The sequence below is a fragment of the Achromobacter sp. genome (genome assembly GCF_057314935.1).
This window is the reverse complement of record NZ_DBHKZA010000004.1, coordinates 1-41882: the sequence shown is the minus strand read 5'-3', so window position 1 is coordinate 41882 and position 41882 is coordinate 1. Positions and strand designations below refer to the sequence as shown.

Annotated in this window: 36 protein-coding genes, 1 rRNA gene and 1 other RNA gene; 8 read left to right on the top strand and 30 right to left on the bottom strand. The window is 65.2% G+C overall.

Features of this window, described 5'->3' with window-relative positions:
• From ACO6D5_RS02350 to pagP, 4 genes are all read left to right on the top strand, one after another.
• Nucleotides 1-1029: YeiH family protein (locus tag ACO6D5_RS02350; protein ID WP_485824527.1), on the top strand; the 1029-nt coding region annotated here is incomplete at its 5' end.
• A gap of 105 nt (nt 1030-1134) precedes the next feature.
• Nucleotides 1135-1545 carry an acyl-CoA thioesterase gene (locus ACO6D5_RS02345; protein ID WP_006226282.1) on the top strand — a complete coding sequence of 137 codons (411 nt, stop codon included), beginning with the start codon at nt 1135-1137 and terminating at the stop codon, nt 1543-1545.
• A gap of 10 nt (nt 1546-1555) precedes the next feature.
• Nucleotides 1556-3028, top strand: coding sequence for a magnesium transporter (gene mgtE / locus ACO6D5_RS02340; protein ID WP_315844795.1), 1473 nt, complete (start codon nt 1556-1558; stop codon nt 3026-3028).
• 159 nt (nt 3029-3187) lie between these two features.
• Nucleotides 3188-3742 carry a lipid IV(A) palmitoyltransferase PagP gene (pagP, locus tag ACO6D5_RS02335; RefSeq protein ID WP_315844796.1) on the top strand — a complete coding sequence of 185 codons (555 nt, stop codon included), beginning with the start codon at nt 3188-3190 and terminating at the stop codon, nt 3740-3742.
• 17 nt (nt 3743-3759) lie between these two features.
• On the opposite strand, the gene ACO6D5_RS02330 is transcribed toward pagP, so the two are convergent.
• The 9 genes from ACO6D5_RS02330 to ACO6D5_RS02290 form a co-directional block, all read right to left on the bottom strand.
• Nucleotides 3760-4371 carry a gamma-glutamylcyclotransferase gene (locus tag ACO6D5_RS02330; protein WP_088587630.1) on the bottom strand — a complete coding sequence of 204 codons (612 nt, stop codon included), beginning with the start codon at nt 4369-4371 and terminating at the stop codon, nt 3760-3762.
• 160 nt (nt 4372-4531) lie between these two features.
• Nucleotides 4532-4990, bottom strand: a complete 459-nt coding sequence (locus tag ACO6D5_RS02325) for an Lrp/AsnC family transcriptional regulator (RefSeq protein WP_006226278.1) — start codon at nt 4988-4990, stop codon at nt 4532-4534.
• An 87-nt stretch (nt 4991-5077) separates the two neighbouring features.
• The gene (locus tag ACO6D5_RS02320) at nt 5078-5857 is read right to left on the bottom strand and encodes an SDR family oxidoreductase (protein ID WP_485824526.1); all 780 of its coding nucleotides are present in this window, start codon (nt 5855-5857) and stop codon (nt 5078-5080) included.
• Between the two features lie 153 nt (nt 5858-6010).
• Nucleotides 6011-7705 carry a thiamine pyrophosphate-binding protein gene (locus ACO6D5_RS02315; RefSeq protein WP_485824525.1) on the bottom strand — a complete coding sequence of 565 codons (1695 nt, stop codon included), beginning with the start codon at nt 7703-7705 and terminating at the stop codon, nt 6011-6013.
• Nucleotides 7706-7764: 59 nt separating this feature from the next.
• Nucleotides 7765-8751 carry a tripartite tricarboxylate transporter substrate binding protein gene (locus ACO6D5_RS02310; RefSeq protein WP_485824524.1) on the bottom strand — a complete coding sequence of 329 codons (987 nt, stop codon included), beginning with the start codon at nt 8749-8751 and terminating at the stop codon, nt 7765-7767.
• Nucleotides 8748-9503: a GntR family transcriptional regulator gene (locus ACO6D5_RS02305; protein WP_315844799.1), complete on the bottom strand. Its 756-nt coding sequence runs from the start codon at nt 9501-9503 to the stop codon at nt 8748-8750. Before ACO6D5_RS02305 ends, ACO6D5_RS02310 begins: the two co-directional genes overlap by 4 nt.
• Nucleotides 9504-9702: 199 nt before the next feature.
• Complete coding sequence (locus tag ACO6D5_RS02300) at nt 9703-10422, bottom strand: VOC family protein (RefSeq protein WP_485824523.1); 720 nt, start codon at nt 10420-10422, stop codon at nt 9703-9705.
• 17 nt (nt 10423-10439) lie between these two features.
• Complete coding sequence (gene secA, locus ACO6D5_RS02295; protein ID WP_315844801.1) at nt 10440-13175, bottom strand: preprotein translocase subunit SecA; 2736 nt, start codon at nt 13173-13175, stop codon at nt 10440-10442.
• 176 nt (nt 13176-13351) lie between these two features.
• Nucleotides 13352-14338 carry a M23 family metallopeptidase gene (locus tag ACO6D5_RS02290; RefSeq protein ID WP_315844814.1) on the bottom strand — a complete coding sequence of 329 codons (987 nt, stop codon included), beginning with the start codon at nt 14336-14338 and terminating at the stop codon, nt 13352-13354.
• Nucleotides 14339-14465: 127 nt separating this feature from the next.
• Between ACO6D5_RS02290 and ACO6D5_RS02285 the strand changes: the two genes are divergently transcribed.
• Nucleotides 14466-14873 (top strand): DciA family protein, encoded by a 408-nt coding sequence (locus ACO6D5_RS02285; RefSeq protein ID WP_088587625.1) that lies wholly within the window; start codon nt 14466-14468, stop codon nt 14871-14873.
• 196 nt (nt 14874-15069) lie between these two features.
• On the opposite strand, the gene lpxC is transcribed toward ACO6D5_RS02285, so the two are convergent.
• From lpxC to rnpB, 16 genes are all read right to left on the bottom strand, one after another.
• Nucleotides 15070-15993 (bottom strand): UDP-3-O-acyl-N-acetylglucosamine deacetylase, encoded by a 924-nt coding sequence (lpxC, locus tag ACO6D5_RS02280; RefSeq protein WP_006226269.1) that lies wholly within the window; start codon nt 15991-15993, stop codon nt 15070-15072.
• Nucleotides 15994-16232: 239 nt separating this feature from the next.
• Complete coding sequence (gene ftsZ, locus ACO6D5_RS02275; protein ID WP_035213763.1) at nt 16233-17417, bottom strand: cell division protein FtsZ; 1185 nt, start codon at nt 17415-17417, stop codon at nt 16233-16235.
• Between the two features lie 193 nt (nt 17418-17610).
• On the bottom strand, nt 17611-18837 hold the full coding sequence (ftsA, locus tag ACO6D5_RS02270; RefSeq protein WP_006217473.1) for a cell division protein FtsA: 1227 nt from the start codon (nt 18835-18837) through the stop codon (nt 17611-17613).
• 4 nt (nt 18838-18841) lie between these two features.
• A complete protein-coding gene (locus ACO6D5_RS02265) occupies nt 18842-19666 on the bottom strand; it encodes a cell division protein FtsQ/DivIB (protein WP_315844802.1) in 825 nt (274 codons plus the stop codon).
• Nucleotides 19667-19678: 12 nt separating this feature from the next.
• Nucleotides 19679-20629, bottom strand: a complete 951-nt coding sequence (locus ACO6D5_RS02260) for a D-alanine--D-alanine ligase (RefSeq protein WP_315844803.1) — start codon at nt 20627-20629, stop codon at nt 19679-19681.
• On the bottom strand, nt 20626-22032 hold the full coding sequence (gene murC, locus ACO6D5_RS02255) for a UDP-N-acetylmuramate--L-alanine ligase (RefSeq protein ID WP_315844804.1): 1407 nt from the start codon (nt 22030-22032) through the stop codon (nt 20626-20628). Before murC ends, ACO6D5_RS02260 begins: the two co-directional genes overlap by 4 nt.
• Nucleotides 22029-23105: an undecaprenyldiphospho-muramoylpentapeptide beta-N-acetylglucosaminyltransferase gene (murG, locus tag ACO6D5_RS02250; RefSeq protein ID WP_485824522.1), complete on the bottom strand. Its 1077-nt coding sequence runs from the start codon at nt 23103-23105 to the stop codon at nt 22029-22031. The genes murC and murG overlap by 4 nt, the downstream gene beginning before the upstream one ends.
• Nucleotides 23102-24295, bottom strand: a complete 1194-nt coding sequence (ftsW, locus tag ACO6D5_RS02245) for a putative lipid II flippase FtsW (RefSeq protein WP_315844806.1) — start codon at nt 24293-24295, stop codon at nt 23102-23104. The genes murG and ftsW overlap by 4 nt, the downstream gene beginning before the upstream one ends.
• Complete coding sequence (gene murD, locus ACO6D5_RS02240) at nt 24292-25824, bottom strand: UDP-N-acetylmuramoyl-L-alanine--D-glutamate ligase (protein ID WP_485824521.1); 1533 nt, start codon at nt 25822-25824, stop codon at nt 24292-24294. Before murD ends, ftsW begins: the two co-directional genes overlap by 4 nt.
• Nucleotides 25821-26990 (bottom strand): phospho-N-acetylmuramoyl-pentapeptide-transferase, encoded by a 1170-nt coding sequence (gene mraY, locus ACO6D5_RS02235; protein WP_006226261.1) that lies wholly within the window; start codon nt 26988-26990, stop codon nt 25821-25823. Before mraY ends, murD begins: the two co-directional genes overlap by 4 nt.
• Nucleotides 26980-29838 (bottom strand): bifunctional UDP-N-acetylmuramoyl-L-alanyl-D-glutamate--2,6-diaminopimelate ligase MurE/UDP-N-acetylmuramoyl-tripeptide--D-alanyl-D-alanine ligase MurF, encoded by a 2859-nt coding sequence (gene murF / locus ACO6D5_RS02230; protein WP_485824520.1) that lies wholly within the window; start codon nt 29836-29838, stop codon nt 26980-26982. Before murF ends, mraY begins: the two co-directional genes overlap by 11 nt.
• Entirely contained in the window at nt 29835-31565 is a 1731-nt protein-coding gene (locus ACO6D5_RS02225; protein WP_006226259.1) for a peptidoglycan D,D-transpeptidase FtsI family protein, read from the bottom strand. Before ACO6D5_RS02225 ends, murF begins: the two co-directional genes overlap by 4 nt.
• Complete coding sequence (gene ftsL, locus ACO6D5_RS02220; RefSeq protein ID WP_006226258.1) at nt 31562-31852, bottom strand: cell division protein FtsL; 291 nt, start codon at nt 31850-31852, stop codon at nt 31562-31564. The genes ACO6D5_RS02225 and ftsL overlap by 4 nt, the downstream gene beginning before the upstream one ends.
• Nucleotides 31852-32949, bottom strand: a complete 1098-nt coding sequence (gene rsmH, locus ACO6D5_RS02215) for a 16S rRNA (cytosine(1402)-N(4))-methyltransferase RsmH (protein WP_006226257.1) — start codon at nt 32947-32949, stop codon at nt 31852-31854. Before rsmH ends, ftsL begins: the two co-directional genes overlap by 1 nt.
• 7 nt (nt 32950-32956) lie before the next feature.
• Nucleotides 32957-33385: a division/cell wall cluster transcriptional repressor MraZ gene (gene mraZ, locus ACO6D5_RS02210; protein ID WP_006226256.1), complete on the bottom strand. Its 429-nt coding sequence runs from the start codon at nt 33383-33385 to the stop codon at nt 32957-32959.
• 365 nt (nt 33386-33750) lie between these two features.
• An RNA gene (gene rnpB / locus ACO6D5_RS02205) (RNase P RNA component class A) lies at nt 33751-34155 on the bottom strand.
• Between the two features lie 143 nt (nt 34156-34298).
• Between rnpB and ACO6D5_RS02200 the strand changes: the two genes are divergently transcribed.
• Nucleotides 34299-36125, top strand: a complete 1827-nt coding sequence (locus ACO6D5_RS02200; RefSeq protein WP_315844809.1) for an ATP-binding cassette domain-containing protein — start codon at nt 34299-34301, stop codon at nt 36123-36125.
• A 124-nt stretch (nt 36126-36249) separates the two neighbouring features.
• Here ACO6D5_RS02200 and pyrC read toward each other — a convergent pair whose 3' ends face one another.
• Nucleotides 36250-37329, bottom strand: a complete 1080-nt coding sequence (gene pyrC / locus ACO6D5_RS02195; protein ID WP_315844815.1) for a dihydroorotase — start codon at nt 37327-37329, stop codon at nt 36250-36252.
• A complete protein-coding gene (locus tag ACO6D5_RS02190; RefSeq protein ID WP_006226253.1) occupies nt 37325-38518 on the bottom strand; it encodes a M20 aminoacylase family protein in 1194 nt (397 codons plus the stop codon). Before ACO6D5_RS02190 ends, pyrC begins: the two co-directional genes overlap by 5 nt.
• A 147-nt stretch (nt 38519-38665) precedes the next feature.
• Between ACO6D5_RS02190 and ACO6D5_RS02185 the strand changes: the two genes are divergently transcribed.
• A complete protein-coding gene (locus ACO6D5_RS02185) occupies nt 38666-38944 on the top strand; it encodes an SWIB/MDM2 domain-containing protein (protein WP_006217453.1) in 279 nt (92 codons plus the stop codon).
• A 201-nt stretch (nt 38945-39145) separates the two neighbouring features.
• Here the strand turns inward: ACO6D5_RS02185 and gcvA are convergent, their stop codons facing one another.
• Entirely contained in the window at nt 39146-40021 is an 876-nt protein-coding gene (gene gcvA, locus ACO6D5_RS02180) for a transcriptional regulator GcvA (protein WP_485824519.1), read from the bottom strand.
• A 159-nt stretch (nt 40022-40180) separates the two neighbouring features.
• On the opposite strand from gcvA, the gene ACO6D5_RS02175 reads away from it, so the two are divergent.
• Nucleotides 40181-40765: a LysE family translocator gene (locus tag ACO6D5_RS02175; protein WP_485824518.1), complete on the top strand. Its 585-nt coding sequence runs from the start codon at nt 40181-40183 to the stop codon at nt 40763-40765.
• Between the two features lie 256 nt (nt 40766-41021).
• Here the strand turns inward: ACO6D5_RS02175 and ACO6D5_RS02170 are convergent, their stop codons facing one another.
• A complete protein-coding gene (locus ACO6D5_RS02170; RefSeq protein ID WP_006226250.1) occupies nt 41022-41387 on the bottom strand; it encodes a DUF4870 family protein in 366 nt (121 codons plus the stop codon).
• Between the two features lie 250 nt (nt 41388-41637).
• Nucleotides 41638-41750: ribosomal RNA gene (rrf, locus tag ACO6D5_RS02165) — 5S ribosomal RNA — on the bottom strand.
• Nucleotides 41751-41882: the final 132 nt, after the last annotated feature.

Here is a 41882-nt window from a genome sequence, read left to right as displayed (position 1 = left end):
GCCGCAACCACCGCCACCCCTTGGCGGGACAAGCTCAACGGGGTGCTGTTCGTCGGCCTGATGGCGGGCGCGGTGATGCAGCTGGCCGACTTGCCCGCCATCCGCCAGCTGGGCTTTTCGCCGCTGGTCGTGGGCATTGTCTGCGGCATGTTGTACGGCAACTTCCTGCGCGGCACGATGCCGGCCGATTGGGGCGTGGGCGTGAACTTCACCGCGCGGCGCCTCTTGCGCATCGCGGTGGCCTTCTATGGCTTGAACATCAGCATCCAGCAGATCGCGGCGGTGGGACTGCCCGGGCTGGCCGTCTCGGTCGCCGTCGTGCTGGGCACCCTGCTGATCGGCACCGTCGTGGGCCAACGCATGCTGGGGCTGGACCGCGACACGGCCATGCTCACGGCCGCCGGCAGCGCGATCTGCGGCGCCGCCGCCGTGCTGGCGTTCGAACCTACGTTGCGGGCCGCCCCGCACAAGAGCGCGGTCGCCGTCGCGACCGTGGTGCTGTTCGGCACTTTGTCCATGTTCCTGTACCCCATCCTGTACCACGCCGGCTGGCTCGATTTCGACACCCAGGCGCTTGGCATCTACATCGGCGGCACCATCCATGAAGTGGCGCAGGTCGTCGGCGCCGCCAGCAATATCGACCCGGCCACCACCGAAGTCGCCACCATCGTCAAGATGACCCGCGTGGCGCTCCTGGTCCCGGTGCTGCTGGTCCTGGGCATGTACCTGCGCAGCGCCGCCAGCCAGGCCGGCGGCCAGGCCAAGGGCGCCAAGCTGCCGATTCCCTGGTTCGCCGTCGGCTTCCTGGTGCTGGCCATCATCAACTCGCTCAATATCATCCCCCCCGACGCCATCGCCGCCGTCCGCCGCCTGGACGTCTTCGCCCTGACCATGGCCATGACGGCGCTGGGCATCGAAACCCGCTTCGCCCAGATCAAGAAAGCCGGTCCCCGCGTGATGGCCCTGGGCCTGATCCTCTACGCCTGGCTGTTGGTTGGCGGCTACGGTATCGTGAAGTTGGCGACCTGATCGCCGGGCCGCCGCGACAAAGCGCCGCGGCGGCCCTTGCCGCACACGCCGCGGTCTCGTTTTTCCTGCATAATCGGCTGGTTCCCTTGCTTTGGAGTCGGCCGCATGACCTCCAGCACCAAAACCCCGTTTACGACTCTGCCCGCCAATCGCGACCCGGTATTGCGCGTCATGCCGATGCCCGCTGACGCGAATATCCACGGGGACGTCTTCGGCGGCTGGATCATGGCCCAGGTCGACATCGCCGGATCGATTCCCGCCGCGCGCCGCGCCGCCGGCCGCGTGGCCACCGTCGCGGTCAATGCCTTCCAGTTCAAAGAGCCCGTTTTCGTGGGCGACCTCCTCAGCTTCTACGCATCCATCGCCAAGACCGGCACGACGTCGGTCACGGTGTCGGTCGAGGTCTATGCCGAACGCCAGCGCCTGGACGCCGAAGTCGTCAAGGTCACCGAGGCCACGCTCACCTACGTCGCCACCGACGAAGCGCGGCGCAGCCGCCCCCTCCCCACTCTTTGAGCCGTAACGCATGACGCAGTCCGCCGCCGCGCAGAAACCGCCCGCGACGCCCCGCCGCCTCGACCCGGAAGACGCCCAGACCGCCTTGGCCGAAGTGCAGGAACGCCTGCGCCGCCAGCAATTGGTTGCCGACCTGGTGCATCGCCAGGAAGAGGGCGACGCCAAGGCCACGCTGGTCGAAGACCTGGTGCACCGTCAGCACGAGGCTGAACTCAAGACGCTGCTGGACGGCCTGCATCCGGCAGACATCGCCTTCATCCTGGAATCGCTGCCCAAGGACGAACGCCAGGCCATCTGGAAGCTGGTCAGCCCCGAGCACGACGCGGACGTGCTGCTGGAAGTCGAAGACTGGGTGCGGGAATCGCTGATCGAAGCGATGGACCGCCAGGACCTGGTCGCCGCCACCGGCAACATGGACGCCGACGAACTGGCCGACCTGGCGCCCGACCTGCCGCCCGACGTGGTGGCCGAAGTGCAGAAGGGCCTGACCGAAGAAGAACGCGCGCAGCTGCTGGAGGCCATGGGCTATCCGGAAGACAGCGTGGGCGCGATCATGGACTTCGAAATGGTCCGGGTGCGCGAGGACGTCACGCTGGAAGTGGTGCTGCGCTACCTGCGCCGCCTGCACGAACTGCCCGACCACACCGACCAGATCTTCGTGGTGGACCGCCAGGACAAGCTGCAGGGCATCCTGCCCTTGTCGCGCCTGCTGGTGAGCGAACCTGAAACCGAAGTGCGCGCCGTCATGAATTCGGATTTCCTGGCGCTGAACCCGCTGGATTCCGACGCGGACGCCGCCGGCGCCTTCGAACGCTACGATCTCGTGTCCGCGCCCGTGATGGACGACCAGGGCCGCCTGATCGGCCGCGTCACCATCGCCGACGTCGTGGACGTGATGCGCGAAGACTCTCAGGAACAGGCGCTGTCGCGCGCCGGCCTGCAAGAAGAAGACATCTTCGCCCCCGTCAGCACCGCCCTGCGCAACCGCGCGCCCTGGCTGCTGCTGAACCTCTGTACCGCCGCCACGGCCTCTTTCGTGGCCTCCCAGTTCGAAGGCACCGTCAGCCAGATCGTCATCCTGGCGTTCCTGATGTCCATCGTGGCCGGCATCGGCGGCAACTCGGGCAACCAGACCATGACGCTCATCATCCGGGCGCTGGCCATGGGCCGGATCACCGGGCGCAACCTGTGGCAACTGGTCAAGCGCGAGCTGTTCGTGACCTTGCTGGTCGGGCTGTGCGGCAGCCTGGTGGCCGCCCTGTTCGCCTGGGTGATTTCCCATTCGCTCTCGATCGCCATGGTCATGATGGCCGCGATGGTCTGCAACATGCTGGTAGGCGCCTCGGTCGGCGTGCTGGTGCCGATGGTGCGCGCCCGCTTCGGCAAGGACCCGGCGATGGGGTCGTCGGTGCTGCTGACCTTCGCCACCGACTCCCTGGGCTTCTTCATCTTCCTGGGCCTGGCCACGTTCTTCCTGTTGTAGCCTCACTGCAACAGTCATTGCTTTTCTTGTTGGCCTGCCCCGCTTGTCTCCGTGGGCAGGCAAGGCAAATGTCGCTTCATGACAGCGAAGTGACAGGGAAAATACCCCTGACTCCATGTAAAGTCATGGAACTGTCATCTTTTTCCCTTAATGCCCGCAATGACCGCCAAACTCCGGGCAGCGCTCTTTTTCGTGCTGCTCTCGACTTTCGCCGCCACCACCCACGCCTGTGAAGACATGCCCTCCTGGGCAAAGTCGGCCTGCAACCGCCTGGACCAGATCTGGACCGAAGGCGGCCACGATCTCTACGTGACCGGCTACTCGTGGCACAACCGCGCCACCTACAGCCGCGAAAAGATCGACAGCTTCAACGAGCTGGCCTGGGGCGGCGGCTATGGCCGCAGCATCTACGATGAAGACGGGGACTGGCAGGGCCTGTACGCCATGGCGTTCCTGGATTCGCACAGCAAGATCGAACCCATCGCGGGCTACGGCTTCCTGAAGATCGGGCAGGTCAGCGAGAACTTCCGGCTGGGCGCCGGATACACCGTCTTCCTGACCGCGCGCCACGACATCATGAGCTATGTGCCCTTCCCGGGGATCCTGCCGCTGGTGGGCGCCGGCTACAAAGACGCCATGCTCTACGCGACCTACATCCCCGGCTCATCCGGCGCGGGCAACGTGCTGTTCGTCTTCGGCCGCTGGCACTTCTGAAGCGAGCGGCCGCTCGCCTAGAAGGCCTGGCCCAGTTTTCGGACCAGATCCCCCAGGCGCCAGTCATCAATGCCGTGGGCGCGCAGCGCGCGTTCGGTTTCCACCACGTAGTCCAGGCAAGGCCCGGATTGCCCCACGGCATTGCGCACCGAGGCCAGCAGGCGGTCATCGCTGATATCGGCCGCATATTCCTCGCAGGCGCGGTTCAGCAGGAATACCAGCCCGGGCACGGGCGCGGCGTCGGTATGGCAGGTCAGCCAGCGCGGGGTGTAGGCGCCCGTCACCATCTCTCGGCGCCACAGCGCCTGGAACACGGTCGGCACATCGCTGGCCGCGATCTGGTAGGCCACGCCGCGGCAGCATCCGCCGCGGTTCAGCCCGAATACCAGGCCGGGGTTATCCGGCGACCCGCGATGGTCGCGCGACCACAGGCAGAGCGACCGGTGATAACCGCGCACGGTCGCCAGGCGGCGTTCGCGCCACGCGAAACCGGGATGCCAGATCAGGGATCCATAGGCGAACACCCACAGATCGTCCACGCCGTTCCATCCGGCCAGCAGATCGTCCACCGACAGCGCTTGCCGCGTTTTTGCCAGACCGGCACAGCCGGCGGGTACTGCCAACGACATAGGGTCCTCTGATATCCCGATTCATTCCCTAGCAGGAATGAGCGATATCCTACGCCGACGGCCGCGCAAAAGAATTGCGAGATGGGGCCTTCGCAACACGCCGAAAGAAATTTGCATCCGCCGCACCCTGCGTGCGCGAAAAAAAATTGCGCGCCGGCCGCTAGACCGCGTCCAGGGGCAATTCCGTGGTGCTTTTGATGATTTCCATCGAGAAGCTGGCGCTGACGTCCAATAGGTCGACCGCGCCGATCAGCCGGCGGTAGAAGCGGTCATAGGCCGCCATGTCTTCGACCACGACTTTCAGCAGATAATCGATATCGCCCGCCATGCGGTGGAACTCCACCACATTGGGCAGCGCCATGACGGCGTTGATCAGGCTCTGCGTCCATTTCTCGTTGTGCTGGCTGGTCTTGATGGACACAAAGACGGTCAGGTTCAAGCCCAGCGCGCGCGGGTCCAGCAGGATGGCGTTGCGGGCGATGACGCCATCGTCCTTCAGCTTCTGGATACGCCGCCAACACGGCGTCACCGACAGGTTCACCTGCTCGGCGATTTCGGCGACCGAACAGGTGGCGTCCTTCTGCAGCAACGCCAGTATCTTGATGTCGGTCTGGTCCATGGTTTCCTCAACGCGGTGGGTGCCAATCTTGCCTGTTGACGCAGCCCCCGTCCAGCCACGGGCCGCCCGCTGCCATTCGAACCGTGCCTAATAGGTGCCCGGGTAGCCGCCGCCGTCGATCAGGATGCTTTGCGCGGTCATGTAGCCGGAATGCGCGGAACAGAGGTAGGCGCACAGCGCCCCGACCTCTTCGGGCTGCCCGTAGCGGCCGGCCGGGTTCGCGCGCCCGCGCTCTTCCCAGAGCTGGTCGAACGTCTTGCCGGACTCCTCCAGCATGCCCTGGATATGCCTGACCTGCGCGTCGGTGGCAAACGCGCCCGGCAGCAGGTTGTTGATGGTGACGTTGTGCCGCACGGTCTGGCGCGCCAGGCCGCCCACGAAGCCGATCAGGCCCGACCGTGCGCCGTTGGACAAGCCCAGTTCGGCATGCGGGGCCTTCACGCTGCGCGACACGATGTTCACGATGCGGCCGAAACGCCGCTCGATCATGCCGTCGACCACGCGCCGGATCATGTCGATCGGCCCCAGCATCATGGCGTCCAGCGACGCGATCCAGTCCTCGCGCGTCCAGTCCCGGAAGTCGCCCGGCAAAGGACCGTCGGCGTTATTGATCAGGATGTCGGGATGCGGGCAGGCGGCGATCGCCGCATCCCGGCCTTGCGGCAGGGTCAGATCGGCCGACACCCAGCCCACGCCGTTGCCGGTTTCGCGGGAGATCTCGGCGGCGGCCTGCTCCAGCGTCTGCGGATTGCGGGCCGCGATGGTCACCGCCACCCCTTCGCGCGCCAATTGCAGCGCGCAAGCCCGGCCCATGCCGCGGCTGCCGCCAAAGACCAATGCCGTTTTGCCGCTGATGCCCAGATCCATGCTCTCGCTCCCGTTGCGTGTCGCGCCACCGACCTGGGCCGCTGCGCCGAAGCGCACCAGTATAGGAGCGCCCGCCGCGCTTCGGAACGGAATTTTTTGCGGCATCGCCGCTCAACCGCTCCTATGACGCGCCGGAAGCGCCCCTGGGCGGGATCAGCCCATCCACTGGCTGACCGGCGCCGCCGCATCCTGCAAGGGCTGCGCCACCACGTCGATCAACGCCGGGCCGTCATGCTCCATGGCGGCTTTGATCGCCGCATCCAGCTTGGACGGGTCTTCCACCCGCCAGGCCTTCACGCCATAGGCTTCGGCGATGCGCGCATGGTCGGTGCGGTTGAAGTCCACGCTGTAGTAGCGCTGGTCGTAGCCCGCCTTCTGGCTGGCCTTGATCCAGCCGTAGACCGAATTCGAAAACACGATCATCAGCAGCGGCGCCTTGTGGCGCACGATGGTTTCCAGTTCGCCCACCGTGAAGCCGAAGCTGCCGTCGCCCATCACCGACACGCACTTCGATTGCGGGCGGCCGACCCACGCGCCCAATGCGGCCGACATCGAAAAGCCCAATGCGCCGTGCGCGCGGTTGGTGATGAAATGCCGGCCGGGACGCGACACGTCGTAATAGGCCGAAAAGTACGGGCAAGGCGTGCCAGGGTCCGCGCACACCACCGCGTCGTCGGGCAGCAGGCGGTTCAGCGACTGCACGACGCGCTCGGGGCGGATCGGCGCATCCAGGCTGTTGGCCAACGGCTCCAGCTGCGCCAGGCGGGCGGCCTTGGCGCGGCTGGCCAGCACTGCGCCGTCCACGGCCTCGGAATTCCGGTGCGCCAGCCGGGCCTGCACCTCGGCGCCCAGCGCTTCCAGCGCCAGCTTGGCGTCACCCACCAGGCCAACTTCGGTCAGGTAGTTGGCGCCGATCACCATGGGATCGATATCGATGTGCAGGATGGGCACGTCGCGGTTCGGGAAGCGCCAGTGTTCGGTCGACGTCGACCCCGCGCGGCAGCCCACGAACAGCACCACGTCGGCGGCAGCCACCACATCCCGCGTGGCCATCACGCCGCCATTGGAACCCACCACGCCGGCGTTCAGCGGATGCGTGTCGGCCAGGCTGCCCTGCCCGCTGACCGTCACGCAGACCGCCGCTTTCAGCGTTTCCGCCAGCGACTGCAAGGCGCCGCTGGCGCCGGCGATGACCACGCCGCCGCCGCAGATGATCACCGGGGCGCGCGCGCCGACCAGGCGCTGCGCGGCGCGCGCCACGTCGGCGGGGTCCGGCGCGAAGCGCATCGACGGGAACTGGCCGTGCTCGGGCTGCGCCCAGACATCGGACGCGTCCACCTGCTGCTTCATCACATCATACGGAAAGCAAAGGTGGGCCGAACCGGGCTTGCCGGTGGTCATGGCGCGGAAGGCCGCACGCACCATGCCGGGAATCTGGTCGGCGCGATCGATCGTGCGGTTCCACTTCGTCAGCGGGCGGTACAGCGCTTCCTGGTCCAGTTCCGTCAACGGATACTTGCCGCGCGAGCCCACCGCCACGTCGGACGTGATGCCCAGCACCGGGATCGACGACTCGTTCGCTTCGACCAGCCCCGGCAGCAGATAGGTGGCGCCGCCGCCGCTGGGGCCTTCGCAGACGCCGACCTTGCCGGTCACGCGGGCGTAGGCGTCGGCCATGTAGCCGGCGCTGCGCTCATCGCGCGTCAGGATGTGCTGCATGCCGTGGTCCAGGCGGTACAGCGCATCGTAGAACGGCAAGCTGGTGTCGCCGCACAGGCCAAAGATATGTTTGACGCCGTTGTGCTGCAGCATCCGCACCATGGCTTCGGCGCCGGTCAGGTTTTCCATGTCATCTCCACGTGTTTCGTGGACGGGACCGGGCGGCGCGCCGCCCGGTGGTCCGCCACTCAGTTATCCAGATTGATGTTGCTGCTCTTGATGAAAGCGCTCCAGCGGTCGTACTCCGACTTCACGTACGCATCCAGCGCAGGGCCGTCGGACGCCACGATCTCGAAGCCCGCTTCGGTGACTTTCTTCTTGATTTCCGGGTCGGCCAGCACCGCCTTGAAGTCCGCGGTCAGCTTCTTCACCGTCGCCTCCGGCGTGCCCTTCGGCGCGAACATGCCACTCCACGAATAGGCCACGAAACCCGGGAAGCCGGACTCGGCCACCGTCGGCACGTTGGGCAGTTCGGGCAAGCGCTTTTCACCCGCCACGGCCAGCGGCTTGATCTTGCCGGCCTGGATCTGGCCGCGCAGCGCCGCGAAGCTCAGCCACGTCATGTTCGCCTGGCCGCCCACCACGGCCTGGATGGCCGGCCCGCCGCCGCCATACGGCACGTGCAGCAGGTCCACTTTCGACAGCCGCTTGAGTTCTTCCGGCGCCAGGTGGTTCAGCGAACCGACGCCCGTGGACGCATAGTTGAATTTGTTCGGCGACTCTTTGGCGGCGGCCGCCAGGAAGGCCTTCAGGTTATCCCCAGGCACGCCGGGGTTCGCGCCGATCACCAGCGGAAACCGCACGGTCTGCGAGATCGCCACGAAATCCTTGAACGTGTCGTACGGCAGCTTGGGCTTCACGGCAGGATTGATGCCGTGGTTGTCGAAGCTGACCAGCAGCGTATTGCCGTCCGGTTCGGCGCGGGCCACGAATGCCGTCGCGATCTGGCTGGCAGCGCCCGGGCGGTTTTCCACCACCACCGCGCGTCCGCCCAATTGCTGCGACAGGCGTGGCTGCAAGATGCGCGCCAGGATATCCGTGCTGCCGCCCGGCGGGTACGGCACCACCAGGATCAGTGGCCGTTCTTCGGCGGCGGCCGGCGCGGCGATCATGGCGCCCCCGGCCGCGGCTGTCGCGCAGAGCGCCGCCAATACCCGCTTCATCGTATGAGTCATTTTTTTTCCCCTGCTGTCATGGTGTTGGCCGGCGCTGCCGTGGCGGGTTCGGCCTGGTCCCGCATGTAAATCGTTGAAAAACCCGTGCGTATCACGTCCGTGATCTGATCCAGGCGGCGCCCGATATGCGTATTCATCAAGCCTGGCAAGGCGTCCATGTCGCGCTGCTCCAGCGCTTGCACGATGCGCAGGTGCTCGCCCTGGGTGTGGCTGCGCCGGCCCTGCTGCATGTCGATCCAGCGCACGAAATGGATGCGGGCATTGACGCTTTCCAGGGCGCGCACGAATTCCTCGTTGCGCGACAAGCGGGCCAATTGCAGGTGGAAGGCTTCATCCAGTTCCAGCAGGCGCGTGGCATCGCTGTCTTCCGGCACGTCCCGGGACCGCTCGACGAATTGGCGCAACCCGGCCAGTTCCTCGTCGCTGGCGCGTTCGCAGGCGGCGCGCACGATGCCCGCCTCCAGCACCGCGCGGTATTCGTAAAGGCTGTGGATCTGCTTGGCGTCCAGCAGCCGGGCGATGAAGCCCCGGTTGACCGATCGGGTCAGAAAGCCCTCCACCATCAACTGGTTGAGCACCTCGCGCAGCGGCGTGCGGCTGACATTCAGGCGCCGCGCCAGCTCGACTTCGTTGATGCGTTCGCCCGGCTTGAAATCAAAGCGCACGGCCATCGCCTTGACCGCGCCATACAGCTCGGCCTGGCCGGCGGACGTACGGGCGGCGGGTCGGATGGCTGAAGGAGTTTGCGTCATGCCGGATCGAAAACGGGGAGGTTTCCAAGGGGAATGAAGTGCATACTAAAGTGCATACACTTTGCCCGACAACTCGGGTTTGCCCGGACGCGCGCAGGCAAACGCCCACGCCTCAGCGTGGACGGATCAAAACATAGGATGGGTGAAGCCCGAAAGGGCTTAGCTTAGGGACACGGCTACGCAGCGCGCGCAACCCTTCCTACAGGCCGGTATCCAGCGTGTAGTGCGCGCCGTCGCGGTTTTCCAGCGTCAGCGTGGTCAGCGTAGGGGTCGCGGCCGCGGCATCCTGCTGCACGTGGATCCGCAGATTGGCCAATGGCACATCCCAGCCGCCGGCAGTGGCTTCGGCACTGACGTCCGCCACCAGGGCCAGCCGCTCGGCCACTGCCCGCGCATCCGCCGCGCGGGCGTCGATGCGCAGCAGACTGCGCGCGCCATTCGGGTGCGCCATCAATTCAGGCGACCAGACGCACTCGGGCGTCAGATGGCGGCAGAAATACATGCGGATGCCGGGCAAGGGCTGCTCGGCGAAACGCACGGTGTGGAAACGGGCCTGCACTTCCTGGCCGTCCAGCATCGCGGGACGGGTCAGTTCCTGCACGGGGTTCACGGCGAATCCCGCCGCCTTCAGCCGCTCATAGGTGGCGTCGGCGTCATAGGTGCGGAACACCAGCGCTTCCAACCCGAAGGGCGAATCGGCGATTTCGCGGCGGACGGGCGGCGCGCCGGCCGGCCAGCCCAGCAGTTCGACATACGTGCCTTCCAGCACGATCAGCCGATTGCACGACCCCAGGTTATGCACCGCCTTGTCGCTCAGGTGAAAGCCCTGACGCTCGAAATGCGGCGCCAGCGCATCCAGCCGGTCGCGCACCATGACGACGGCATGGTCGAATTCGGTACGGCCGACGGAATGCAGCATGGCGTGTTATCCCTGGATCAGACGAGCTTGCCGTGGCACTGCTTGTACTTCTTGCCGCTGCCGCACGGGCACGGGTCATTGCGGCCGACCTTCGGCAACGCGTTACGCACCGGCTGGGCGCCATCGTCCGATTCCGACTGGGCCAGCGCTTCGTCGTAGTCGGAGTGATGGTATTGCACGTTCTGCACATGCGGCTGGGCGGCTTCGGCTTCGGCCTGTTCGACCTGTTCCGACGACTGCACGCGCACCGTCATCAGCACGCGGACGACGTCGTCGCGGATGCGGTCCAGCATGCCCGAGAACAGTTCGAAGGCTTCGCGCTTGTATTCCTGCTTGGGGTTCTTCTGCGCATAGCCGCGCAGATGAATGCCCTGACGCAGGTAATCCAGCGCCGACAGGTGTTCGCGCCAGTGCGTGTCGATCGCTTGCAACATGATCGAACGCTCGAACTGCGACCACGATTCCGTCCCCACCTGGTCGACCTTGGCCTGGTAGGCGTCGCGGGCGGCAGCCAGCACGCGCTCGCGCAGGTCTTCGTCGGTCAGGCTGGTTTCTTTTTCCAGCATCTCGGTCAGCGGCAGATGCAGCTGCCAGTCGGCTTCCAGCGCCTTTTGCAGCGCTGGCACGTCCCACTGCTCTTCCACCGATTCCGGCGGCACGTACGTGTTGAACAGATCAGTCACGGCGGCGTCGCGCAGGTTTTCCACGGTGGCGCCCACGCTGGCGGCTTCCAGCACGTCATTGCGCTGCGAATACAGCACCTTGCGCTGGTCGTTGGCCACGTCGTCGTATTCCAGCAATTGCTTGCGGATGTCGAAGTTGCGGCCTTCCACCTTGCGCTGCGCGGTCTCGATCGAACGCGTCACCATGCCCGCCTCGATGGGCTCGCCTTCGGGCAGCTTCAGGCGTTCCATGATGGCGCGCACGCGGTCGCCCGCGAAGATGCGCATCAGCGAATCTTCCAACGACAGGTAGAAACGGGACGAGCCCGGGTCGCCCTGGCGGCCGGCACGGCCGCGCAGCTGGTTGTCGATACGGCGCGATTCGTGGCGTTCGGTGCCGATGATGCGCAGGCCGCCGGCGGCCTTGACCTGCTCGTTCAGCGGCTTCCACTCGGCACGCACCTTTTCGATGCGCGCGGCCTTTTCGGCTTCCGACAGCGATTCGTCGGCGCGGATCAGGTCGACCTGTTTGTCGACGCTGCCACCCAGCACGATGTCGGTGCCACGGCCTGCCATGTTGGTGGCGATGGTGATGTGGCCCGGCTTACCGGCTTCGGCCACGATCTCGGCTTCACGGGCATGCTGCTTGGCATTCAGCACTTCGTGCGGCAGCTTGGCCTTCTTCAGGAGGCCCGACAGCAGCTCGGAGTTTTCGATGCTGGTAGTGCCCACCAGCACGGGCTGGCCGCGCTCGTGGCAATCGCGGATATCTTCAAGGATCGCGTTGTACTTTTCCGGATCGGTCTTGAAGACCTGATCGTTCTGGTCCTTGCGGATCATGGGCTTGTTGGTCGGGATGATGACCGTTTCAAGCCCGTAGATTTCCTGGAATTCGTAGGCTTCCGTATCGGCCGTGCCGGTCATGCCGGACAGCTTTTCGTACATGCGGAAGTAGTTCTGGAACGTGATGGACGCCAGCGTCTGGTTTTCGTGCTGGATCTTCACGCCTTCCTTGGCTTCGACCGCCTGGTGCAGGCCATCGGACCAGCGGCGGCCCACCATCAGGCGGCCCGTGAATTCGTCGACGATCACCACCTCGCCGTCCTGCACCACGTACTGCTGGTCGCGGAAGAACAGGTTGTTGGCGCGCAGAGCCACCATCAGGTGATGCATCAGCGCGATATGGCGGGGGTCGTACAGCGACTCGCCTTCCGGCAGGATGCCCAGGCGGGCCAGGATGGCTTCGGCGTTCTCGTGCCCGGCTTCGGACAGGTAGACCTGCTGGCTCTTTTCGTCGACCCAGTAGTCGCCTTCGGGTTCCGGCTCCTGCGGCTTGGGCTCGCTGGCCATGCGCTTGAGCAGCGGCGGCACCGCGTTCATGCGGATGTAGAGTTCGGTGTGGTCTTCGGCCTGGCCGGAGATGATCAGCGGCGTACGGGCTTCGTCGATCAGGATCGAGTCCACTTCGTCGACGATGGCATAGAACAGCACGCGTTGGCGGCGGTCCTCAACACGGTATTCCATGTTGTCGCGCAGGTAGTCGAAGCCGAATTCGTTGTTGGTGCCGTACGTGATGTCGGCGGCGTAAGCGGCCTTCTTCTCGTCGTTGGGCTGCTGGGGCACCACCACGCCGGTGGTCATGCCCAGGAAGTGGTACAGGCGCCCCATCCATTCGGCGTCGCGGCGCGCCAGGTAATCGTTCACCGTCACCACGTGCACGCCCTTGCCGGCGACCGCGTTCAGGTAGACGGGCAAGGTGGCCATCAGCGTCTTGCCTTCCCCCGTGCGCATTTCGGCGATCTTGCCGCTGTGCAGCGCGATGCCGCCCAGCAGTTGCGAGTCGAAGTGGCGCATGCCGAACACCCGCTTGCCGGCTTCGCGCACAACGGCGAACGCTTCGGGCAGCAGGTCGTCCAGGGAGGTGCCCTGGGCGTATCGGGATCGGAATTCGTCAGTCTTGGCCGCCAGCTCCGCATCGGAAAGCGCGGAAATCTTGGGCTCCTGCCCATTGATCTGGGTTACCAGCTTGCGATACTGCTTAAGCAGCCGGTCGTTGCGGCTACCTATGAGTTTTTTGAGCAGAGAAACCATGCGTATGTCGGCCGCACGTGCCACGCCGCGCCTGCTAAGGGCCAGGGCAGCGTCACCCGTGACTTTGATGTTATTGGTTGAGCGGGGGTCCGCTGGGAAACGAACCAGTTTAACGCACCTGGAGCGTAATAGCCTGGATCTATGACCAGGGTGCTGTTGTTGTCCTGTTGGACCGGTCAGCGCGCCGCAGGTTCAGTCGCCGTCGCCTGCGCCACGGCAGGCGGGGCATGTTGCTGCGAACCCAGGAACAATCGGGGGTCCAGCGGCTGTCCGGCAAGGCGGACTTCAAAGTGCAGATGCGGGCCAGTCGATCGGCCCGAACTGCCCACGCGCGCCACTTGCTGGCCGCGGTCAACCAATTGCCCCTGCTTGACCATCAAGGACGAAGCATGGGCGTAACGGGTGATCAGGCCATCGCCGTGATCGATCTCGACCATATTGCCGAAACCCGGCTGGAACTTGGCTTCCAGCACCACCCCGCCCGAGGCCGCCAGGATCGGCGTGCCCGACGGCGCGGCAAAATCCAGCCCTTCGTGCATGGCCGTGCGCCCCGTCACCGGGTTGCGGCGCCAGCCATAGGAAGAGCTCAGATAGGGGTAGTCGGTGATCGGCATGGCGGTCGGCATGCGCGCCTGGTCTGCCGAACGCTTGGTCAGCGCCGCATCCAGCAGTTTCAGGTTGTCGGACTGCTGCGCCAGCCGCGCCTGGATTTCATCCAGCTGGCGGCCCAGCGCTTCAGCCGAGGCCGCGCTGGGCGGGGGATGGTCGGTGAACAGGTCGTCCATGACCTGGGTGGCTTCCGGCTGGGTCAGCGCTTCGGGTTGCGCCACGGCCAACTGCTTGGCCAGTTCAGGGTCGGTATACGCCACGCCGGCCACCTTGGCCACACGCTGGCCCAGTCCGTCGATGCTGACCAGCTTGGCCTGCAGGGCGCCCACCTTGGCGGCCAGCAAGTTCATGTTTCCACGCAGGAAATCGGTGTCCCTTCCCGGTTGCCCCGCCAAGGGCCAGCCCACGGTCTGTACGGTGGGCAGTATCGGAGTAAGGTATCGTTGTAGCGCGGCGCCGAAGATGGCTGCCGTCACGAGCGCGGCCCCGAGAAACAACGCCAGTCGCGCGCCTCCCAGGGTGAAATGCCCGTCCCGCCCGTCGCGGGCGTGCATAATCACGATTTTCAAGGTTGCTTCCTAATTCTTTAGAGCCGGGATGAATAGACCTGCTTCAACCCGTCAACGTTCCGGTTCCAGCCGGCGGAAAGAAAATACCGCACTGGGATGGCTGGGTCATGACATGCGGGGCGCCGGGGTACTGGCGACTGCCCGCAAGCACTTGCAAATTCAGTATGCGGTGGCGGCGGTTCTGCCCACCCCGCTGGGTGCTGTCTGCCAGGTGGGCAAACTGGAAAACCAGTGCCTGCACCTGGTGGTGCCCAGTGCTGCCCATGCCGCCAAGATGCGTCAATTGGCGCCGCGCATCGCGCGTACCTTGGCAGACCAAGGCTGGAACCTTAACGAAATTGCCGTCAAGGTACAAGCGGGGTTACCGAAGCCCGGCGCCCGCCAGCCGCGCCCTCCCAAAGAGGCGCAACCCCTGGGGGACAAAGCCCTGGGCGCGTTCGAGTCGCTGCACGACAACTTGCGCCCCGGCCCGTTGGCCGACGCGGTCGCCAAGCTCTTGAGGCATCACAAGCGTAGCTGAATCGATCCGCCCCTGTCCGGCGCCAGAGCCGCGCGGAAACGAAGCGAAACCAAGTTTTCGGACGGATAGCCCGATGGTTTGCGACCGGACGGCGACTTTTAGGGAGGAGGATGGCAACCCGCGCCATCCTTAAGCAGGAACCTGAACGGATCCGGGGACCGGCCCCGGCATTCAGGTCCAGATGGGAAGCCAGGCGTCAGGCCAGCTTCCACTCGTGGCGAAACGCCTGCGGCGCCTCTGCCTGCGATTCATAGGTGACCAGTTCCCAGGCGTCTTGCTGGGCGAGCAACGCGCGGGCCAGCTGGTTGTTCAGGCCGTGGCCCGATTTGCACGCCACATAGCGCGCCACCAGGGGCTTGCCCAACAGATACAGGTCGCCGATGGCGTCCAGGATCTTGTGCTTCACGAATTCGTCGTCGTAACGCAGCCCGTCGCTGTTCAGCACGCGGTACTCGTCCATGACGATGGCGTTGTCCAGGCTGCCGCCGCGGGCCAGGCCCATCGAGCGCAGAGCTTCCACTTCGTTCACGAAACCGAAGGTGCGCGCACGGGCGATCTCGCGCACATACGAGTGCGTGGCGAAATCGATTTCGGCGAAATTGGCCGTGGAGTCGATGGCGGGGTGGCGGAAGTCGATCGAGAACGCCAGCGCGTAGCCCTCGTGCGGTTCCAGCCGGGCCCATTTCTCGTTGCGGCCTTCGCCTTCGCGCACTTCCACGGTCTTTTTGACGCGGATGAATTGCTTGGGCGCGTTCTGCTCGACGATGCCCGCCGAGCGCAACAGATAAACAAACGTTGCCGCACTGCCGTCCATGATGGGGACTTCTTCGGCAGTGAGGTCGATATGCAGGTTGTCGATCCCCAAGCCGGCCAGCGCCGACATGAGGTGTTCCACCGTGGAGACGCGGACATTGCCCTGTTGCAGGACGGACGCCATGCGCGTATCGCCCACGCCAGTGGCTTGCGCGGGCAGGTCAACGACCTGCGGCAGGTCCACGCGGTGGAAAACGATGCCAGTATTGGGTTGCGCCGGACGCAGGGTGAGTTCTACCCGCCGTCCGGAGTGGACGCCGACGCCTGTCGTGCGGACTAGATTCTGAATGCTGCGCTGTCGGAACATGAGACTTGGGATGTTAGAGCCAGAAAGCCGGCACGAAGAGGACAGATTGCCGGCGTAACTGACGTATTGTAACGCTGTCCGACCCTTGGCGCCATCAGCGCGCAGGATCGACCGATACCTCCGTCCCTTATTAGAACCGTGCAAGGGAAACACGGACCGCTCCGCCTCCGGCTTGCCCGCGGGGACAGGCAAGCCGGAGATGAGGGAGTGCGTTTAGAGCCTGTGGCCGGCTCTTTGGTTCAATCCGCCTGCTTGCGCAGGAACGCCGGGATGTCGAAATGATCCATGCCCGAGCTTTCCAGCGCACGCACCTGGGCAGACGCCTGGCTGCGCGGATTGCGCATGACCGACGGCATGTCCAGATTGCGGTAATCGCCACCTTGGCCGGCCGGCATCGTGCCCATGGGCATGTTGTCGGTACCGGTGCGGAGCACTTCAGCGGTGTTCTGAACCAGTTGCGGACGCGCTTGCGCACGGCCCAGGCCGGTTGCCACCACGGTCACGCGCAGGTTTTCACCCATCGTTTCGTCGTAGGCGGTGCCGAAGATCACGGTCGCGTCGTCCGAAGCGTAGCTGCGGATCGTTTCCATGATTTCGCGCGTTTCGCGCATCTTCAGCGAGCGGCTGGCGGTGATGTTGACCAGCACGCCGCGAGCGCCGTTCAGGTCCACGCCTTCCAGCAGCGGGCAAGCGATGGCGTGCTCGGCGGCGACGCGTGCGCGGTCTGCGCCCGAAGCCGATGCCGTGCCCATCATGGCCTGGCCTTGCTCACCCATGATCGTCTTGACGTCTTCGAAGTCGACGTTGACGTTGCCTTCGACGTTGATGATTTCGGCGATGCCCGCGCACGCGTTGTGCAGGATATCGTCGGCCGAACGGAAGCAGTCTTCCTGCGTCGCGTCCTCGTCCATCAGCTCATACAGGTTCTCGTTGAGCACCACGATGAGCGAATGCACGTGCTTGGCCAATTCCGAGATTCCGTCCTCGGCCATCTTCAGGCGCTTGTTGCCTTCAAAGGTGAAGGGCTTGGTGACCACGCCTACGGTCAGAATTCCCAGTTCCTTCGCCACCTCGGCCACGACCGGACCTGCGCCGGTGCCGGTGCCACCGCCCATGCCGGCGGTGATGAAGACCATGTGCGCGCCATTCAGCGCGGCACGGATCTCCTCGCGCGCGGTTTCAGCCGACGCACGTCCCTGCTCGGGCTTGGCGCCCGCGCCCAGGCCGGTACGGCCCAGACGGATCTGCACCGGGGCATTGGTTGCCGCCAGCGCTTGCGCATCGGTGTTTGCGCAGATGAAATCCACGCCATGCACGCCGTTGCGAATCATGTGCGCGACGGCATTGCCGCCCGCACCGCCCACACCAACGACCTTGATTACGGTCCCTTTGGTGTTGTTCTCAAGCATCTCAAAGTTCATCATGATGACTCCCTCACAAGTCCGATTTTGCAAATCACAAAAATTCCCCAACAGCCTATCTTTTGTGAATCGCCTCAAAGCCGATGCCGACTACATAGGTCCGCCACGGGTTTGAGACGCCTCCTCTTTCTGGCGCCCCCCGCAATACCGCCGCGAGTCACGCCAAGGAGCAGGCCCCAACCTGCACCCTTTACCTTTAATTCATGAACCATTCCTTCATGCGCGCCAGCAGACTCTTGAAATTGCCTGTCTGAGCCGCGACCTTGCGGCCCCGCACACGCTGCATGCGCGCTTCCTGCAACAAGCCCATCACCGTCGAGAAGCGCGGATTGCGCATCACGTCGGCCAGACTGCCTTCGTATTCGGGAACCGCCACGCGCACCGGCTTGAGGAACACGTCCTCGGCCAGTTCGATCATGCCGGGCAACTGCGCCGACCCGCCGGTCAGGACCACGCCCGAAGCCAGCAAGTCTTCGTAGCCGGAATCGCGCACGACCTGCTGCACCAGCGTGAACAGTTCTTCCACGCGCGGTTCGATCACGGCGCCGAGCGCCTGGCGCTTGACCTGGCGCGGACCGCGGTCGCCCAGGCCCGGCACTTCCACGGATTCGTCCGGGCTGGCCAGCACCTGCTTGGCCACGCCGTAGCGCAGCTTGATTTCTTCGGCGTCCGGCGTCGGCGTGCGCAGCATCGCCGCGATGTCGTTGGTGATCTGGTCGCCAGCGATCGGCAGCACCGCCGTGTGGCGGATCGCGCCGCCGGTGAAGATCGCGACATCGGTCGTGCCGCCGCCGATGTCGACCAGCACGACGCCGAGCTCTTTCTCGTCGGCGGTCAGCACGGCAAGGCTGGAGGCCAGCGGCTGCAGGATCAGATCCTGCACTTCCAGGCCGCAGCGGCGCACGCACTTGACGATGTTTTGCGCGGCGCTGACCGCGCCCGTCACGATGTGCACGCGCACTTCCAGGCGCAGGCCGCTCATGCCGATGGGTTCGCGGATGTCTTCCTGGCCATCGACGATGAATTCCTGGGTCAGCACATGCAGCACTTGCTGATCCGTCGGGATGTTCACCGCCTTGGCGGTCTCGATGACGCGGGCGACGTCGGTGGCGGTGACTTCCTTGTCCTTCACAGCGACCATGCCGCTGGAGTTGAAGCTGCGGATATGGCTGCCGGCAATGCCGGTATAGACGTCGCGAATCTTGCAATCTGCCATCAGCTCGGCTTCTTCAAGCGCGCGCTGAATCGAATTCACAGTGGTCTCGATATTGACGACCACGCCCTTGCGCATGCCGCGCGATTCGTGCTGGCCCAGGCCAAGCACTTCGAATCGCCCTTCGGGCAAAATTTCAGCCACCACAGCCACCACCTTGCTGGTGCCGATATCGAGGGCGACGATAAGGTCCTTGATGTCACGGGTCATGGCGTTAGCGTTTCTTGGGAGGTTTCGGTGTGGATTTGGATTTGGCTTCCGACGCGGGCAACGGGGCCAGCGCCAGGGCGAAACCATTGGGATAGCGCAGGTCGGCCTGCGTGATGGTGCGCCCTTCCAGGCGCCCCGACACGGCGGGCCACGCCTGCACAAAGCGTTGAATGCGAGCCGCGAACGGCAGTGCGCCGGGCAAGCCGTGCGGGTCCGGCGCATCGGCGCCCGGATCGCGGCCCAGGTCCAGCATCATGCCGTTGGACAGCACCACGCGCCAGGCGTAGCGCGGGCTCAGTTCCAACTGTTTGACATGCATGTCCAGCGGCGCGAACCAGCGCGCCAGCTCGGCGTAGCGCTGCACGACCAGCGACTCGGTGCCCTCGGGCCCGGAGAACTGCGGCAGCACGGTTTCGTCGTCCACCTCGCCCGTGTTCGCCGTGAACGCTTCGCCCCAGGTGTTGATCATCTGGTTCTCGTTCCACAGCGCCAGGGGCTGCTGCTCCTCGATCTGCACACGCAGCACGTTGGGCCAGATCCGGCGCACGGTGGCGTGGCGCACCCACGGCACCGACTCGAAGAGCTCGCGCGCATCGTCCAGGTCCACCGTGAAGAAGTTGCCCTTGAAGCGGCCGGCGATCGCCGATCGCACCGCCCCCGGCGACACATAGTGCAGCTCGGTGTCCGGCACGGACTCCAGCTCGATCGCCGACAGCGTGAAGAACGGGCGCTGCACCACCCACACCACGCCCGCCAGGAGCATGGCGCAAACCGCCAGCACGGCTAGCGTGTTGGCGATCAGGTTGGTAGTGCGAGCGTCGTTCCACACGGATTATCCAGGTCAAGCGTTACGGGAGACGCCGTGCACTTTGCACGAGGCCTCCGACAGAATTGCCACGCACAGGTCCGCGTAGCTGATCCCCACCGCCTTCGCGGCCATGGGCACCAAAGAATGGCTGGTCATGCCAGGCGAGGTATTCAATTCAAGCAGCCAGGGACGGTTGTCGCGGTCCAGCATGAAGTCGGCGCGGCCCCAGCCTTCGCAGCCCAGCGCGCGATAGGCCTTGACGGCAATTGCCGACACGTCTTCGGCCACTTCGGGCGGCAGATTGGCCGGGCAGAAATACTGCGTGTCGTCCGAGAAATACTTGTGTTCGTAGTCGTAGTTGCCGCCCGGCGCCGCGATCTCGATCACCGGCAACGCGCGCGCGCCCTTGCCGGAACCCAGCACCGCCACGGTCAGTTCGCGGCCGGTGATGAACTGCTCGGCCAGCACTTCGCTGTCGTAGCGGGCGGCGGCGGCGTAGGCTTCCTTCATGTCCGAATAGCCCACCACCTTGGTGATGCCCACGGTCGAGCCTTCATGCGGCGGCTTGATGATCAGCGGCAGGCTCAGGCGGTCGGGGACCAGGCGCAGTTCCGTGTCGGCATCCAGCACCTCGAAGTCGGGGGTGGGCAGGCCATGCTGCAGCAACACGCGCTTGGTCATGGTCTTGTCCATGGCCAGCGCCGAGGCCATGGGGCCGCTGCCGGTGTAAGGGATGCCCAGCAGTTCCAGGGCGCCCTGGATCGTGCCGTCTTCGCCGTAGCGGCCGTGCAGGGCGATGAACACCCGGTCGAAGCCTTCGGCGGCCAGCTCGGCCAGGCTGCGTTCGCCCGTATCGAACAGGTGCGCGTCCACGCCGGCGCTGGCCAGCGCCTGCTGCACGCCCTTGCCGGACATCAGCGACACTTCGCGTTCGGCGGAACGGCCGCCATACAACACACCCACTTTGCCGAATTGCGTGCTCATGCCAGTTCTCCCACTTGGGCCGGGACTTTGCTGATCGATCCCGCTCCCATCACAATCACCACGTCGCCATTGCGCACGAAGTCCACCACGGCCTGCGGCAGTTCTGCCACGTCCTCGACGAACACCGGTTCGACCTTGCCGGCCACGCGCAAGGCGCGCGACAGGGCACGGCCGTCGGCCGCCACCAGGGGCGGCTCGCCTGCAGCGTAGACCTCGGTCAGCAGCACGGCATCGGCCGTACCCAGCACCCGTACGAAATCTTCAAAGCAATCCCGCGTCCGCGTGTAGCGGTGCGGCTGGAACGCCAGCACGATGCGGCGGTCAGGCCACGCGCCGCGCGCAGCCGCCAAGGTGGCGGCCATTTCGACCGGGTGATGGCCGTAGTCGTCGATCACCGTGAACGTGCCGCCGCCATGGTTGGCGGGCACGGGGAATTCGCCTGTCTGCGTGAAACGGCGGCCCACGCCCTTGAAGGCGGACAGGGCGTCGCAGATCGCCGCGTCGGCCACGCCCAGCTCGGTCGCCACGGCAATCGCGGCCAGCGCGTTGCGCACGTTGTGCAAGCCCGGCAGGTTCAGCTCCACCTGCAGCGGCGGCAGCAGCGTTTCGCGGTGCGTGCGCTGCACGTTGAAACGCATGCGCGTGCCTTCCGGCTGCACTTCATAGGCGCGCACCTGCGCGTCTTCGTTCAACCCGTAAGTCGTGATGGGACGCGACACGAACGGCATGATCTCGCGCACGTTGGCGTCGTCCGAGCACAGCACGGCGCTGCCGTAGAACGGCAGGCGTTGCGTGAATTCGATGAACGCGCTCTTCAAGCGCGCCACGTCGTGCCCATAGGTGTCCATGTGGTCGGCATCGATGTTGGTCACGATGGCCATCACCGGCAGCAGATTCAGGAACGATGCGTCGGACTCGTCGGCTTCCACGACGATGTAGTCGCCCTGCCCCAGCCGCGCGTTCGCGCCTGCCGAGTTCAGGCGGCCGCCGATCACGAAGGTGGGGTCCAGGTCGCCGGCGGCCAGCACGCTGGCCACCAGGCTGGTTGTCGTCGTCTTGCCGTGGGTGCCGGCAACGGCGATGCCGCGCTTCAAGCGCATCAGTTCGGCCAGCATGATGGCGCGCGGCACCACCGGGATGCGCGAGGCGCGCGCCGCGATCACTTCGGGGTTGTCGCCGGCCACCGCGGTGGACGTCACGATGGCGCCCGCTCCCGTGACATTGCTGGCCACGTGGCCGATCGCGATCTTCACGCCCAGGCTTGCCAGGCGGCGCGTCACGGCCGACTCGTTCAGGTCGGAACCGCTGATCGTGTAGCCCAGGTTGAGCAGCACTTCGGCAATGCCGCTCATGCCCGAGCCGCCGATGCCTACGAAATGGATATGTTGAATTCTGTGTTTCATGATGAACGCCCCGCTGCTTGTTCACAGACGTCGGCGATATGTGCCGCCGCTTCCGGGTGCGCATGGGCGCGGGCCCGGACAGCAACGGCTTGCAGTTCTTGTCGGGAACGCTGGGCCAGCCAATCCGCCAGCCACTCGGGCGTCAGGGCGGTCTGCGGCTGCAGCCAAGCGGCCTGCGCGTCGCTCAAAAAGCGCGCGTTGGCAGTCTGATGGTCATCGATGGCGTGCGGGAACGGCACGAACAGCGCCGCGACGCCGGCCGCGGCCACTTCGGACACCGTCATGGCGCCGGCGCGGCAGATCAGCAGATCCGCGTCGCCCATGGCGCCCGCCATGTCATCGATGAACGCGCGGCAGTCGGCCTGCACGCCCGCTTGGGCGTAGGCCTGCTGCAACGCGGGCAAATGTTGTTCGCCGGCCTGGTGGGTCACCACCGGACGGCTGTCCTGCGGCAGGCGCGCCAGCGCCTGCGGAACGGTCGTATTCAGGGCCTGCGCGCCCAGGCTGCCGCCCACGACCAGCACGCGCAGCGGGCCGGTGCGGTCCGCATAGCGCACGGCCGGATCCGGCAGGTCGCACAGGTCTGCGCGCACGGGGTTGCCCATGGCTTCGCCCTTGGGCAGCACGCCGGGGAACCCGCTCAGCACGCGGCGCGACATCTTGGCCAGGCACTTGTTCGCCGTGCCCGCCACGGCATTCTGCTCATGCACGACCAGCGGCGTGCCGCGCAACGCGGCGATCACGCCACCCGGGAAGGCCACGTAGCCGCCCATGCCCAGCACCACGTCCGGACGCACGTCCGACAGGCGCGACCAGGCTTGCGCGAAGGCGCGCAGCAGCAGGAAGGGCAGCTTCAGCAGCGCCGCCGCCCCCTTGCCGCGCACGCCCTGGAACCGCAGCGGCACCAGCTCGATGCCGCGCGGCGGCACCAGCTTGCCTTCCATCTTGTCCGGGTTGCCCAGCCACAGCACGCGCCAGCCGCGCTCGCGCAGCACGTCGGCCACGGCCAGGCCGGGCATGATGTGCCCGCCGGTGCCGCCGGCCATGATCAGGATGGTGCGGGCAGCGGTCATACCCGTCCCCCACGCATCATGACGCGGTTTTCCACATCGACCCGGATCAGCATGGCCAGGGCGCACAGGTTCATCACAACACCCGAACCGCCATAGCTCATCAGCGGCAGGGTCAGGCCCTTGGTAGGCAGCAGTCCAAGGCACACGCCCATGTTGATGAAGGACTGCACGCCGAACCACATGGCCACGCCATGCGCCACCAGGCCCGCGAAAGTGCGTTCCATGGCGATGGCCTGGCGGCCGATGTCGAAGCCGCGGTAGACGATGATGGCGAACAGGGTGATCACCAGCATGACGCCGGCAAAGCCCAGTTCTTCGCCCACCACCGCCATCAGGAAGTCGGTATGCGCTTCGGGCAGGTAGTGCAGCTTTTCAACGCTGGCGCCCAGGCCCACGCCCAGCCATTCGCCGCGGCCCAGCGCAATCAGTGAGTGCGACAACTGATAGGCGCTGCCGTAGGCGTTGTCTTCGTTCCAGGGATCCAGATAGGCGAACAGGCGCGCGCGGCGCCACGGCGACAGCCAGATCAGCATCAGGAAGGTGCCGACCAGCACGGCCAGCAGGCTGCTGAAGTACTTGCCGTTGATGCCGCCCAGGAACAGGATGCCGATGGCGATCGCCACGATCACCATGAAGGCGCCCAGGTCGGGCTCCAGCAGCAGCAGCATGCCCACGCCGGCCAGCGCGAAAGCCATGGGCAGGAAGCCGCGGGCGAACGCCTGCATGTGCTCCTGCTTGCGCACGGTGTAGTCGGCGGCGTAGAGCAGCGCGGCCAGCTTCATCAATTCGGACGGCTGGAAGTTCAAGGGGCCCAGCGGGATCCAGCGGTGGGCGCCATTGACCTCGCGGCCGATACCCGGGACCAGCACCGCGACCAGCAGGATCATCGCCACCACGAACAGCGGCACGGCCATGCGTTGCCAGACGCGGATCGGGATCGCCAGCACCACGGCGCCGGCAAGCAGTCCGGCGCTGACGAACAGGCCGTGGCGGATCACGAAGTAGTAGCGGCCATAGGACGCGTAGCGCGGACCGTCGGCCAGCGCGATCGACGCCGAATACACCATCAGCAAGCCAAGCAGCAGCAACGTCGACGCCGCTATGACCAGCGGCAGATCGAAGTTGCGCATCTTGGTACGGCCGGGCCGTACGGCATTGACGCTGGCGGTGAGATCGGCGATCAGGCTCATGCCACCTCTCCACGGTCGCGGGCCAGGTCTTCGACCTCTTCCACGAACACCTGCCCGCGATGCGGGTAGTTGCGGAACATATCGAAACTGGCGCAGGCCGGCGACAGCAGCACGGCATCGCCCGGCTGCGCCAGTTCGGCCGCGCCGCGCACGGCGTCATGCAACGAGTCCACGGCAATGCACTGGACGCCGGTCGAGGCCAACGTGCGGCCGATCTCGGGGCCATCGACGCCAATCAGCATCACGGCGCGCGCATGGCGCGACACCACCGGAATCAGCGGCGAGAAATCCTGGCCCTTGCCGTCGCCGCCCGCGATCAGCACCACGGGTTGCCCCAGGCCTTCCAGCGCGGCGACGGTAGCGCCCACGTTGGTGCCCTTGCTGTCATTGATGTAGTCGACGCCACCGATCTGGCGCACGAACGCCGCGCGATGCGGTTCGCCGGCGTATTCGCGCAGCGTGCGCAGCATGGCGCCCCAGCCCAGATCCAGGCAGCGGGCCAGCTGCAACGCGGCCAACGCATTCAAAGCGTTGTGGATGCCGCGGATGCGCAAGGCATCCACCGGCATCAGGCGGCTCATGCGGCCGTTGGCGCGCACCGGCTCGGGCGCGTCCTTCTTCCTGCGCACGGGCGGCGCGGGCTCGTCGAAATCCACGGGTTCAGCAGCGACCAGCCAAGCCACGCCCTGCCCCAGTTCCAGGCCCATGTCACCCACCAGTTCCGGCAGGTCGCGGCCGAAGCTGCGCACGTTCAACGCGTTCACGGTCTGCACCATGCGCACGGTCAGCGGGTCGTCGCGGTTGACGATGGCCACACGCGCCATCTTCAGGAGGCGCGCCTTGGCCTGGGCGTACGCATCCATGCCGCCATGCCAGTCCAGGTGGTCCTGCGTGACGTTCAGCACCACGGCCGCATCCGCCTTCAGCGAACGCGTCGTTTCCAGTTGGAAGCTGGACAACTCCAGCACCCAGACCTGCGGCAGCGCATCGTCGTCCAGCGCGTCCATCAGCGCCGTCAATGCGGCGGGACTGATGTTGCCGGCCGCCACGACCGACAGGCCGCTGGCGTCGATCAGGTCGCGCGTCAGCGCGGTCACGGTGGTCTTGCCGTTGGTGCCCGTCACCGCCAGCAGGCGGGGACGGTACTCGCGCGTCTCGGCCAGGTCGGCCAGCGCGCGCGCAAACAATTCGATTTCGCCGACGACTTCGATGCCGCGGGCCTCGGCCTCACGCAGCAGGTCGGCGGCAGGAGGCAAGGTCGGCGCCAGGCCGGGGCTCAGCACGACCTGATTCACACCGTCCAGCAGCGCGGTATCGAAAGACGCGTCGCAGCCCAGGCGGTATTCCACGTCGCTCTGCGCCAGCGCATCGCGCAGCGCAGTCAATCCGCCCGGCTCGGCGCGCGTGTCGGCCACGCGCAAGCGGGCGCCCGAGCGGGCGCACCAGCGAGCGGCGGCGACACCCGTCTCGCCCAATCCGAGGATCAGGACGAGCGGCGCGTCAGCGCGGGAGGTTTCCATCGTATTCATCGCAACTTCAGCGTAGAGAGGCCAATCAGCACCAGCATCATGCTGATGATCCAGAAACGCACGACCACCTGGGTTTCTTTCCAGCCGCCCACTTCAAAGTGATGATGCAACGGCGCCATGCGGAATATGCGTCTACCTGTTCCATAACGTCGCTTCGTGTACTTGAACCAGGTCACCTGGATCATCACCGACAGCGTTTCCACCACGAACACGCCGCCCATGATGAACAGCACGATCTCCTGGCGCACGATCACTGCGATGGTGCCCAGCGCGCCGCCAAGCGCCAGCGCGCCGACGTCGCCCATGAACACCTGGGCCGGATACGCGTTGAACCATAAAAATGCCAGGCCCGCGCCCCCGATCGCCGCGCAAAGCACCATCAATTCCGAGGCGCCGGGAATATACGGGAACAGCAGGTACTTGGAATAGTCCACGCGGCCGACCACGTAGGCGAAGATGCCCAGCGCGCTGCCCACCATCACGGTGGGCATGATCGCCAGGCCGTCCAGGCCGTCGGTCAGGTTCACGGCGTTGCTGGTGCCCACGATCACGGCCCAGGTCAGCGCCACGAAGCCCAGCACGCCCAAGGGATAGCTCACCGATTTGAAGAACGGCACGATCAAGTCTGCGCGCGTCGGCAACGCCATCGTGAAGCCGCTGCCGACCCAGGCCTTGAAGAGCGGCCACAGTTCGGTGTTGGCCGGCGCCGACACAGCGAATGCCAGGTACACGGCGGCGATCATGCCGATCGTGGCTTGCCAGAAGAATTTCTGGCGCGCGGGCATGCCTTCCGGATCGCGATAGACGACCTTGCGGTAATCGTCGCGCCAGCCGATCCAGCCGAAGCCGAACGTCACCAGCAGCACTACCCACACGAAGCGGTTGGTCCAATCCGCCCACAGCAAGGTGCTGATGGCGATGGAAATCAGGATCAGCACGCCGCCCATCGTGGGGGTGCCGGTCTTGACCAGATGCGATTCCGGGCCGTACGAACGCACGGCCTGACCGATCTTCATCTCGGTCAGCTTGCGGATCACTCGCGGACCGGCAACCAGGCCGATCAACAACGCCGTCGCACACGCCAGCACGGCGCGCAACGTGATGTACTCGAACACGCCCAGCGCGCGCACATCATCGGAAAGCAGGCGGGCGATCTCAAGCAGCATGGTGTTCTCCCTGCCCCTTGGCCGCCTGCCCGTCATTCAAAGAAAAAGCCGTCACAACCCGCTCCATGCGCATAAAACGCGATCCCTTTACCAATACGCAGGACGCGCGCAAACCGCGCAAGGCGGCAACCACTTCGTCTACCGATGCGCAGGCGTGCGCGCCAGTTCCGAATGCGGCCGCGGCCGCCCGGCTGGCTTCACCTAGCGTGATCAACGCGTCAAGCCCTTGCTCGCGCGCGTAAATGCCCGCCTCGGCATGCAAGGCGGGACCGTTGTCCCCGATTTCACCCATGTCGCCCAACACCAGGACACGCTTGCCGGCCATGCGGCCCAGCACGTCGATGGCCACGCGAACCGAATCGGGGTTGGCATTGTAGGTGTCATCAATGAGCAACGTTCCGTCACTCATTTGCTTGTGCTGCATGCGGCCCGCAACGGGGACAAAGCCCGCCAGGGCGCGCACCGCGCTGTCCAGCGGCACGCCCGCCGCGATCGCGCTGGCGATTGCCGCCAACGCGTTGCGCAGGTTGTGCAAACCCGGCACCGGCAGCACCAGATCGGCCGATCCGACAGGTGTCACCACGCGGCAGCGCGTCGCGCTCACGTCCGCAAGAATGTGTTCCGCGTAGACATCCAGGCCAGGCTGCAGGCCAAAGCGCAGCACGCGGCGCGGCTCGGCCAGCGCATCCCAGATCGCGCAATACGGTTCGTCGCCCGGGTATACGGCAATGCCGTCGTCCGGCAGCGCCGCGATCGCGGCGCCGTTTTCGTGCGCCACCGCTTCGACGGTGTGCATGAATTCCTGATGCTCGCGCTGGGCGTTGGTCACCAGCGTGACGGTCGGCGCGGCCAGGGCGGCCAGTTGCGCGATCTCGCCCGGATGGTTCATCCCCAATTCGAAAACCGCCGCGCGATGCTCGGGGCGCAGACGCAGCAGCGTCAGCGGCACGCCGATATCGTTGTTCAGGTTGCCGGCGGTGGCCAGCCGGCCTGCCTCGCCGCGCCACTCGGCCAGCATGGCCGAGATCATTTCCTTGGTGGTCGTCTTGCCGTTGCTGCCGGTCACCGCCACAACGGGCAGCGAGAACTGCGAACGCCATGCCGCGCCGATACGCATCAGCGCCACGCGGGTATCGCCCAGCACCAGCTGCGGCAGCTTGGCGTCGCTGACGGGATGCGCGACCACGGCCGCGCAAGCGCCACGGCCTTCGGCCTGGTCCAGATAGTTGTGCGCGTCGAAGTTCTCACCGACCAGCGCCACGAACAACTCGCCCGTATCGATGCGGCGGGTGTCGGTGGACACGCCCTTGACCTGCGGCAGCAGCATCGCCAGGCGCGCCCATTCACGGTCATCGAAGGGCAGCTTCTCGCCCCCGACATCCTGATAGGTTTCGTGCCCCTTGCCCGCCAGCAGCACCACGTCTTCGGGCAACGCGGCCCAGATGGTCTGCATGATGGCGCGTGCGCGGTCGACCTGGACGTCCGCGTGCGCGGCCTCCGGGATGCCGGCCAGAATCTGTTGGACGATCGCTTCGGGCGACTCCGTGCGCGGATTGTCGCTGGACACCACCACGTGGTCGGCCAGTTCCGCCGCGATGCGGCCCATTTCGGGGCGCTTGCCCGGATCGCGCTCGCCGCCGCAGCCGAACAGGCAGATCAGGCGGCCCGAGCGGGCAACCGCCACGGCGCGCAGGGCGGTCAAGGCTCGCGACAAGGCATCCGGCGTGTGCGCGTAATCCACAACCACCAACGGGTTGCGACCCGCATGAGCCTGGGTCGTGACCGGCACCGTTTCCACGGTCTGCAAGCGGCCGTCGACGGGGTCGGTCGCGGCCAACTCACGCGCGATCTGCGCAAACGGCAGGCCCAGCTTGTACAGCACGCCAGCCACCAGCAGCAGATTCGACACGTTGTGCGCCCCCAGCAGACGCGTCACGATCTGGGCTTCGCCATGCGGCGACACCAGCGTGAAGATCTGCCCTTGGGACGTGGCTTGCAGATCGCGCGCACGCATCGCGGCGGGGATCTCGGGCGAATCGCTCAGGCTGTAGCCCATCGCGCCCGTGCCCGCTGGCAGGCTGGCGATCAGGCGGCGTCCGGCGGCGTCATCGGCATTGACGATGGCGGCCGTCAGGCCCGGCCAGCGGAACAGGCGGGCCTTGGCGGCCTCGTAGTGTTCCATCGTGCCGTGGTAATCAAGATGGTCGCGCGTCAGGTTCGTGAAGGCGGCCAGCGCGATGCGCACGCCGTCCAGGCGGCCTTGCTCGATGCCGATCGACGACGCTTCCATGGCCACGGCCTTGGCGCCGGCGTCGCGCATCGCGGCCAGCGTGCGGTGCACGGTCAGGACGTCGGGCGTCGTCAGGTCGCCGCCCAGCGTGCGGCCGTCGGGCAGCACGGCGCCCAGGGTGCCGATGGTGCCGCAAGGCTTGTCATTGCGGCTCAGCGCATGCGCAATCCACTGCACCGACGAGGTCTTGCCGTTGGTGCCCGTCACCGCCACCACCGCCAACGCGGCGGACGGACGGCCGTACCAGGTGTCGGCAAGTTCACCCAGCAAGGCGCGCAGGCCGGTCACCGGCAACATCGGCGTGTCGGCCGCCGCGGCCAGGACGGACTCGCTGGCGGGCGCTTCGAACAACACGGCGCTGGCGCCCAGCGCCAGCGCCTTATCTATATAGAGACGTCCATCGCTGGACAGGCCCGGGCAGGCGACGAACACGTCACCCGGCTCGATATCGCGGGAGTCCAACTTCAGGTGCGCCGTCAACGAGACGCGCGCATGCAACCACGCCACGGTTTCGGCAACCGTGGCGACAGGGGACGAGAGGAAGCCTTTGGCGCTCATCTGCCTGGCTCCTTGAGACCAGCAACAATCGTGGATTCAAAAGGCGCGTCCGGCCGCACCCCCATCAGCCTCAGGCTCCCCCCCACGATATGGGAGAACACGGGCGCGGCGATCGCGCCGCCGTAATAACCGCCGACCGTCGGCTCGTCGATGGACACGGCCACCACGATCTTCGGATCGGACACCGGAGCGAAGCCCACGTAGGAGCTCCGATAACGCTGCATGCTGTACTTGCCGTCGACGATCTTGCGCGCGGTGCCGCTCTTGCCGGCCACGCGGTAGCCCTGCACCTGGGCGGCCTTCGTGCCTTCGGGGCCGGCGGCGGCTTCAAGCATCGCGCGCACCATGGCGGTCGTCTTCGGTGTGTAGATCTTGACGCTGGTGGGGTCGCTGTCGCGCTTGACCAGGGTCAGCGACACCATGTCGCCGTTGCGGGCGAAGACGGTGTAGGCGCGCGCCACTTGCAACAGCGAGACCGACAGGCCGTAGCCATAGGCCATCGTCGCCTTTTCGATCAGGCGCCAGCGGTCCCAGGGACGCAGGCGGCCCGGCGCCGCGCCGGGGAATCCCACCTGAGGCGCCTGGCCCAGGCCCAATTCGGTGAAGCGATCCCACATTTCGCGGGATTCCAGCTTCTCGGAGATCATGGTCATGCCGATGTTGCTGGATTTGCGCAGCACGCCGGCCACGTCCAGCGTCCCGTTGCGGCTCACGTCGCTGATCGTGCTGCCCTGATACTGGAAACGGCCGTTGCCGGTTTCGAACAGCGTCGACGTCGTGATGCGGCCCAGGTCCAGCGCCAGCGCGGCGGTGAACGGCTTCATGATCGAACCTGGCTCGAAGGTGTCGGTAATGGCCTGGTTGCGCAGCTTGGAGCCGTGGAAGCTCTCGCGCTTGTTCGGGTCGAAAGTCGGCACGTTGGCCAGCGCCAGGATCTCGCCCGTCTGCACGTCCACGACCACGGCGGTAGCGCCCTTGGCCTGGTGCTTGTCCATGGCGTCCTTCAATTCCTTGAACACCAGGTACTGCAAGCGGGTATCGATGGACAGGCGCAGGTCGCGTCCGTCGACCGGCAGGGTCACGGCCTGCACGTCTTCAATGACGCGGCCCAGCCGGTCCTTGATGACGCGGCGGCTGCCGGGACGGCCAGACAATTGCTGGTTGAACGTCAGTTCGACGCCCTCCTGGCCCTGGTCTTCGACGCTATTGAAGCCCACCACGTGAGCCATCACATCGCCGTCGGGGTAGTAGCGGCGGGTCTCGGGCTGCTGGTGCACGCCCGGCATGCCCAACTGCTTGATCTTGTCGGCCACGTCCATCGAGACCTGACGCTTCAGATAGACGAAGTTCTTGTCTTCGTCGACCAGGCGGTGGCGCAAGTCGGCTACCGGCGTTTCCAGCAGCTTGGCCAGCGCATCCATCTGCGCGGGCGTGCCCTGCTTGGCGTCTTCGGGAATGGCCCAGATGGCGCGCGCCGGCACGCTGGAGGCCAGCACCGCGCCATTGCGGTCCGTGATCTTGCCGCGCGTGGCCGCCAGGGTCAGCGTGCGTTCATAGCGGCGTTCGCCCTGCTGTTGCAGGAACTCCGTCGACAGCCCTTGCAGGAACAGCGCGCGGCCAGCCAGCACCGTGAACCCGCCAAACAGCAGGATCAGCACCAGGCGCGCGCGCCACGTGGGCAACTGCCCACGCAATACCGGGTTATCGAAGAAGGGGACGCGTTTCATTTGGCGCCCCCAGCCGTGGAGACGGGCGCTTGATTCAGATAAAGCGTACGGTCCGGAACGATGGGGATCATCTTCAGGCCGTCGCGTGCAATCACATCGACCCGCGCATTGCGGGCGAGCTCGGCGCGGTCAAGCTGCAGGCGGCGCCAGTTGGTTTCCAGGTCGCGTTCCTGGGCCTGATCACGTCCCAGCTCGACAAAGAGCTGGCGCGACTGATACCGGCTGGTGACCAGGGAAATGGCCGACAGCATCAGTAAAGCCGCAATGATCAGGTTGACGCGACCCATTAACGCCGCCCCCCTTTACCGCCGCGGCGAGGCGGCGGCGCCAGGTCGCTGCCGGGCAGCGAGCCGATCTTCACGAACGCGAAGCCGCCCTCGGCGGGCAGCGGCGTTTCGGTGCGTTCGGCAACGCGCAGGACAGCGGAGCGGGCGCGGGCATTGGCCGAGACCTCATCGTCTTCGGCGAGGACACGGCCCAGGGAACGCAGGATGGGTTGCGGCATTTCGCTTTCGCGCAGCGGCAAGCGTGCATGCGCGGCGGCTGGACGCGCCGCCGCCGCGATGCACTGCTTGACCATGCGGTCTTCAAGCGAATGAAAGCTGATCACCGCCAACCTCCCCCCCGGGGCAAGCAGGTCTAGAGCTGCCGCGAGGGTGCGCGCGAGCTCTTCGAGTTCCCGATTGATGTAAATCCGTAAAGCTTGAAAGGTGCGTGTGGCCGGATGCTGCCCCTTTTCGCGCGTGCGGACGGCGCTGGCGACGCACTCGGCAAGCTCGAGCGTGGTGCGCAGCGGCCTTGTTGCGCGGCGAGCAGCAATCGCCTTTGCAACCTGAAAAGCAAACCGTTCTTCGCCATAATCCGCTATGACCTCCCGCATCTCATCCACACTGGCTTGCGCCAGCCAATCCGCCACCGTGGGACCACGAGTGGTGTCCATCCGCATATCGAGCGGGCCGTCTCGCATGAACGAGAAACCGCGCTCGGCGTCATCGATCTGAGGCGACGACACGCCCAGATCCAGCATCACGCCATCGACCTTGCCGATGCCGCGCTGCTCCAATTCTTCAGCCATGGTGGCAAAGCCGCCATGGATAACCGTGACCCGGGGGTCCGCCGCCGCCAACGCATTGGCTACCGCGATCGCCTCGGGGTCCTTGTCGAACACCACCAGCCGGGCGTCCTTGCCCAAGCGGCCAAGCAGTTCGCGACTGTGCCCGCCCCGGCCAAAAGTGCCGTCGACAAACACGCCGCGTTCCGCCCGCGTAGCCGTATCCGGCTCGGTCTGCGTGTGCGACCGTGTCGCGCCCTTGCCGCCGAAGTCGGGCAGCAATAGTGCGTCCACCGTCGGCTCCAGCAGAACGGGCCGATGTTCGAATTCCATAGATTTTTCAGAACGAAAACTGATTCAACACATCCGGCATACCCTTGGCCAGATCCTCAGCCTCGCGGCTGGCCAGGGTAGCGGCGTCCCACAGCTCGAAGTGCGCGCCCAGACCGAGCAGCATCACATCGCGCGTCATACCGGAAGCGTTGCGCAGTTCAGGAGCGATCAGGACCCGGCCGGAGCCATCCAGTTCCACGTCCTGAGCGTTGCCCAGCAACAGCCGCTGCAATGCACGAGCCGTCATGGGAAAAGCGGCGATCTGCTCGCGCTTCTTCTCCCACTCCGGCCGCGGATACACCAGCAAGCAGCCGTCGGGGTGGCGGGTCAGGGTCAGCCGGCCATCGGCCTGCGACATGAGCGCGTCACGATGCCGGGTCGGAATCGAGATCCGTCCCTTGGCATCCAGCGTGAGCGCGCTGCTTCCCTGAAACACCACTTTTACCCCACTTAATTGCACAATTTCCTACTATTTCCCACTCTACGGTATGGCACAGGGGCGGTCAAGCGCGTGGTTGCAATTTTTTCAATCACAACAAGGACTTAGACCAATATGTAAAACCGCAAAAAGAAAAACCCCCTAATAAATCAGGAGGTTGCGGCACACTCTACAAGTCCTTCTTCAGAAGTAGCGCCTAAGGATGACTTTGCATTGTTTTACGATGGGCCGTTTCGCCCGAACTGACGAGGCTTCCCGCCAAGCTGCCCGCCGCACGCGGCAAAAAAATAGCGCGCCAGGCTTTACCCGCGACCACGCGCGGCCAGGCGCCGGGCCTGGCCAACTCGCGTGTGGGAAATTAGATGCAGGACGGGTCTATAGGCCGGATTCTGTACACCAGGTTTCCCTGGCGGACGATCATTCCTCTACGCGGATCATTGCTGAGCCGCTCTAGCCACCTACCCGCATGCTTGGACGGAGCCGCCCTTCGCGACCCGAGGGCCGCACGCATGCCTATTTGATGTTGCTCCGGGTAGAGGTTGCCGCGTTTCACCCTGCGATGCCGCCCTTCGTTGCCGAATGACGCGATACGGAGATGGCCGTATCTGTGCGTGCAAGCACGCCCGCTTCGCAGTCTCGTCTCTGTGGCCCTATTCCTCAACCGCGCCCGAAGACGCGGCCGGACGGCCGTTAGCCGTTACCCTGCCCTATGGAGTCCGGACCTTCCTCGATGGATTCGCATCCACCGCGATCGCCCGACCCGCCCTGCGGTCCGTATTCTATTACAGGTCACGGCTCCGTCCCCGAAGCGCGCCCCAAGCGCCATCCCCGCTGTGCCTCAAACGAGCTTGCGGGGTTCCTGCGACAATACGCGCTGATCCGCTTAGACGCCGCAAAAACGACCCGATACATGGCCCTCGCTACTCTCATCACTCTTACCGACATCCAGCTGGCCTATGGCCACCATCCGCTGCTGGACCACGCCGACTTCGCCATCCAGGCCGGCGAGCGCATCGGCCTCATCGGCCGCAACGGTGCCGGCAAGTCGTCGCTGCTGAGGTTGCTCGACGGCAGGACGCTGCCCGACGACGGCGACATCGCCCGCAACTCGGGCCTGCGCGTCGCCACGGTCGAACAAGAACCCGAGCTGGACGAAAACGCCACCGTGTTCGATGTCGTCTGCAATGTGGAAGGCGACCACGAAGACTGGCAGCGCCCCTCGCGCGTGCGCGCCATGCTCGAAAAGCTGGGCCTGCCCGCCGATGCGCAGATCGCCGGCCTGTCCGGGGGCACCCGCAAGCGGGTCGCGCTGGCGCGCGCCCTGGTCGAAGAACCCGATCTGCTGCTGCTGGACGAACCCACCAACCACCTCGACTTCGACGGCATCGCCTGGCTGGAAGAGATGTTGCGCAGCTGGCGCGGCGCCGCGGTCATCATTACCCACGACCGCCGCTTCCTGGACGCCGTCACCACCCGCATCGTCGAACTCGACCGCGGCCGCCTGCTCAGCTTCCCCGGCAACTTTTCCCAATGGCAGGAACGCAAGGCCCAGTGGCTGGAATCCGAACGCCTGGAACAAGCCCGTTTCGACAAGCTGCTGGCGCAAGAGGAAGTCTGGATCCGCAAGGGCGTCGAAGCCCGCCGCACGCGCAATGAAGGCCGGGTCCGTCGCCTGGAGAGCCTGCGCGTCCAGCGCGCCGAGCGCCGCGAGCGCATCGGCGACGTATCGCTGGCCCTGGCGGAAGGCCAGCGTTCCGGCAAACTCGTGGCCGAGCTCGAACATGTCGGCAAGACCTTTGGCGACAAGGTCGTGGTGGACGACTACTCCACGACGATCCTGCGCGGCGACCGCATCGGCATCATCGGCCCCAATGGCGCCGGCAAGACCACCCTGCTGAAACTGATCCTGGGTGAAATGCAGCCCGATACCGGCTCCACGCGCATGGGTACCAACGTGGCGGTGGCGTATTTCGACCAGATGCGCGCGCAGCTGGATGAAAACGCCTCGCTCGTCGACATCATCAGCCCGGGCAGCGAATGGGTCGAAATCGGCGGCACCCGCAAGCACGTCATGACGTACCTGGGCGACTTCCTGTTCTCGCCCGCCCGCGCCGGCTCCCCCGTGCGCAGCCTGTCCGGCGGCGAACGGGCCCGCCTGCTGCTGGCGCGCCTGTTCGCGCGTCCGGCCAACGTGCTGGTGCTGGACGAGCCCACCAACGACCTGGACATCGAAACCCTGGAACTGCTGGAAGAGCTGCTTCAGGAATACGCCGGCACCGTGCTGCTCGTCAGCCATGACCGCGCGTTCCTGAACAACGTCGTCACCCAGACCATCGCCTACGAAGGCGACGGCCACTGGCGCGACTACGTCGGCGGCTACGACGAATGGGTCGCGCAGCGCCCTGCGCCCGCTGCCCCGGCAGCCGATGCGGACAGCGCTGCCAAGCCCCTCGACGAAAGCGCCGCACGCGCCAAGGTCGCCAAGCCCAAGCCGGCCAAGGCCACCAAGATGAACGCATGGGACTTGCGTGAGCTTGAAGGCTTGCCGGACGCCATCGCCGCGCTGGAAGCGCAGCAGGCCGAACTCGCTGGCAAGCTGGCCGACGGCAGCCTCTACCGTGACGCGCCCGCCGAGGTCGATCGCATCAACGGTGAACTCGCCAAACTGGAAAGCGAACTCGAAGAACGATTCGCCCGCTGGGAACTGTTGGAAGCGCGCCGCGACGGCACGCTCTGACGCCGCTATCTATATATATAGATAGCCGTCAGTCACGCGGCAAACAAAACGGGGGAGCGGCGCACAGCCGCTCCCCCGTTTCTTGTTCATCGACGCACGCAGGCTCCGGGCCTGCGGCCGCCGCTCAGACCTTCGCGCGCCAGGCCAGGGCTTCGCCTGCCGCCAGCGGCACCAGCGTCGTATTGCCGAATTCCAGCTCGTCAGGAACCTGGTACGTTTCGCGCACCAGCGTCAAGGTGCCGGTGTTGCGCGGCAGGCCATAGAAATCCGGGCCGTGGAAACTGGCAAAGCCTTCCAGCTTGTCCAGCTTGCCTGCGGCCTCAAATGCCGTCGCATACAGCTCCATCGCGTGCAGCGCGGTGTAGCAACCGGCACAGCCGCAGGCGTGCTCCTTCAAGCCCCGCGCATGCGGTGCGCTGTCGGTACCCAGGAAGAAACGCGGGCTGCCGCTGGTGGCGGCCTCGACCAGCGCCAGACGATGCGTCTCGCGCTTCAAGATCGGCAAGCAGTACAGATGCGGCCGCACGCCGCCCTGGAAGATCGCATTGCGGTTGTACAGCATGTGCTGCGGCGTGATCGTGGCGGCGATCGGCCCTTCGGCGTCGCGCACATACTCCGCGCCTTCCTTCGTCGTGATGTGTTCGAACACCACCTTCAACGCCGGAAACGCGCGACGCAGCGGCTTCATCACGCGCTCCACGAAAATCGCTTCGCGGTCGAACACGTCGATCGCCGGGTCGGTCACTTCACCGTGCACCAGCAGCGGCATGCCGCATTTTTCCAGCGCCTCCAGGGCCTTCGCGCATTTGCCCAGCAAATCGGTCACGCCCGCATCCGAGTTGGTCGTGGCACCCGCCGGGTACAGCTTCACGGCATAGACCTGGCCCGACTCGTGCGCGCGGAAGATCTCTTCCGCCGACGTGTTGTCGGTCAGATAGAGCGTCATCAGCGGCGTGAACGCCTCCGGATTTCCGCCGGCTTTGCCCAACGCCGCCAGGATGCGGCCGCGATAGGCCAGCGCCTGCTCGGTGGTAGTCACCGGCGGCTTCAGGTTCGGCATGATGATGGCGCGGGCGAACTGGCGCGCGGTGTCCGCCACCACGGCTTCCAGCGCCGCGCCATCGCGCAAGTGCAGGTGCCAGTCGTCGGGGCGGGTGATGGTGAGCTGATTCGTGTTTGGAGTAGACATGGAAGGCTTCTTAATCTGCCAGCGGCATGCCCCGTTCAGCCAGCGCGCAGAACATCGCGCTGCCCAGGGGAATGACGGCATCGTTGAAATCAAAATGCGAGTTATGCAGCACGCAGCCCGACTCGGCGCCGCCCTGGCCCAGGCGGAAGTACGCGCCGGGCTTGCTCTGCAACATGAAGGAGAAATCCTCGGAACCCATAGACGGTACCAGATCGCGCACCACGTTTTCCTTGCCGATCATCTCGGTCGCGATGTCGGCCACCAGGTTGGCGTGCTGCGGCGTGTTCAAGGTCGCCGGATAGATGCGCTCGTATATCAGCTCGGCCGTGCCGCCGAACGCGCTGGCGATCGCGGTGACCAGTTCGCGCATGCGTGTCTCGACCATTTCCTGGACGGACTTGCGAAACGTGCGCACCGTGCCCACCAGCTTGGCTTCACGCGGGATCACGCTCATTGCGCCCGGATGCCCTGCCTGCATGGAACCGATCGACACCACTGCGGAATCCAGCGGGTTCACGTTGCGCGACACGATGGTCTGCAAGGCCGTGATGATCTGCCCCGCGATCGTCACCGGATCAATCGTCTGGTAGGGGTGCGCGCCGTGACCGCCGCGGCCCGTAATCTGGATCTCGAAGCGGTCCGCCGCTGCCATCATCGGCCCCGGATTGATGCCGATCGTGCCGGGCCGCAAGCCAGGCCAGTTATGCAGCGCGTAGATCGCGTCGCACGGAAACGTGTCGAACAAGCCGTCCTCAAGCATGGCGCGCGCACCGCCGCGGCCCTCTTCGGCGGGTTGGAAGATCAGCACGGCCGTGCCGTCAAAATTGCGCGTCTGCGCCAAATACTTCGCCGCCCCGATCAACACCGCAGTGTGGCCGTCATGGCCGCAACCGTGCATCAGGCCGGGCTTGGTGGACTTGTGGCCGAAGTCGTTGTCTTCGGTCATGGGCAAGGCGTCCATGTCGGCACGCAGCCCGATCATGCGCCCGCTGTCGCAGCGCTTGCCGCGAATCACGCCTACCACGCCAGTCTTGCCGATGCCGCGATGCACCTCGATGCCCAGCGCCTCAAGCGCCCCGGCCACAATCCCGGAGGTCCGGACTTCCTCGAAGCCCAATTCGGGATGCGCATGCAAATCGCGCCGAAGCGCCGTCAATTCGTCATGAAAAAGGCGAATTGATTCCAAAGGAGATCGTGCGTACATAGGAGGTTACAGAATGACGTGAGAGGGGGGACAGTCTGTGCATTTTAGTTGCTACAGAGGATAAATGCCTTTGTCTTTACGAGAGAGACACGTTATGCTCCGGCCGCAGGACAATTTTTCCAACAGCCAGAGAAGGAGCGCCGCATTATGGCCACAACCTCCAAACCCGCGACCGCGCGCAAGCCGAACGCTGCATTCATGAAGCCCCTGACCCCCAGCGCCGAATTGGCCGCTGTCATCGGCTCGGAAGCCGTGCCGCGTACCGAGGTCACCAAGAAGATCTGGGAATACATCAAGAAGCACAACCTGCAAGATGCCAGCAACAAGCGCAACATCAACGCCGATGCCAAGCTGCGTCCGATCTTTGGCAAAGATCAGGTCACGATGTTCGAACTGACCAAACTGGTCAACGCACATCTGAAGTAAGCAGGCAAAGGGCGTACCCCGTACGTCCCTGCCTCTTGGATTGTCGCGACGCCCTGGCTCAGGCCGGGCTAGCACACCATCCTCTCGCGCAAGCCCCTCTTCTTTCGCGCAAGCTCCATTCCCCGCGCGATACCCTGCTCCACCTCCTGTGGACACGGCACATTCCCTGATCTGTTCCTGTCGATCCCATTTCGCTGATCGCTAGGCCTGGCGCGCCTCTTCGAGCAACCAGCCTCGAAATGCCGCAACCTCCGGACGCTGCGCGGACGACCGCCCATACACGATCCAATAGCTGTAATCGTTCGGTAAAGCGTGATCGAACAGCCGCACCAGACGCCCCGTTCGCACGTCATCCGCAGCCAGCATCAAGCGCCCCAACGCAACCCCTTGCCCGTCGATCGCAGCCTGCAATACCAACGCCGCATCGTTGAAAACAAGGCCCTGCGACAGGTCCAATGCCACGCCGGTATGCTGGCACCACTGCTGCCACGCCGCGCGCGGCTGATCATGCAAAAGCGCCACTTGCTTCAGGTCGTCAGGCTGCCTCAGCGCCGGCGGCCCGGCAGCCAATGCAGGGCTGCAGACCGGGCTCAAGAACTCGCGCGCAACCAAGTCCGCCTTCAGGCCAGGCCAACGCCCCAAGCCCGATCGGATGCCGATATCGAACGTGTCATCGCCGCTCCAAAGCTGCACCGAACTCGTCACCCGCAATTCCACGTCGGGATGCCTGGCGCGAAAAACCGGCAAGCGCGGCAACAACCAACGCGAAGCAAACGAAGGCAGTACCGAGATCCGTAATGGCCCCTCGCGCTTGTCGCGCACGCGCTCGGTCGCAGCGGCCATCTGATCGAAAACTTGCGACAGTTCCGCCAAATAGGCCGCGCCTTTTTGGGTCAGGCTCAACGCATGGCCCCGGCGCGTGAACATGGGGTGGCCCAGCCAGCGCTCCAGCTGGCGTACCTGATGGCTGATCGCAGCCTGCGTGACGCAGAGCTCAGCTGCGGCCAGCGTGAAGCTCATATGCCGCGCAGCGGCCTCAAAGGCGCGCAACGCGCCCAATGGTGGCAGACGACGCATGGTCTCGATTAGTTTAGTTTATCGAAGGCATGAGAATAGATCGTTTGGCCGCGCGCCGGAAGCGCTATCTACTACGACCTCGCCCGCACGCGGAAACACCTCGGCGAACAGCGGCAAGCACATTCAAAGGAAGCGGTAATGATCGGGTGGGAGAGTTGGATGGTTTTCCTGGGCTATGCCATTCCCATGATCATCAGCCCTGGGCCAGGCAACACACTATTGGCCACCGCCGGCGGCCGCTATGGAATAAAGGGCTCAGTGCCGTTCTGGATCGGCTTCGAAGCCGCCAACCTGGCGCTGTGCGCCCTCTACGGGTTCGGCCTGGGGGGCACGCTCCATGAGTACCCGCAACTCCATACTGTCCTGAAGTGGGCAGGCGCCGCCTATCTGCTCTACCTCGCCTGGGGTTTCTTCCGCGCCTCCGTGACGCCGGACAATTCCACGCGGCCGCAGAAGGCGATGGGCTTCCGGGACGGCTTCATCTGCGTCGCGCTGAACCCCAAAATCCATTCGATGATCGTGGTCATGTTCGCGCAATTCCTCGCGCCTGGCGCCAGCCTCTCCGCACAAGTCACGCAGTTAAGCGCCGCGTTCGTTGTCCTGGGCCTGTTCTGCCATTTTCCCTGGATCTATGGCGGCCAGGTCATCCTTGGACGGTTCAATACCCCACGCGCGGTACGGATCCAAGCCGCGATCTTCGGCGCCTCAATGCTCGCTGTCGCCGCCTACGTCGTGCTGACCTAGGCGCTGCCGTCATGGCCTGCGCTGGATCCACGGCAGCCAGGTCTTCCGGGGACGATTCAAGGGGCCACGTGCTCTACACATCCAAGCCGCGGTCTTCGCTCGTCTCAATGCTTATCGTGGCATCTGATGCCATCTTGGCGCCAGCCGTCGGCCCATCGCACTATCGCATCATGTCTTAGGCAACCATAGAAAGCACCCATGAAAAAGGCCGGCGATCTCGCCGGCCTTTTTGCCTGTTGCCTGAATTGCTTTCAGGTCACGCGTAAGTGGTGGGCGCCGCACCTTCCAGCAACGCCAGCCAACCCTTGATCAAGCGGTACAGGACCCACACGACGGTTGCGATCAGGCCGATCCAGCCAATGAAGATGTAGACGGCGATACCGCTGATGGCCAGCCACAACATGGCCCACCAGAACGTGCGTAGCATCCAGTCGAAGTGGGCAGCGTAAACCGTACCGGCCGCATCCGAGCGCTTCAGATACATCAGCACGACAGCGGCCAATGTCGCGATGCCCAGAATTCCACTCGTCAAAAAGCCCAAGGCGAACAAGCCGTAAGCCACGTGGGTCAACGTGCGCAGGTCCAACTTCGTACCGGGCACGGGGGTCTGGGTATCACTCACGATAACGCTCCAACGAATTGACTCGGTCAATCTTACCGCACAAAGCCCCACTGCCCACGGGCGTTGTTATTTGTGCACATTCAGCATTGGCGCGGCTTGCAGCCTGATTGACGACCCGCAATGGACTCCGGTTTGAAGGGAGTTGTCGCGGACGATCAGCGATCTGAAGGAGATATCTTGGCCGCGTGGTGCTCGTCATTGCCCAAAGACAAAGCCCCGCCGGGAACCGGCGGGGCTTTGCGGGATAAGAGCTTGACGATGACCTACTTTCACAGACGTCCGTCCACTATCATCGGCGCGAAGGCGTTTCACTGTCCTGTTCGGGATGGGAAGGAGTGGTACCACCTTGCTATGGTCGTCAAGCGTAACTGCTTGAGCGGTTGCCTGAAACTTCAACCGCTCGAATCTTGGCGTACTTCTTGGGTCTTGCCTGGCACTGCAACTGACCTCGGCTCCGCGCTTGCGCATTGCTCGGCGTCTTGCCTGGGTCTTGCT

Bases quoted from the DNA above. Each gene is read 5' to 3' on its own strand.
- ftsZ (WP_035213763.1), bottom strand. From the start codon at position 17,417: ATGATGAACTTTGAGATGCTTGAGAACAACACCAAAGGGACCGTAATC.
- ACO6D5_RS02315 (WP_485824525.1), bottom strand. From the start codon at position 7,705: ATGGAAAACCTGACCGGCGCCGAAGCCATGGTGCGGATGCTGCAGCAC.
- gcvA (WP_485824519.1), bottom strand. From the start codon at position 40,021: ATGCGTCGTCTGCCACCATTGGGCGCGTTGCGCGCCTTTGAGGCCGCT.
- murF (WP_485824520.1), bottom strand. From the start codon at position 29,838: ATGAGCGCCAAAGGCTTCCTCTCGTCCCCTGTCGCCACGGTTGCCGAA.
- ACO6D5_RS02325 (WP_006226278.1), bottom strand. From the start codon at position 4,990: ATGGACCAGACCGACATCAAGATACTGGCGTTGCTGCAGAAGGACGCC.
- ACO6D5_RS02200 (WP_315844809.1), top strand. From the start codon at position 34,299: ATGGCCCTCGCTACTCTCATCACTCTTACCGACATCCAGCTGGCCTAT.
- ftsL (WP_006226258.1), bottom strand. From the start codon at position 31,852: ATGGGTCGCGTCAACCTGATCATTGCGGCTTTACTGATGCTGTCGGCC.
- ACO6D5_RS02190 (WP_006226253.1), bottom strand. From the start codon at position 38,518: ATGTACGCACGATCTCCTTTGGAATCAATTCGCCTTTTTCATGACGAA.
- murC (WP_315844804.1), bottom strand. From the start codon at position 22,032: ATGAAACACAGAATTCAACATATCCATTTCGTAGGCATCGGCGGCTCG.
- ftsA (WP_006217473.1), bottom strand. From the start codon at position 18,837: ATGACCCGTGACATCAAGGACCTTATCGTCGCCCTCGATATCGGCACC.
- ACO6D5_RS02330 (WP_088587630.1), bottom strand. From the start codon at position 4,371: ATGTCGTTGGCAGTACCCGCCGGCTGTGCCGGTCTGGCAAAAACGCGG.
- ACO6D5_RS02345 (WP_006226282.1), top strand. From the start codon at position 1,135: ATGACCTCCAGCACCAAAACCCCGTTTACGACTCTGCCCGCCAATCGC.
- ACO6D5_RS02285 (WP_088587625.1), top strand. From the start codon at position 14,466: ATGCGGGGCGCCGGGGTACTGGCGACTGCCCGCAAGCACTTGCAAATT.
- lpxC (WP_006226269.1), bottom strand. From the start codon at position 15,993: ATGTTCCGACAGCGCAGCATTCAGAATCTAGTCCGCACGACAGGCGTC.
- ACO6D5_RS02175 (WP_485824518.1), top strand. From the start codon at position 40,181: ATGGTTTTCCTGGGCTATGCCATTCCCATGATCATCAGCCCTGGGCCA.
- murG (WP_485824522.1), bottom strand. From the start codon at position 23,105: ATGACCGCTGCCCGCACCATCCTGATCATGGCCGGCGGCACCGGCGGG.
- secA (WP_315844801.1), bottom strand. From the start codon at position 13,175: ATGGTTTCTCTGCTCAAAAAACTCATAGGTAGCCGCAACGACCGGCTG.
- ACO6D5_RS02185 (WP_006217453.1), top strand. From the start codon at position 38,666: ATGGCCACAACCTCCAAACCCGCGACCGCGCGCAAGCCGAACGCTGCA.
- ftsW (WP_315844806.1), bottom strand. From the start codon at position 24,295: ATGAGCCTGATCGCCGATCTCACCGCCAGCGTCAATGCCGTACGGCCC.
- ACO6D5_RS02290 (WP_315844814.1), bottom strand. From the start codon at position 14,338: ATGCACGCCCGCGACGGGCGGGACGGGCATTTCACCCTGGGAGGCGCG.
- pagP (WP_315844796.1), top strand. From the start codon at position 3,188: ATGACCGCCAAACTCCGGGCAGCGCTCTTTTTCGTGCTGCTCTCGACT.
- ACO6D5_RS02305 (WP_315844799.1), bottom strand. From the start codon at position 9,503: ATGACGCAAACTCCTTCAGCCATCCGACCCGCCGCCCGTACGTCCGCC.
- mraY (WP_006226261.1), bottom strand. From the start codon at position 26,990: ATGCTGCTTGAGATCGCCCGCCTGCTTTCCGATGATGTGCGCGCGCTG.
- ACO6D5_RS02260 (WP_315844803.1), bottom strand. From the start codon at position 20,629: ATGAGCACGCAATTCGGCAAAGTGGGTGTGTTGTATGGCGGCCGTTCC.
- ACO6D5_RS02300 (WP_485824523.1), bottom strand. From the start codon at position 10,422: ATGCTGCATTCCGTCGGCCGTACCGAATTCGACCATGCCGTCGTCATG.
- mgtE (WP_315844795.1), top strand. From the start codon at position 1,556: ATGACGCAGTCCGCCGCCGCGCAGAAACCGCCCGCGACGCCCCGCCGC.
- ACO6D5_RS02225 (WP_006226259.1), bottom strand. From the start codon at position 31,565: ATGAAACGCGTCCCCTTCTTCGATAACCCGGTATTGCGTGGGCAGTTG.
- murD (WP_485824521.1), bottom strand. From the start codon at position 25,824: ATGAATACGATGGAAACCTCCCGCGCTGACGCGCCGCTCGTCCTGATC.
- rsmH (WP_006226257.1), bottom strand. From the start codon at position 32,949: ATGGAATTCGAACATCGGCCCGTTCTGCTGGAGCCGACGGTGGACGCA.
- ACO6D5_RS02310 (WP_485824524.1), bottom strand. From the start codon at position 8,751: ATGACTCATACGATGAAGCGGGTATTGGCGGCGCTCTGCGCGACAGCC.
- ACO6D5_RS02320 (WP_485824526.1), bottom strand. From the start codon at position 5,857: ATGGATCTGGGCATCAGCGGCAAAACGGCATTGGTCTTTGGCGGCAGC.